Annotated in this window: 55 protein-coding genes (1 of these 55 only partly in view); 37 read left to right on the top strand and 18 right to left on the bottom strand. The window is 57.2% G+C overall.

The annotated features are described in order from the left end of the window. On the bottom strand, positions 1–585 hold the 5' portion of the coding sequence (locus Q672_RS31170) for a hypothetical protein (protein ID WP_022986459.1). 429 nt of this gene lie to the left of the window's left edge; only the first 585 of its 1,014 coding nucleotides appear in the window; the start codon lies at positions 583–585; its stop codon lies beyond the left edge, outside the window. Further along, entirely contained in the window at positions 569–2,062 is a 1,494-nt protein-coding gene (locus Q672_RS31165; protein ID WP_022986458.1) for an adenylate/guanylate cyclase domain-containing protein, read from the bottom strand. The genes Q672_RS31170 and Q672_RS31165 overlap by 17 nt, the downstream gene beginning before the upstream one ends. Positions 2,063–2,236: 174 nt before the next feature. Between Q672_RS31165 and Q672_RS31160 the strand changes: the two genes are divergently transcribed. After that, a complete protein-coding gene (locus tag Q672_RS31160) occupies positions 2,237–3,202 on the top strand; it encodes an alpha/beta fold hydrolase (RefSeq protein ID WP_022986457.1) in 966 nt (321 codons plus the stop codon). Next, positions 3,192–3,665 (top strand): nucleoside triphosphate pyrophosphohydrolase family protein, encoded by a 474-nt coding sequence (locus Q672_RS31155; RefSeq protein ID WP_022986456.1) that lies wholly within the window; start codon positions 3,192–3,194, stop codon positions 3,663–3,665. The genes Q672_RS31160 and Q672_RS31155 overlap by 11 nt, the downstream gene beginning before the upstream one ends. Positions 3,666–3,842: 177 nt before the next feature. On the opposite strand, the gene Q672_RS31150 is transcribed toward Q672_RS31155, so the two are convergent. Then, on the bottom strand, positions 3,843–5,849 hold the full coding sequence (locus tag Q672_RS31150) for an SDR family oxidoreductase (RefSeq protein WP_022986455.1): 2,007 nt from the start codon (positions 5,847–5,849) through the stop codon (positions 3,843–3,845). A 249-nt stretch (positions 5,850–6,098) separates the two neighbouring features. Here Q672_RS31150 and Q672_RS31145 point away from each other — a divergent pair, with 249 nt between their 5' ends. The 6 genes from Q672_RS31145 to Q672_RS31120 all read left to right on the top strand — a co-directional run bounded on the left by Q672_RS31145 (position 6,099) and on the right by Q672_RS31120 (position 10,786). Beyond that, on the top strand, positions 6,099–6,731 hold the full coding sequence (locus tag Q672_RS31145) for a TetR family transcriptional regulator (protein WP_031226955.1): 633 nt from the start codon (positions 6,099–6,101) through the stop codon (positions 6,729–6,731). 122 nt (positions 6,732–6,853) lie between these two features. Then, positions 6,854–7,171 carry a hypothetical protein gene (locus tag Q672_RS31140; protein WP_022986453.1) on the top strand — a complete coding sequence of 106 codons (318 nt, stop codon included), beginning with the start codon at positions 6,854–6,856 and terminating at the stop codon, positions 7,169–7,171. A 99-nt stretch (positions 7,172–7,270) separates the two neighbouring features. Then, positions 7,271–7,948 (top strand): nitroreductase, encoded by a 678-nt coding sequence (locus Q672_RS31135; RefSeq protein WP_022986452.1) that lies wholly within the window; start codon positions 7,271–7,273, stop codon positions 7,946–7,948. A 58-nt stretch (positions 7,949–8,006) separates the two neighbouring features. Next, complete coding sequence (locus Q672_RS31130; RefSeq protein ID WP_022986451.1) at positions 8,007–8,369, top strand: putative quinol monooxygenase; 363 nt, start codon at positions 8,007–8,009, stop codon at positions 8,367–8,369. A gap of 126 nt (positions 8,370–8,495) precedes the next feature. After that, complete coding sequence (locus Q672_RS31125) at positions 8,496–9,425, top strand: AAA family ATPase (RefSeq protein WP_022986450.1); 930 nt, start codon at positions 8,496–8,498, stop codon at positions 9,423–9,425. After that, the gene (locus Q672_RS31120) at positions 9,425–10,786 is read left to right on the top strand and encodes a VWA domain-containing protein (RefSeq protein WP_022986449.1); all 1,362 of its coding nucleotides are present in this window, start codon (positions 9,425–9,427) and stop codon (positions 10,784–10,786) included. Before Q672_RS31125 ends, Q672_RS31120 begins: the two co-directional genes overlap by 1 nt. Here Q672_RS31120 and Q672_RS31115 read toward each other — a convergent pair. Then, on the bottom strand, positions 10,783–13,200 hold the full coding sequence (locus Q672_RS31115; RefSeq protein WP_022986448.1) for a hybrid sensor histidine kinase/response regulator: 2,418 nt from the start codon (positions 13,198–13,200) through the stop codon (positions 10,783–10,785). The genes Q672_RS31120 and Q672_RS31115 overlap by 4 nt on opposite strands. A 128-nt stretch (positions 13,201–13,328) precedes the next feature. Here Q672_RS31115 and Q672_RS31110 point away from each other — a divergent pair, with 128 nt between their 5' ends. Beyond that, entirely contained in the window at positions 13,329–13,880 is a 552-nt protein-coding gene (locus Q672_RS31110; protein WP_022986447.1) for a porin family protein, read from the top strand. Positions 13,881–13,945: 65 nt separating this feature from the next. On the opposite strand, the gene Q672_RS31105 is transcribed toward Q672_RS31110, so the two are convergent. Continuing rightward, a complete protein-coding gene (locus tag Q672_RS31105; protein ID WP_022986446.1) occupies positions 13,946–15,286 on the bottom strand; it encodes an ABC1 kinase family protein in 1,341 nt (446 codons plus the stop codon). 191 nt (positions 15,287–15,477) lie between these two features. Further along, positions 15,478–15,906 carry a phasin family protein gene (locus tag Q672_RS31100; RefSeq protein WP_022986445.1) on the bottom strand — a complete coding sequence of 143 codons (429 nt, stop codon included), beginning with the start codon at positions 15,904–15,906 and terminating at the stop codon, positions 15,478–15,480. 255 nt (positions 15,907–16,161) lie between these two features. Between Q672_RS31100 and Q672_RS31095 the strand changes: the two genes are divergently transcribed. Continuing rightward, positions 16,162–16,542, top strand: a complete 381-nt coding sequence (locus Q672_RS31095) for a hypothetical protein (protein ID WP_022986444.1) — start codon at positions 16,162–16,164, stop codon at positions 16,540–16,542. Between the two features lie 12 nt (positions 16,543–16,554). On the opposite strand, the gene Q672_RS31090 is transcribed toward Q672_RS31095, so the two are convergent. Continuing rightward, the gene (locus Q672_RS31090; protein ID WP_022986443.1) at positions 16,555–16,773 is read right to left on the bottom strand and encodes a hypothetical protein; all 219 of its coding nucleotides are present in this window, start codon (positions 16,771–16,773) and stop codon (positions 16,555–16,557) included. Positions 16,774–16,954: 181 nt separating this feature from the next. Further along, positions 16,955–17,788, bottom strand: a complete 834-nt coding sequence (locus Q672_RS31085) for an SDR family oxidoreductase (RefSeq protein WP_022986442.1) — start codon at positions 17,786–17,788, stop codon at positions 16,955–16,957. A 181-nt stretch (positions 17,789–17,969) separates the two neighbouring features. On the opposite strand from Q672_RS31085, the gene Q672_RS31080 reads away from it, so the two are divergent. Genes Q672_RS31080 through Q672_RS31070 form a run of 4 tightly spaced genes read left to right on the top strand, consistent with a single transcriptional unit; the run spans position 17,970 to position 20,835 of the window. Beyond that, entirely contained in the window at positions 17,970–18,986 is a 1,017-nt protein-coding gene (locus Q672_RS31080) for an AraC family transcriptional regulator (protein WP_022986441.1), read from the top strand. 59 nt (positions 18,987–19,045) lie between these two features. Further along, complete coding sequence (locus Q672_RS31075) at positions 19,046–19,444, top strand: HIT domain-containing protein (protein ID WP_022986440.1); 399 nt, start codon at positions 19,046–19,048, stop codon at positions 19,442–19,444. Then, complete coding sequence (locus tag Q672_RS34050) at positions 19,444–19,638, top strand: CPXCG motif-containing cysteine-rich protein (RefSeq protein ID WP_081703694.1); 195 nt, start codon at positions 19,444–19,446, stop codon at positions 19,636–19,638. Before Q672_RS31075 ends, Q672_RS34050 begins: the two co-directional genes overlap by 1 nt. A gap of 18 nt (positions 19,639–19,656) precedes the next feature. Then, complete coding sequence (locus tag Q672_RS31070; RefSeq protein ID WP_022986439.1) at positions 19,657–20,835, top strand: cation:proton antiporter; 1,179 nt, start codon at positions 19,657–19,659, stop codon at positions 20,833–20,835. A 6-nt stretch (positions 20,836–20,841) separates the two neighbouring features. On the opposite strand, the gene Q672_RS31065 is transcribed toward Q672_RS31070, so the two are convergent. Genes Q672_RS31065 through Q672_RS31055 form a run of 3 tightly spaced genes read right to left on the bottom strand, consistent with a single transcriptional unit; the run spans position 20,842 to position 22,693 of the window. Beyond that, complete coding sequence (locus Q672_RS31065; protein WP_022986438.1) at positions 20,842–21,114, bottom strand: SelT/SelW/SelH family protein; 273 nt, start codon at positions 21,112–21,114, stop codon at positions 20,842–20,844. Beyond that, on the bottom strand, positions 21,114–21,695 hold the full coding sequence (locus Q672_RS31060) for a YajG family lipoprotein (protein ID WP_022986437.1): 582 nt from the start codon (positions 21,693–21,695) through the stop codon (positions 21,114–21,116). Before Q672_RS31060 ends, Q672_RS31065 begins: the two co-directional genes overlap by 1 nt. A 26-nt stretch (positions 21,696–21,721) precedes the next feature. Next, positions 21,722–22,693, bottom strand: coding sequence for a polyprenyl synthetase family protein (locus Q672_RS31055; RefSeq protein ID WP_022986436.1), 972 nt, complete (start codon positions 22,691–22,693; stop codon positions 21,722–21,724). 289 nt (positions 22,694–22,982) lie between these two features. Between Q672_RS31055 and rplU the strand changes: the two genes are divergently transcribed. The 4 genes from rplU (at position 22,983) to proB (ending at position 26,134) form a co-directional block, all read left to right on the top strand. After that, positions 22,983–23,294, top strand: a complete 312-nt coding sequence (gene rplU / locus Q672_RS31050) for a 50S ribosomal protein L21 (protein WP_022986435.1) — start codon at positions 22,983–22,985, stop codon at positions 23,292–23,294. Between the two features lie 32 nt (positions 23,295–23,326). Then, positions 23,327–23,587: a 50S ribosomal protein L27 gene (gene rpmA, locus Q672_RS31045; RefSeq protein ID WP_022986434.1), complete on the top strand. Its 261-nt coding sequence runs from the start codon at positions 23,327–23,329 to the stop codon at positions 23,585–23,587. Positions 23,588–23,731: 144 nt separating this feature from the next. Beyond that, a complete protein-coding gene (cgtA, locus tag Q672_RS31040; protein WP_022986433.1) occupies positions 23,732–24,919 on the top strand; it encodes an Obg family GTPase CgtA in 1,188 nt (395 codons plus the stop codon). 102 nt (positions 24,920–25,021) lie between these two features. After that, entirely contained in the window at positions 25,022–26,134 is a 1,113-nt protein-coding gene (gene proB / locus Q672_RS31035) for a glutamate 5-kinase (protein ID WP_022986432.1), read from the top strand. 62 nt (positions 26,135–26,196) lie between these two features. Here proB and rpsT read toward each other — a convergent pair whose 3' ends face one another. Further along, the gene (rpsT, locus tag Q672_RS31030; protein ID WP_022986431.1) at positions 26,197–26,463 is read right to left on the bottom strand and encodes a 30S ribosomal protein S20; all 267 of its coding nucleotides are present in this window, start codon (positions 26,461–26,463) and stop codon (positions 26,197–26,199) included. Between the two features lie 283 nt (positions 26,464–26,746). On the opposite strand from rpsT, the gene murJ reads away from it, so the two are divergent. The 12 genes from murJ to Q672_RS30970 all read left to right on the top strand — a co-directional run bounded on the left by murJ (position 26,747) and on the right by Q672_RS30970 (position 40,594). Further along, positions 26,747–28,312, top strand: coding sequence for a murein biosynthesis integral membrane protein MurJ (gene murJ, locus Q672_RS31025; RefSeq protein ID WP_022986430.1), 1,566 nt, complete (start codon positions 26,747–26,749; stop codon positions 28,310–28,312). 72 nt (positions 28,313–28,384) lie between these two features. Then, the gene (gene ribF, locus Q672_RS31020) at positions 28,385–29,350 is read left to right on the top strand and encodes a bifunctional riboflavin kinase/FAD synthetase (protein ID WP_022986429.1); all 966 of its coding nucleotides are present in this window, start codon (positions 28,385–28,387) and stop codon (positions 29,348–29,350) included. After that, positions 29,347–32,154 carry an isoleucine--tRNA ligase gene (gene ileS / locus Q672_RS31015; protein ID WP_022986428.1) on the top strand — a complete coding sequence of 936 codons (2,808 nt, stop codon included), beginning with the start codon at positions 29,347–29,349 and terminating at the stop codon, positions 32,152–32,154. The genes ribF and ileS overlap by 4 nt, the downstream gene beginning before the upstream one ends. 78 nt (positions 32,155–32,232) lie before the next feature. Beyond that, the gene (gene lspA, locus Q672_RS31010) at positions 32,233–32,727 is read left to right on the top strand and encodes a signal peptidase II (protein WP_022986427.1); all 495 of its coding nucleotides are present in this window, start codon (positions 32,233–32,235) and stop codon (positions 32,725–32,727) included. Beyond that, on the top strand, positions 32,720–33,190 hold the full coding sequence (locus Q672_RS31005) for an FKBP-type peptidyl-prolyl cis-trans isomerase (protein WP_022986426.1): 471 nt from the start codon (positions 32,720–32,722) through the stop codon (positions 33,188–33,190). The genes lspA and Q672_RS31005 overlap by 8 nt, the downstream gene beginning before the upstream one ends. Before the next feature lie 97 nt (positions 33,191–33,287). Beyond that, complete coding sequence (gene ispH / locus Q672_RS31000; RefSeq protein ID WP_022986425.1) at positions 33,288–34,223, top strand: 4-hydroxy-3-methylbut-2-enyl diphosphate reductase; 936 nt, start codon at positions 33,288–33,290, stop codon at positions 34,221–34,223. A 251-nt stretch (positions 34,224–34,474) separates the two neighbouring features. Further along, positions 34,475–34,948 carry a GspH/FimT family pseudopilin gene (locus Q672_RS30995; RefSeq protein ID WP_022986424.1) on the top strand — a complete coding sequence of 158 codons (474 nt, stop codon included), beginning with the start codon at positions 34,475–34,477 and terminating at the stop codon, positions 34,946–34,948. Beyond that, positions 34,945–35,469 carry a type IV pilus modification protein PilV gene (gene pilV, locus Q672_RS30990; protein WP_022986423.1) on the top strand — a complete coding sequence of 175 codons (525 nt, stop codon included), beginning with the start codon at positions 34,945–34,947 and terminating at the stop codon, positions 35,467–35,469. The genes Q672_RS30995 and pilV overlap by 4 nt, the downstream gene beginning before the upstream one ends. Beyond that, positions 35,466–36,194 carry a PilW family protein gene (locus Q672_RS30985; protein ID WP_022986422.1) on the top strand — a complete coding sequence of 243 codons (729 nt, stop codon included), beginning with the start codon at positions 35,466–35,468 and terminating at the stop codon, positions 36,192–36,194. The genes pilV and Q672_RS30985 overlap by 4 nt, the downstream gene beginning before the upstream one ends. Positions 36,195–36,210: 16 nt before the next feature. Beyond that, positions 36,211–36,726: a PilX N-terminal domain-containing pilus assembly protein gene (locus tag Q672_RS30980; RefSeq protein WP_022986421.1), complete on the top strand. Its 516-nt coding sequence runs from the start codon at positions 36,211–36,213 to the stop codon at positions 36,724–36,726. Positions 36,727–36,743: 17 nt separating this feature from the next. After that, a complete protein-coding gene (locus Q672_RS30975; protein ID WP_081703693.1) occupies positions 36,744–40,148 on the top strand; it encodes a PilC/PilY family type IV pilus protein in 3,405 nt (1,134 codons plus the stop codon). 11 nt (positions 40,149–40,159) lie between these two features. Then, entirely contained in the window at positions 40,160–40,594 is a 435-nt protein-coding gene (locus Q672_RS30970; RefSeq protein ID WP_022986419.1) for a type IV pilin protein, read from the top strand. A 55-nt stretch (positions 40,595–40,649) separates the two neighbouring features. On the opposite strand, the gene Q672_RS30965 is transcribed toward Q672_RS30970, so the two are convergent. Continuing rightward, positions 40,650–41,168: a GspH/FimT family pseudopilin gene (locus Q672_RS30965; RefSeq protein ID WP_022986418.1), complete on the bottom strand. Its 519-nt coding sequence runs from the start codon at positions 41,166–41,168 to the stop codon at positions 40,650–40,652. 105 nt (positions 41,169–41,273) lie between these two features. On the opposite strand from Q672_RS30965, the gene Q672_RS34045 reads away from it, so the two are divergent. Then, positions 41,274–42,380 carry an NAD(P)/FAD-dependent oxidoreductase gene (locus Q672_RS34045; protein WP_081703691.1) on the top strand — a complete coding sequence of 369 codons (1,107 nt, stop codon included), beginning with the start codon at positions 41,274–41,276 and terminating at the stop codon, positions 42,378–42,380. Here Q672_RS34045 and Q672_RS30960 read toward each other — a convergent pair. From Q672_RS30960 to Q672_RS30950, 3 genes are read right to left on the bottom strand one after another with little or no spacing between them, the layout of a single operon-like run. Further along, on the bottom strand, positions 42,329–43,717 hold the full coding sequence (locus Q672_RS30960; protein WP_022986417.1) for a sigma-54-dependent transcriptional regulator: 1,389 nt from the start codon (positions 43,715–43,717) through the stop codon (positions 42,329–42,331). The genes Q672_RS34045 and Q672_RS30960 overlap by 52 nt on opposite strands. Positions 43,718–43,728: 11 nt before the next feature. Next, positions 43,729–45,282: a sensor histidine kinase gene (locus tag Q672_RS30955; protein ID WP_022986416.1), complete on the bottom strand. Its 1,554-nt coding sequence runs from the start codon at positions 45,280–45,282 to the stop codon at positions 43,729–43,731. After that, the gene (locus tag Q672_RS30950; protein ID WP_022986415.1) at positions 45,272–45,511 is read right to left on the bottom strand and encodes a PP0621 family protein; all 240 of its coding nucleotides are present in this window, start codon (positions 45,509–45,511) and stop codon (positions 45,272–45,274) included. Before Q672_RS30950 ends, Q672_RS30955 begins: the two co-directional genes overlap by 11 nt. Before the next feature lie 149 nt (positions 45,512–45,660). On the opposite strand from Q672_RS30950, the gene Q672_RS30945 reads away from it, so the two are divergent. Further along, positions 45,661–47,286 carry an NAD+ synthase gene (locus Q672_RS30945; RefSeq protein WP_031226943.1) on the top strand — a complete coding sequence of 542 codons (1,626 nt, stop codon included), beginning with the start codon at positions 45,661–45,663 and terminating at the stop codon, positions 47,284–47,286. Between the two features lie 98 nt (positions 47,287–47,384). Here the strand turns inward: Q672_RS30945 and Q672_RS30940 are convergent, their stop codons facing one another. After that, positions 47,385–48,197 carry an outer membrane protein assembly factor BamD gene (locus Q672_RS30940; RefSeq protein ID WP_022986413.1) on the bottom strand — a complete coding sequence of 271 codons (813 nt, stop codon included), beginning with the start codon at positions 48,195–48,197 and terminating at the stop codon, positions 47,385–47,387. A 56-nt stretch (positions 48,198–48,253) separates the two neighbouring features. On the opposite strand from Q672_RS30940, the gene rluD reads away from it, so the two are divergent. The 3 genes from rluD (at position 48,254) to clpB (ending at position 52,916) form a co-directional block, all read left to right on the top strand. Continuing rightward, positions 48,254–49,228 carry a 23S rRNA pseudouridine(1911/1915/1917) synthase RluD gene (rluD, locus tag Q672_RS30935; RefSeq protein ID WP_022986412.1) on the top strand — a complete coding sequence of 325 codons (975 nt, stop codon included), beginning with the start codon at positions 48,254–48,256 and terminating at the stop codon, positions 49,226–49,228. Positions 49,229–49,302: 74 nt separating this feature from the next. Next, entirely contained in the window at positions 49,303–50,055 is a 753-nt protein-coding gene (gene pgeF / locus Q672_RS30930) for a peptidoglycan editing factor PgeF (protein WP_022986411.1), read from the top strand. Between the two features lie 275 nt (positions 50,056–50,330). Then, complete coding sequence (clpB, locus tag Q672_RS30925; protein WP_022986410.1) at positions 50,331–52,916, top strand: ATP-dependent chaperone ClpB; 2,586 nt, start codon at positions 50,331–50,333, stop codon at positions 52,914–52,916. A 77-nt stretch (positions 52,917–52,993) separates the two neighbouring features. Here the strand turns inward: clpB and Q672_RS30920 are convergent, their stop codons facing one another. Then, positions 52,994–53,455, bottom strand: coding sequence for a DUF4124 domain-containing protein (locus Q672_RS30920; RefSeq protein ID WP_022986409.1), 462 nt, complete (start codon positions 53,453–53,455; stop codon positions 52,994–52,996). A gap of 457 nt (positions 53,456–53,912) precedes the next feature. Between Q672_RS30920 and Q672_RS30915 the strand changes: the two genes are divergently transcribed. Both Q672_RS30915 and ilvN read left to right on the top strand, forming a co-directional pair. Continuing rightward, positions 53,913–55,634 carry an acetolactate synthase 3 large subunit gene (locus Q672_RS30915; RefSeq protein WP_035482587.1) on the top strand — a complete coding sequence of 574 codons (1,722 nt, stop codon included), beginning with the start codon at positions 53,913–53,915 and terminating at the stop codon, positions 55,632–55,634. Then, positions 55,634–56,125 (top strand): acetolactate synthase small subunit, encoded by a 492-nt coding sequence (ilvN, locus tag Q672_RS30910; RefSeq protein WP_022986407.1) that lies wholly within the window; start codon positions 55,634–55,636, stop codon positions 56,123–56,125. The genes Q672_RS30915 and ilvN overlap by 1 nt, the downstream gene beginning before the upstream one ends. Positions 56,126–56,151: the final 26 nt, after the last annotated feature.

Below are 56,151 nucleotides of genomic sequence, written 5' to 3'. Positions count from 1 at the left end.
CGCGTAACGAAGGAGGTCGCGTGCCTGGATCCACTGCTGACGGTCGGCGAAGTATTCGCCGAGGCGGGTCAGGTCGGCCACGAGCAGGGTGTGCTCCTCATCAAGGCGGTGTTTTTCTGCTTTGGCTCGAGGGTCATGAAAGCTGGCCAGTCGTTCGCCAAGACGCTGTGTTTCCAGCATGGAGCGGGCCTGTGCTTCGCGTCGTTCTGCCAGTAACTGATTGAGCTGGGCGCCCTCCCATAGAGACAGGGTGGCAGTGAGCTCGTCGATGGCAGAAGGGTCGATCACCTTGTCACGGTGGCCCTGCAACAAGGCGAAAGCATCATCCCATTGCTGTTTGCGACCCAGGGCTTCGGCTTCGATGACCAGTCGTTGGCGGTACTCCTTGCTGGCCAGAAGGATGCCCTCGTATTGGGTCTGCAGCATTTCGTATTGCGCGTGCTTGGGACTGGTGTTGTCGACGATGCTGGCGGCCCGGGCATAGTCATGCTCTGCCAGTGCGTCGCTGACGTCCTGTTCCGGGTTGCCGAGGGTGGCGCAGCCGCTTAAGGCCAGCGCGCAGAGCAGACTACTCGCCTTGTGCACGTTGATGCTCCGCACTCAGTCTTGCCAGAAACTGCGCAATACGCTGTTCCATGAGGGTTTCGGACAGCGCATGGACGCCATCAATACGGAAGGTGCTGACGGGGTCGGTCTTGCCGCGAATGCGCATGGCGCCGAACTCTGTTGCCCGCACGCGGGAAGCAATATTGGGGTTGGCCAGTAGCGGTGAGGCCGCGATGATTTCGTTGCCGCCGGCCATGTTGGAAAGGCGAGAGGCCAGATTGACCGCATCGCCAACGACGGTGTACTGCATGCGGTCCCGTGAGCCCAGATTGCCAGCCAGCATATCGCCAGAGTTGATGCCGATACGGAATTCTACCGTGGTGTGGCCGTTGGCCTGCCGGTATTCGTTCAGGCGTTCTACCAGTCGCTGGATCATGACCGCACAGCAGAGTCCGTGGAACAGGTGTTCGTCGTCCTTTTCCGGTACGCCGAACACGATCATGGCGCAGTCGCCCATGTATTTGTCGATGGTGCCCCGATAAAAGCTGGTGGCGGTGGTGATAGCATCAAAATAGACGTTGAGCATATCGGCGATGGCGTCTGGCGCCAGGCTTTCTGACAGGCGGGTAAAGCCGACGATATCGGCAAATACCACGGTGGCTTGAACATCGCGTCCACCCAGTTGTACCTGGTCCAGGTCTGCCATCATGTTGCGTGCGACGGAAGGGCTGACAAAACGCTGAAGGACCCGCTCCACCTGCTCTTTCTCGAGCATCCCGTGAGCCATGGTGTTATAGGCTTCTATGAGTCCGCCGATTTCGTCATTGCGGCGGTCCTGAATACGGTAATTCAGGTCGCCCTTGCGCATGGCGCTGGTGGCGGCAAGCAGATCCTGAATCGGTTGGGCGAGCCGGCGGCTAATTACGAATGCGACGATGATGGCGATGATGCTCATGATCAGGGTGGCCGTAATCATGGTATCGCGTACCGCTTCCCTGGCCGCCATGATGGGACGATCAGACAGGGAAATGGCGGTGTACCCTGCCACCAGTTCTCCCACCGGGATCGGGGAGTAGTAGGTGGTTACAGGTTCGTTTTCCAGGTTCCAGCGGCGCACAGGTTCCTGCAGGGGGGTTGCCGCCAGCGGCAGGATGCCTGCCTTGTCGATCAGGCCGCCTTCGCGGTTGAACAGGGCGGCGCCACGCACGCTTTCGCTGCGGGTGAGGTTATTGAGCTGGACCTTCAGGAAAAAGGTGTCGTCGGCGAGCAGGGGTTCGCGGGCCGTATTGGCCAGTTGCTGGGCAATAGCAGCCCCGAAGCTGTCAGCCTGATCGCGCATACGGCTGAGCTGATTGTTCAGTAGCAGGGTGCCGAGGATGGTCATCCCACAAAGAATCAGCAAGGAAATGGACAGGCCCAGTTTCCACGCAACGGGAAAATAATCGGGCACATAGGGAGCCACCCACTCGCCAAGGCGAGTGCGCAGTGTGTGTTGCTGTCCTGTCTCGTCAGTCACGGCGCATCCTTGTTTCATGCCTAAACGAGTAGGCGACAGGCTTGCCTGGCGGCAGGCATGCTGTCACATTCAATGGGGTCACCCTTGTTTCTTATGCTAACAATAGCATTTTCGTCGGGGCGGGTAAGTAGCCGTCTGACGGTTTTTGAACTGGGCTCAGATTAGGAAGAGAGTATGGCATTTACGCAGGAGCGAAAGGTGGCCGCCAACGGCCTTGAATTCTTTGTGGCAGAAGCGGGTGAGCCCGGTAAGCCACTGGTGTTGTGCCTGCACGGGTTTCCGGAGTGCTGGGCTTCCTGGCGCTATCAACTGCCGGTGCTCGCTCAGTCGGGTTACTACGCCGTGGCCCCGGATCTGCGTGGTTATGGCTATACCGGTGGCCCCAAAGACGTGGCTGCCTACCGTAACAGCCAGCTGGTCGAAGACGTCATCGGCCTGATCGATGCCCTGGGTTATGACAGTGCCATCCTGGTAGCCCATGACTGGGGATGTGGGCTGGCCTGGCAGGTGGCAAGACGATACCCAAAGCGTATCAATGCGCTCGTCGGCATGTCTGTTCCCTATGGAGGTCCCGCCCCGGTGGCGCCAACCGTGGCCATGCACAAGCTGTTCAGGGACGGGTTCTTCTACATGCTCTATTTTCAGCAACCGGCGGTGCCTGAAGCGGAGCTGGAACAGGATGTGACGCGCAGCCTGAAGCTGGTGTTCCACAGTCTCTCTTCAGAGGGTATCCAGGACTATCGTCCGGCGCCGGATAACACGGCCTTCTTGCAGGGTATGCCAGAACCGGAGGAGCAGCCGCGATGGATGCGCGACGAAGATCTCGCCTATTACGTTGAGCGTTTCGAGCACAGCGGTTTTACCGGGCCGATCAATTGGTACCGGGCGATGGACCTCTCATGGGAAGAAGAGCGGGATGATGACAACTGGGAAATCCCGGTGCCCACTTTATTCCTTGGGGGAATGCAGGACCCGGTCATCCAGTTCGGACAGAAGGCGCTGCAGCGCATGCCGGATTATGTCCCGGATCTGCGTACCGTGCTGATCGATCAGTGTGGTCACTGGATTCAAATGGAGCAGGCGGCGGAAGTAAACCGGGAAATTCTGGCGTTTCTTGAGGAGGTTGAGGGTGGCCGATAGCAGTAATTTTGACCGAGTGGGTGAGTTCCATCAGGCCTTTTCCCTGCCTGTAGAGTCTCGGCCTGTCGTGCCGGATGATCGAACTATCCGGTTGCGTCTGGCGTTGCTGCTGGAAGAGTTTCATGAGCTGGCGGATGCCACTTGCCAGCAGCCCTCTGCTGCCCAGCGTGCCTTCCTGGATACCCTGTCGCGTGCCCGGGAGCAGCTTGAGTTGCTGACCGACTTCAATGTCGATCTTGTGGAAGTGGCCGATGCGCTGACGGATATCAACTACGTGACCTATGGTGCGGGTCATACCTTCGGGATTGACCTTAACGCCACCTGTGAAGAAGTGCATCGCAGTAACATGAGCAAGTTGGGGGCCGATGGGAAACCGGTGAAAGATGACCGTGGCAAGGTCCTCAAGGGGCCAGACTATTCCCCACCAGATTTGCAGCAGGTGCTGGAGAGAGCCGCGGGGTAAGAATAGACCGTCTCTGAAAGTAGCGGGAAACTGATCTGAATCAATGCAGGAGTGGTGGCGGTTAGCGACTATAGCTGCGGGACATGGTCCCGCTGCGTATGCTTCCGGTTGTCTCCGGAACATTTCAGGCCCCGCGTGTCGGGGCCTTTTCTTTTGGTGCCTGCGCAGTAAGTGTTGTTACCAGTGAATCCCCTTGAACAAGCGGGAGAAGGCGGCCTGTTCCCGGCTGATCTTTTTCGGTGTGCCTTCCTTGCCGCCGAGCGCCGCGGCGGAATCCGAAAAGAGTTTGTAGCCGGTGTTCATGATCGTTTCCGTGACCTTGGGGGTAAGGAAATGCATGACCTGGCCCATGATTCCCAGGTTGGTCGCAATGCGTTTCGGTTGGCGCACAATGGCGTCACAGATCATGTCGGCCGCCTGGGTCGGGCTGATGGTGGGTACGTGGTTGTAGATCTTGGTCGGTGCAATCATCGGCGTGCGTACCAGGGGCATATTGATCGTCGTAAAGCGAATCCCCTCGTGCGCCAGCTCGCTGGATGCACAGCGGGTGAAGGCATCCAGTGCCGCCTTGGATGCCACGTAGGCAGAAAAGCGGGGGGCATTGGTCAGTACGCCGATGCTGGAGATATTGATCACATGGCCGCCGCCGCGCTCAATCATGGCGGGCATCAGTTGCATGATTAACCGCAGTGCGCCGAAATAATTGAGCTGCATGGTACGTTCGTAATCGTGGAAGCGATCAAAGGAGTGCACCACGGAACGACGGATAGAGCGGCCCGCATTGTTGACCAGTACATCCACGTGGCCGTGGTCGGCAATCACCTGTTGGACCAGCTGATCCACGCTGTTGAGATCGGAGACATCGCAGCTGTAGGCCTGCGCCGTTCCGCCAAGCTGGTCAATCTCATGCAGGGTTTCATCCAGTTTTTCTGCGGTACGAGCGACCACCAGTACAGTGGCGCCGGCCCGTGCCAGCTTCAGGGCGGTGGCCTTGCCGATACCTGATGTGGCACCGGTGACCATGACCACCTTGCCTTCCACTCGTTCCGGCAGGGTGGGCAGGGGCTGGAGTTCATCCTTGCGCTCGCCGCGGTCCGGATCCAGATGGTTTTCCCAGAAGTCCCAGAGTTGCTGGATGTAGGTTTCCAGCTCCGGCGCCTCGATACCGGTATTTGCCAGGGCGTTGCGGCTACGGCGGTTGTCATAGTCGGTCGGGAAAGTCAGAAACTTCATTGCCGACGGGGGGATATCCAGGTTTTCCAGTGCGGCGTTGACCACCATTTTCGGCGTCATGGCACTGACACCCTTCTTGACGATGCCGGGTACGACATCGAACAGGCTGTTATCGAGTTTGACTGCCCAGCGTGGCGCCTGCGCCGCGCCGGCAATCACATCCATGATTTCGCCAAGCGAATAGGAGCGGTCCGCGGTGAGATGAAAACACTCGCCGTCGCCCTGCTCCTGGTGGGCGATGTGGTCGAGTGCATCCGCGACAAAATCTACAGGCACAATGTTGAACTTGCCGCCTTCGACACCCACCAGCGGAATCCAGTTGGGCAGCACATCCTTGAGCTTCTGTATCAGTTTGAACAGGTAATAGGGGCCGTCGACCTTGTCCATTTCGCCGGTTTCAGAATGCCCCACCACCATGGAGGGACGGTAGATTCGCCAGGGGAGCTTGCTTTCCTGCCGTACCAGTGCCTCGGACTCATGTTTGGTCAGCAGGTACGGGTCATCCAGACCGGTGGCTTCATCGAACATGTCTTCGGTGAAGGTGCCATCGTATAGTCCGGCGGCGGCAATGGAAGAGACGTGATGGAAACACGAGGCTTCCAGTTTCTCGGCCAGCTTGAGGGTCTGCCGGGTGCCTTCGATGTTGGTGTAACGCTGTGTGTTCTCATCGGCGGTCAAATCGTAAATGGCGGCCAGATGAAAGAAGTGGTCGATCTGGCCTTTCAGGTCGTCCTGATCGCGTTTGCTGATGCCGAGTAACTTGTCGTTGATGTCGCCATGAATGGCTACCAGTTGGTCGGGACTGGCCCCCAGTCGGCGGCGCAGGGCGTCAAGCTTGTATTCCGAGCCTGAGCGGACAAGCGCGAACACCCGGGTGTCGTCGCGTTTAAGCAGGCGGGCCACCAGAAAACGACCAATAAACCCTGTGGCACCGGTAATGAAATAGTTCATGTATAACCCCTTGTTGCTTCCCTGCTGCCCGTTTGCAATGGGCAGTCTGTGTTGTAGCGCGTTCGATTCTCACAGTTCGATAGTGCGCCGACCATCCGGCAAGTGCCAAACTTCTTGCCTTACATTTGTAAGCTGGATTTTGTTTCACCTAACAAGTGTTTGTCAAAGTTTATTTTGTAATCGCCTTGTTATTGCCAATTGACCCGTATTCATGGGAATATGAAACTAACAGTTGTTAGTGGTACGGTTATGGCTGAGACGGCGCGACAGCGACAAAAACGGCAAACTCGCGAGCGAATTCTGACGGCGGCACGCTCGCTCATGGCAGGCGGGCGAGGTCTGGATAGTCTCGGCTTGCGTGAAGTTGCCCGAGAAAGCGAGTTGGCGGCAACGTCACTCTATAACCATTTTCCCGATATGGAGGCGCTTGGGCTGGCGCTGATCGATTCCTGTTGTTTTCGGTTGCGCTCGGCGATGGAGTACGAGCGCCGCAGTATGATCGAGATTGGCCCGGCCCAGGCGGTGAGAGAGCTGGTTCAGCGCTTCGTTCGTTATCTGGACGAGAACGGCAATGACTTTCGCTTGTTGGTGCAGCAGCGGCTGGGAAGCCACGATCGTTATCGATCGCGAATTCAGCGCGAGCTGCAGCTATTGGTCGATGAGCTGGCGGATGATGTGGGCCAGGCGGTCGCCGCCCGGGGCGGCGATCCTGTCCCCGCCGAGCAGGAAGCAGAAGCGGCCATCGCGATAATGTTTGGCGCTGGCATCTCCATGCTGGATGCCGGTGCTGCAGCCCGCAAGGTGTTGGCGGAGCATGCTTGTTTGCAGCTGGAGATGATGGCGCTGGGAGGGCGGGCCATGGCCGCTGGATACCGCTTGTAGGTGTCAGCTTTGTGTCAGCAGAGCAATATCCTTGTAGTTTGTGACGTGATTCGTAGGTTTTTGACAATTTTTGCACTACAAAAGGGCATCTTCGAGCAGCTGGCCACAACAGGGAGGTGGTGATGGCGTTTGATCCCAGGGACCCATACGATGCCGCGGCCCTCTACGACATGTGGCTGAACTGCAGTCGCTGCCCCACGTCTTTCGATTATGAGCCTGGTGGGGATATCGATCTGGACTACTATCATCGTATCGGCCAGCAGGCGCGTGTCGAGAATTGGGCCGTCCTCCCCGCCCGTAGCCAGGGCGATGAGCTGATGTTCAATGTCCTTTGTCCGGTGTGTGCTGACCGCCTTGGTGTCAGTGGTTGTGATGGCCGCATGGAGCTGGCGGCGCCAGTCATCGACCAGATTTGCCGCGCCATGCGCCTGGCCTCCTGAATTCCGGTTTTTCCTGCCCTGATCCTGAGCGTTCCTGTCATCGCCCTGTGTGCATTGGGTCGTTAGACTCCGCTAAAACCCTGACCGGAGTATCCCATTATGAATGCCGATTCCATGTCCCTGGCTGATGCCCTCAAACAGCGTCGTTCCGTACGCGGTTTTCTCGACAAGCCAGTGCCTCAGGATGTACTGGAATCGGTGTTTTCTCTGGCTCAGCATGCACCCTCCAACTGCAATATTCAGCCTTGGCAGGTGTGGGTAGCGAGTGGCCAGGTGCGGGATGCCTTGCGTGAGCGCATGGTGGACAAGGTCAGTCGCGGTGTGCCGTTTGCGCCGGATTATGAAAGCTTGCCCCGTTTCGACGGCGTCTATCGTCAGCGCCAGGTCGATTGCGCGATGGAATTGTACGGCAGCATGGGGATCGCCCGTGAAGACCGGGAAGGGCGCCAGCGGGCCGAGTTGCGCAATTTTCAGTTATTTGATGCCCCTCATGTCGTGTTTATCGGCATGGAGAAGCAGTTCGGCGTGACGGTGGCGCTGGATGTGGGGATGTATATTCAGTCCTTGCTGCTGACGATGACCGCTCATGGACTGGGGGCGTGTGCCCAGGGGAGTATGCGTTACTACCCGGATGATGTCCGTGAGCTGCTGGAGATTCCGGAGTCCACGGCGATCGTGCTGGGTATCAGTTTTGGGTATGAAGATCCGGAGATCGCCGCTAATCGTACCCGCGTTGGCCGGGTGCCGCTGGGCGAGTCGGTGCGTTTCTGCGGCTGACAGACGAGCAGGGCGGTATTGTGCTAGAATGGTCGTTTTCCCGGCAAAGCAGACCTGCATGATCATCGTTAAAGGCTCGTTTCCTATCAAGTCCGACCAGCAACCTGAAGCGCTGGAGCTGGTGCAGCAATTGGCCAGCGCCTCACGCAAGGAACAGGGCTGTCTTGCCTACGAGGTCTATGTGCAGGCGGATGAGCCCCGAGTGATCATGGTTTGGCAGCAATGGCGTTGCCTGGACTCCCTGGAGGTTCATTTCGGATCCGAGCATGTGGATGCGTTTCTGGATGCGATCCCCGACCTTATTGATGGTGAGGTGAGTTCTGCCCGTTTTGATGTCAGCGGTGTGGACGGGGAGCCGGTCGTGGATGAGCCTCAAGACATTGCACCTGTGGTGCTGGCGGACAACATTACCCTGCATTGATTTACCCCCCCCTTTTTTTTGTCCAATTCGATCATTTCGTTTTGTGCAGCGGGCCTGTCGCCCGCTGCCATGCCCTTTCCGGCTAATCTGCGCTAGTCTGCTTGGTTCGTACAGGCAGGAGCGTGCATGAAAACCCGTATCGAATCCGTAGAAGACATTGTCAGCAGTTTTGCCGGGCAGGGGTATATCTGTAGCGAACAGGTGGCGCTGGCGATTTATCTGGCGGCGCAGCTGAACAAGCCGGTACTGGTGGAGGGGCCGCCCGGAGTCGGCAAGACTGAGCTGGCCAAGGCGGCGTCGGCTTTTCTGGAGGCACCGCTGATTCGTTTGCAGTGCTATGAAGGGCTGGATGAAAGTCGCGCACTGTATGAGTGGAAGTATGGCAAGCAGTTGCTGTACACCCAGTTATTGCGCGACAAGCTGGGCAGCATGCTGGCGGATACCGACAGTCTGGATGCCAGCATGGCAAGACTGGGCGATCTCGGTGAAGCCTTCTACAGCGATACCTTTCTTGAACCTCGTCCCTTGTTGCAAGCGCTTCGCAGCGACGAACCGGCGGTATTGTTGATTGACGAGATCGACAAGGCGGATCAGGAATTCGAGGCATTCCTGCTGGAGCTGTTATCGGATTTCCAGATTTCTATTCCTGAGCTGGGTACCGTCAGAGCGAAGCATCAGCCACTGGTGCTCCTCACCAGTAATGATCAGCGTGAACTGTCTGACGCCCTCAAGCGCCGCTGCCTCCACCTCTATATCCCCTATCCGGCCCCGGAGCTGGAGTCGCAGATCGTTTCAGCCCGGGTGCCGGAGCTGGATGGCCAGCTGCGTGATCAGCTGGTGGCGTTTATCCAGTACCTGCGCGAACAGGACATGAAGAAATTGCCGGCCATCTCGGAAACCCTCGATTGGGCCCGTGCGCTGGTGCTGTTGCATGCTGACAGCCTGTCGCAGGAGCTGGTGGCCGATACCCTGAATCTGGTACTGAAGACCGAGCAGGATGTGACGTTGGCACGGGAGTTGTTGCCGGGCTGGTTACGCAAGTTCGGGAAGCGTTGATGCCGGTTCGTCGACTATCGGAGTTTATTCGTGCCCTGCGCGGTGCGGGGCTGCGTATTTCACCGGATGAAGCCTCTCAGGCCATGGAGGCGGTGGCTCTGGTGGGGTATGAAGGGCGTGCGCGGTTCCATGATGCGCTGTCTGTGACTCTGGTTAAGGCGGAGCAGGACCGGCTGGCGTTTGAAACCACTTTCAGTCGCTTCTTTGATGGCGAAACCGCTGAGCAGGGAGCAGATGGCCGGGAAAGTGACTCTGTCGGCGATGCCGCGTCGATACTGCCAGCGGATCTTCTGGCTCAGATGCCTGACGAGATACAGTCCCTGCTCAATGCGGATGCCAACGCGTTGAGTCAGACCATGGCAGAAGCCGCGGCGGCCATGAATTTCACCGACATGCAGGTGATCACCCAGCAAGGACTCTACACCCGGCGCCTGCTCATGAGCATGGGAATGGGAGCCGTGGATGATCAGGTTATCCAGCTAAGTCAGGGCTCGGCGACCCAGCAAGCCCAGGCGGACCAGTTGCGGGAGTGGCGTGGCCGGGTGCGTGAGCAGGCCAGCGGCTTGGTGCGCCGCCAGTTTTTGCTGCATGGCACCGGCTATGGTCGCGAGTTGCGTGAGCAGACCATGCGCGCGGTAGCGTTCAGGGATCTTCGTGAATTTCGGGAAGTGCAGGCGCTGGTGCGAAAGATGGCTCGGCGGCTCGCCAGCCTGCACCAGCGTCGTCTCAAACGCAGTCGCCGCGGTCGCCTGGATGGCCGTCGTACGCTGTCGGGCAGTTTGCGTCATGACGGTGTGCCAGCGCAGCTTCACTGGCAGCAAATGCCGCCGCGCAAGAGCCGTATCATGGTGATCTGTGATGTCTCCAGTTCGGTCAGCGAACCCGCCCGTTTTTTGCTCCAGTTTCTTTACGCGCTTAACGATGTGTTGCCACAGGTACGTAGCTTTGCTTTTGCGTCACGGTTTGATGAGGTGACGGAAGATTTCAGTCGTTACTCCCCGGATGTGGCGGTTGGCCGGGTGCTGGACAGATTATCCGGCAGCGGTACCGATTACGGCCAGATGTTCGAGGCATTCTGGCGCCGTTGCGAGCGTCAGCTGGATCGGCATACCACAGTGATTATTCTTGGCGATGCCCGGAATAATGCCCTGCCAGAAGGGGCGCAGACCCTGGCGCAAATTCGCCGCAGGGTGCGCCAGGTATGGTGGCTGAATCCCGAAGCCCGCTCACAGTGGAACAGTGGCGACGCGGTGATGGACCGCTACTTGCCCTATTGTCGCGAGGCGCACCGTTGCGCCAACCTGAATGATCTTGAGCGAGCGGTGGATCGTCTGTTGTTGTCGCTTAAACGGTCGGATTAATGCTTGCTGGTGAGCCGGATATCCGGATCACGCAGTATTTGTCTTAAGGTATTTCGCAGGCGCTCCATGTTGATGGGTTTGGCAAGGTGGCCAACCATTCCTGCGTCATGACAGGCTTGAATCTTGTCGGGTACGGCGTGCGCGGTAAGGGCGACAATCGGGGTGGAGGGTAGCCTCTTTTCTTTCTGAAGCCGGAGTATGGATCTTGATGTTTCAAAGCCGTCCATTTCCGGCATTTCGCAATCCATTAGCACAATGTCGAATGGTTCGGTCGCCGACAACAGGACTGCGATGGCCTCCATACCACTCTCGGCGACCTCTGTGGTGAACCCAAGCTTTCGACATAGGCCCTCGGCTACCATCAGATTGATGTGATTGTCATCGACAATCAGCAGGCGTCCACCTGAATGCGAAGTGTAAGGCTCGGCGTTGTCGGAGGAGGATAGCTGAGTACCTTCCCGCGTTTGTGGCAGCGGGAGTCGGAACCAGAAGCGTGATCCTTCCCCGCGCTGGCTTTGCACCCCAATCTCCCCGCCCATAATCTCGACCAGTTGTCGGCAAATGGCCAGCCCCAAACCGGTGCCGCCGTAGCGGCGACTGGTGGAACTGTCGCCTTGCTGAAAATGGTCAAACAGATTGTTGAGTTGCTCCGGGCTAATGCCGATGCCGGTGTCGCGCACTTCAAAGTAGACATAATCCCGGTTCTGGTTATCTCTTTGGGCCGAGAGGCTGATTTCGCCATTGTCCGTGAACTTGACGGCATTACTAATCAGGTTCACCAGAATCTGGCGAAGTCGTACGGGGTCGCCCATGCAGTAGCTTCCAAGGTCGTCTGCCAGGGTGATAGTAAGTAGGTTGGAGTGCACGCGCGCCTTGTGCTGGAACAGTGCCATGCTGTCCTCTATTAGCGTGTCGAGGGCAAAACTGGTTTGCTCGATAGGCATCTTGCCCGCTTCGATGCGTGAATAATCGAGGATGTCGTTGATCAGGTTCAGCAGGCTGTTGCCTGATTGTTCGATGACATGGATATTGTGCTTTTGCTCCTCGTTCATGGGGGTGCCTTTAAGCATGTCCACCGTGCCGATGATGCCGTTCAGAGGGGTGCGAATTTCGTGACTCATAACGGCAAGAAATTCACTGCGAGCGCTCAGGGCGGTGTTCAGCTCCCGGGTGCGCTCTTCAACGCGCTTTTCGAGAGCCTCATTGGCTTCACGTTGAATCCTGGCATTTTCGCTCTTCAGCACAGTCATTCTGTGTGCGAGGGCAAATGACAGCAAGACAGCCTCAAGGAAGGTGCCAAGTTGCATGGCGTTTTCCAGTAGCCAGCCGCCTTCAAGTAACTGAAACGACTTAAGTACATACAATAGTGTGGCAGTCGCCACGGCCAGAAAAGCCAGCAGGAAATAGCGGGCCGGGCTGTAGCCCTGGAGGATCAGCCAAACCGCAAGAGCTGCTGCGATCAGTGGCCAGGGAAAAACGATGGCGGTAGAGATCTGAATCGCAATGTGAAAATTCAGTAGCGTAAAGGGGGACAGGAGGATCAGTGCCCAGGCGATGATGGTGATGCCGCGATGGATTCGTGGGGCGCGACTTTTCAGGTCAAGAAACAGTGTGGTAAACAGCAGGGAAAAGGCCAGGGTAAGCAGGTTCAGTATTGGGAGGGAGTAGTGATTCCAGAGGGTGGCGTCTGGCCACAGCCATTGATAACCCAGGCCCTCGCGAGTGAACAAGTTAAGCCCGAAAGTCCCAAGGTAAAGCACGTATAAGAGGTAGCTGCTGTCCCGTATGGAGAAAAACAGCAACAAGTTAAACAGGCACATGGCGATAATGGCGCCGTAATAGAGCCCGTAAAAAATGGAAAGTTGGTTGTCTTGCTGATTGAAGGCTGCTGGTGCGCTAAGTGTTAATGGCATTTCAATTACATTGTCGCCTTGAGCGCGAAGCAGCAGGAAACGTTGACTGTTTTCTGGAAGCGTTAGCAAGGTCACCAAATGATAATGCGGGAATTCCCGTAGACTGAAAGGCACGCGATCACCCAGGCGCTGATGGTCCAGGGCTGTGCCATGCTCATCAAAGAGGTAGAGATCAAGGTAATCCAAATGCGGCCGTCCCATACGCAGAAACCAAAACGGCAGTGGTGTCTGGTTTTCCAGCGATACGAGAAACCACTGGAATCCCTGCTGAAAGCCCAGAGCGGGGTAGTCCCCGTGGAGCTGCGTGCCGTTGCCATTCTTGAGCGCGGTGAGTGCGGATTCGGGGGTATGGCTATGGCGGGGGTCGGATAGCCAGTGCATCCCGTCGGCAGCTTCATAGCGATCTTGTCCCCCGTTAAGGGTGACAGTGTGGCCAAGCGAAGTCAGCAGCAGTAGCGGCACCAGCAGTGCCAGGCCCAGCAAGACGCGTCCCTTTGTCATTCCCGATCCTGTTATCGCTGTTATGTGGATCCTGAAAAGTCTGTTTTTACAGAATTTACCGGATCTTCAGGAACTGTACGACCTATTACGTCTCGAAAACCATGACTTAACGGAAAAGGAGTCTCGTAATGAAAGTCATGATTCGTGGTGTTTTAGTGCTGTCCTGTTCCATGTTGGCGGCTCAGGGGGCCTATGCCGCAGGGCCTTACATTGGCGGTAACTACAGTCAGATTCAGTACGACAACGAAGAGTTTGATTCCGATACGCTCAAGATTGATGCTGCTACCGTGAATGCCGGTTTTGAGTTTACCGATTTTCTGGCACTGGAAGCCCGTGGTGGTGTCGGCGTTGATGAAGACAGCCAGGGTATTGTCGACTTTGAAATGGATCACCTCTACGGGGGTTACCTGAAGCTGGGTGCACCCATTGGTGAAAACCTGCGCCCTTACATCATTGGTGGTTATACCAAGGTCAAAGGCAAGGTATCTGCAAATGGCGATATTGCTGGCGTGAACTATTCCTACAGCGACACCGAGACCTTTGAGGATGAATCCTACGGTGCTGGCCTGGATTTCAACTTTACTGACACCTTTGGTGCGAATCTGGAATACATGCGCTACGTCGATACCGATGAAGAAGAGATTTCCGGTATCAGTGTGGGTCTGCGCTCCGCCTTCTAATCCGGCGTTGAGCCAACCCTCTTGCAAGAAAAGCCCCGCACTGCGGGGCTTTCTTTTTGCTTGTCTCAGTGTTCGGGGCGAGGGTCACTCTGCAGTGCTCGCTCCAGGTTGGGCCGGAAGGCGGCAACGACGCCCAGATGCATCAATGTCCAGTAGTGCCCGCTGACCACGCGTTCTATCAGCAGACTACGCGGGGAGGGCTGGAATTTCATCATCTGTTCCAGTGAAGTACGTTTTACCTGTTTAAGAATGTCTGTGTGCAATTGGGAGCGGGCAAAGTCGAAGGGTTCCCGCGAAAAGGCACGCAGCAGGAGCTCGATCCAGGTGGCGTAGAAGTCGCCGCTTACGTCGCTGTCGTGTTTGCGGGCGCCAAGTCTCTGCAGTTGCTGATCCAGGGTTTCCCATTCTTCCTTTATGGCGCTGGTCACGATGTCGCGGAGCAGTTGCGCATCCTGTGAGGGCAGGCGCTTCACTGCGCCAAAGTCATACATCACGATGGTGCCGTCCGGGCGAAAGGCAAAATTGCCGGGGTGGGGATCGCAGTGCACGGCGCGGAATTCAAAGATCTGCTGGCCAATGGCATCAAACAGTCGCTCGCCCAGCAGGTTGCGGGTGTCCTGGTCAAAGCCGTTGCGGTTGTTGACGTCGTCCAGCGCGATGCCGTCTTCGCGGCTCAGAGTGAGCACTCGCTCGCTGGATAGCTCCCTGTATACGCGTGGGATCACCAGCCACGGCTGGTCTGCATGGCGTTGCCGAAACTCATCCAGATTGGCGGCTTCCTGACAGTAGTCCAGTTCTTCATGGAGCTGGTTACGAATTTCCTGAAAAACACCGTCCAGGGCGGCTTCATCGACCTTCAGCAAGCTGCCAAGGCGCAGAATGCGTCGCAGGTGCTTCATGTCCGAGTCGATGGATTCCTTGACGGCGGGGTACTGCACCTTGACCACCACTTCGTCACCCTCATGGGTGGTGGCGTGGTGGACCTGGCCAATGGAGGCAGCCGCAAAGGGCGTTTCTTCGAAGCGGGAGAAGAGGCTGTCGATCGTGTCTCCGAGCTCCTTTTCCAGCTGACGACGGATGACATGGAATGGCATGGGGGCGGAAGCGTTTTGCAACACCTTGAGTTGTTCGCTGATCTCCCGGGGCAGGATGTCCTGCATCTGGGACGCGATCTGGCCCACTTTCATGACCGCCCCTTTCATCTCTCCCAGGGTGGCGGCCACTTCCTTGCCGATGTGCTGCATCAGCTTTTCCCGGTCTGCGGCCTTGGCGGCATCGGACTGAAACAGGCCTTTGACCTGATGTCCTGCTACACGTGTGGCTACCGAGGTGGTCATGCCGGCAAGGCGGAACAGGCGGCCGGTCGTGGAGGTGGGGCGTTTTTTACGGCGGGGCTGGTCAGCCATGGTCCCTCGCGTAAGCAGTAGCGTGTGTTGTCGGCATTATGCTTCAACGGTAGACCGGCCATCACGGGCTGTACAGGGGGAAAAGAGGCCAGAAGGCGGTTATTTCGGAAGGCTGGCAAGTTGTCAGGCAAAAGAAAGGGGCCAAATCAGGCCCCTAAAAGGAGAGTAACAACAGATATAAGGAAACAGAATCAGCTACGTTTCTGTCCGGCAGAAACCAGATCGTTGAACAGTTTCTCGCCTTCTTCACGTGCGGTGGCAACAGCGCCCAGGCCGGCCAGCACGAATTCGTTGGTTGCGTCGGCTTTTTCGCCACGCTCTTTCTTGCCTGCTTCGATCAGTTTCTCATACAGGGCCTGGCGCTTTTCCGGTGCGCTGTCGAGCAGTTCACGGGCCGCTTGCAGAGCGCCACGACCGGCCAGCAGGGCTTTCGGTTTGCCTTCCGCATCTTCACCGTAGGCAGCAGAGCCTGCTTCTACATACTTGTTCAGCAGGTCTTCGGAGTTCTCTTCAGCTTTGTCGTAAGCGCCGAGGCCAGCCAGGTACAGCTTGTTGCCCAGGTCCTTGGCACGATTTACCAGAGATTCGCTTTGTTCGCGCAGATCTTTCAGCTCGCCCATGGGGTTAATTCCTTGCATTGTCCGGTGTAAAAGAAAATTTGGTTGCAGTCAGTGTGTGGACTGCACGAGGATGAGATTAAGACCCGTGAGCTATCCTGGTGGCATTTTCTGTCTGACAATTGTACATGGGGGTAATGGCAGGGAACTTCCAAGGTGTGATATCCATCAATGTCAGTACGCCAAGTCATACGTGGTCGCCATTTATTCGCATGCGTACACTGGCAAGAAAGACTGTACCGGTTTAGAGAGAGCGGAATGATAGAGAAATTCATTGCCAAGGTGCCTGGCCGAATTTGGGCGGATGGGCGTCCTGCCAAGGCGCGCCAATGGGAAGCGGAATTCAATGTGGCGTCCTGGGTCAGGGTGGCTGGTGCTGCGGGCCAGGTACAGCTGGTGGTTCGCTACATCGATAGCAAATCTGAAAAAGCGGTGGTAGTCGATACTGCTGACGTTGGCGGGGAAGGTAGTGCGTTGCTATCCGGATCCATTCGCTTGAAGCTTTCCGCGGACGTGGAGCAGGTGCAGATTTCCTTGCGCTTGAGTGACCCAGGCATGACCCACGTGGTTGAAGAGCTGTTTATGCAGCGCCGCGGCGCTGCACTCAAGAGTTCGGACAAGCTGATTTCCAACTACTAGATTTTCTGCTTGCTATCCCTGCCGGCGGGTCTGTTCCGGCAGGCAGGCAATTGTCGGGGCGACCTTTTGGGTTGTCCCATTGTTAGCCGATGCACTGTCCTGTGCGTTCTGTGTCTCTGCGTGGTTAACCAGCGATTCCGGCCAGCTATCAAAATCCAGCCCGGTTACCCGATTCAGATTATCCAGTGCCTGCTCTGGTCGCAGTGTGTTCAATTTCAGAATCTTGCTCATGGCACAGAGTCCCTGTGTTTGCCTGCAGGGATAAAAGCGAGAACTGTGCCAGTCTTGTGAAATAAATTTTATTGTTATATTTCATGGGGTTAAAAGTGTTGCCGTGCGAATGATCACATTTTGGCGGCGAGTCTCGGCAGCAAGTGACAATTTTGGTAACCCCGCGGGGCGGGGCTGCCACTTAATCCAGGAAGAAATCGGGGAGTAGTTGGTCGTCTTCCAGGCTCGGGTCCACTCGATAAAGGCTGAAATCACTCACGCCGCTGTCACGCAGGATCTCTTCATCAATAAAGAAGCGGCCGGAGGCTTCGGCGACAGGCCGTGTCAGGATGGCGTAAGCGGCATCGGCCATGATGGAAGGCTGGCGGGCGGCTTGAACGGCTGGGACGCCGCCAAGCTGGTTTTGCACGGCAGCGGTGTTGATGACGGTCTTCGGCCATAGTGCGTTGACTGCCACCTTGCCTTTGAATTCGTCTGCCATACCGAGTACGCACAAACTCATCCCGTATTTAGCCATGGTGTAAGCCACATGCCGGCCGAACCAGTGCGGTGCCATGTTGAGTGGTGGCGCCAGATTCAGGATATGCGGGTTATCGGACTGCTGGAGGTGAGGCAGGCACAGCTTGCTGGCCATGAATGTGCCACGGCTGTTGATCTGGTGCATCAGATCGTAGGACTTCATGCTGGTGGCCTCCGTACCGGTGAGGGCAATGGCGCTGGCATTGTTGACCAGAATGTCGATGCCGCCAAAGGCCTTCACCGTTTGGTCAATCGCGGCCTTGAGCTGCTCTTCATGACGAATATCACCCACGCACACCAGTGGGGTGCCGCCGGCATCGCGAACTTCTTCGGCTGCGGTGTAAATGGTGCCGGGCAGTTTGGGGTGGGGCTCGGTGGTTTTGGCAAACAGGGCAACGTTGGCGCCGTCTGCAGCAGCCTTCAATGCGATCGCCTTGCCGATGCCGCGGCTCGCACCGGTGATAAACAGGGTTTTGCCTTTCAGGGAAAGGGTCATGTGGCTCTCCAGTTGTACAAATATGGCGACAACCTAGCAAGCGCTTGGTTAAATCGCAATGACGTTGGCTGCAGAGCAGGCTGACAAGTATCCCTCGGTCACTTGTCAGCGCCGATTGGTCAGGATATGGTTTGTTTTTCGGTCATTTGGGGCCATGGACGGCCGTAGCAGAGTAATAATCATGACAATTCTGAAAATGGACCCGGCGGAGTATTCCGTTTCCGCTGAGTATCTGTCGCTGATGCTGGACGTACTGGCGCGCCGTGGGGTGGATACCGAGCAGGTATTGGCCGGGACGGCTATCGAGGCGGGGTGTTGGCGTGATCCCAAGGCGCGCATTACTGCCCAGGATTTTGAGCGGGTGGCGTTGCGGGCCATCAATTTCACACAAGAGCCCTGGCTGGGTTGGGAGCTGGGAGCCTCAATGACCCTGTCTTCCCATGGATTTCTGGGTTACGCGGCCATGAGCAGTGCGACCCTGGGCGAAGCTCTCGAGTTGGCCGTGAAGTACTTTCGTACCCGCAGCACCATGGTCCAGCTGGAAACCTTCCAGGATGGTGATATGGCGGTTCTGCAAGTTAATGAGCTGTTGGCGCTGGGAGGCCTCGCCCCCATGACGATGGAGAGCCTGTTCTCCAGTTTTCATTTCATGGGGCAGAAGCTATTGCCGGGTATGGAGGTTATTGGCGAGCTGCGCTTTTCCTATCCCGAGCCGGACTATTTCGAGCGGATGCGGCCGTTGATGCCGGTGCCGGTTTATTTTGATTGTGCCTATAACCAGATGCGGTTTCCGGTGGAAAGATTGGACTACACCCTGCAGTTTGCAGATCCCCGTTTGGCACGCATGGCGGCGGATCAGTGCGAGCAGGAAATGGCCTCGATCAAGGCGCCGCCGGCACTGCTGGGGCAGGTGCGTCGTATTATTCTGGCGGGTGGGGGGCGGTTTCCCGGCGTGGAAGAAGTGGCCAGTGAGTTGCACATGTCATCGCGAACCCTCAAGCGCAAGTTGCAGCAGCTTGGGACCAGTTATCAGGAAATTCTCGACGGTCTGCGCAAAGGGTTGGCGGTAGAGTTTCTCACCCAATCTGATCGCACTGTGGACGAGATAGCCATGTCTCTTGGCTATTCGGATGCCTCCAACTTTGCCCGTGCCTTTCGCCGCTGGACCCAGCGTAGTCCATCCGATTATCGTCAGTAACCTCGAGTTGTGCCCTGCGTGACGTGTACAGGGCATCTGGCCACTTTCTGGAGTTTTCAATGGCAACGCTTCACCCCCGCCTGGCGGCGGATACCCGTGCTCTGGGGGAGACCGAGCTGTGCTGGCTGCGCTGGATGAATGATCAGCGTTTTGCCTGGTTGATTGTGGTGCCCAAGCGTGACGGTCTGCGTGAATGGCACCATCTACCAGCAGAGGAACAGGTTTCCCTGCTCCAACAGGTGAATGGGTTGGCGACGGAGTTGGAGCGTGTCACTGGTGCCGACAAGATCAATGTCGGCGCGTTGGGCAACATGGTTCCGCAGCTCCACATTCATATTATCGCCCGTTTTGAGGGGGATCCCTGTTGGCCGGGGCCGGTCTGGGGGCAGGGGGCACCAGTCCCCTGGCCTGACGGCCAGTGTCCTGATTGGCTGGCCGGGTTGGATGTGGGGGTGTGATGCCAGGTTTGGTTTCGGTGCGGGTACAGTGTCCGTGTTGCTGGGAGCATATTGAGACTCTGGTCGATACCTCTATTCCCGAGCAGGAGTATGTTGAGGATTGTCAGGTTTGCTGTCGGCCCATGGTCTTGACGGTGACGCTGGCCGACGGGGACGAATGCCCTGAGGTATGTGTTCGACCGGAAAATGACTAGCAGGGAAGGGGCTGTGGAATGTTGCTGATCGGAATTTTTGTGGCGTTGGTGTTCGTCTACGGCTTGGTGTCGAGACGCCTTGAGGGTGGTTACCTGACCGCCCCAATGTTGTTCACCCTGGCGGGCATGCTTGTCGCGTTTCTTCTAACCCCGGGGTTGGTAATGGAATCGGGGGGGCAGGCGTTTCTAACTGTGGCTGAGCTGACGTTGGTGCTGTTGTTATTCACGGATGCCAGTCATACCAATTTACGAGAGCTTCGCCGTGATGGAATGCTGTCGGTGCGATTGTTGACGACCGGAATGCTGCTCACCATCGTGCTCGGCGGGGTGTTTGCCTGGTGGTTGTTTCCTTCGCTGGGGCTTTGGTATGCAGCGATTGTTGGCGCCATCCTGGCCCCCACGGATGCGGGCCTCGGGCAGGTGATCGTGAACAGTCCTGCGGTGCCGGAAAGAGTGCGCGAGTCTCTCAATGTAGAGGCGGGCCTAAACGATGGCTTAAGTGTTCCTTTCCTGTTGTTCTTTATTGCCCTGACGGGAATGCAGGGCTTTGAGGCCAGTGGAATGTTGCTCGAGTACATCATCGAGCAATTGGGCTATGGCGCAGTCATTGGTCTTCTGGTCGGGGGTGTTGGAGGGTTGCTGCTGGCGAGTTTTTCGCGCCTTGGCTGGCTGGCGGAAGATGGTGAACAAATGGCGATCCTGTCGCTGCCGATCATGGCGCTGTTGGTGTCGGAAATGGTTGAAGCCAGCATGTTTATTGCGGCGTTTGTCGCCGGTCTGGCGTTGCAGTGGCGTTTTCGTCCGGCCAGCCGGGAGGACCGCTTTTACGGGCTGCTGGGTGAATGGCTCAGCCATTCCGTATTTTTCCTGTTTGGGCTGATCGCGTTAACTGCCCTCCAGAGCCTGGAGTGGCGGTATGTGGCCTATGGCTTGTTGAGCCTGACCCTGATTCGCATAGGGCCGGTGTTGCTGGCATTGGCCGGCACGGCGTTAACTATGCGGCAGCGCTTGTTCATGGGTTGGTTTGGCCCCAGGGGGCTGGCGTCTATTGTGTTGGGGCTGGTTTTTCTGGAGCAGCACGGGCAGGGCGAAGGGGTTGAGCTTGTCAGTCAGCTGGTGGTGGTGACGGTATGGCTGAGTGTGATGCTTCACGGGGCAAGCGCAAGCTCGGGTATTCGCTGGTTGAATCGTGGCTAGCAAGGGCTAACGGTCGTGGTGGCCCAGCGAGCGGTCAGGGCAGACTACATCCCTGACCCGCCGCTTGAGCTCGCTGATATCGGGGAAGCCCGCATCTCTTTTGCGCTCCCAGATGCGCTGCTCATCTGCGTCTATCCAGAATGCGCCTCCGGTGCCGGGCTGAAGTGTGACTTCGCCCAGTTCCTCCGCGAAGGTACCTAGCAGTTCCTGAGCATACCAGGCACTACGCAGCAGCCAGTTACACTGGCTGCAGTAGTGGATTACCACGCGGTGGGTCATCAGGGGGTGTCGTTCCCGACGAGGAAGGCCTGCATTTCAGGATCGTTCAGCATGCGGGTAATTGCGCCGCTGAGAATGGCGTTTACCATTTCGCCGTTGCGTTTTGCTGAGGGTGTAAGAGGCAGGTCATGCTTGACGCTGCTGCGGTAAGTGCCGGTATGGGTGATCTCGCCACGGCTGGCGACGCCCTCAAGCGTCAGGGTCAGGGTGACGCTGTTCACCACGGAGCCTTCTTCCGGTACGTAGTCCAGCTGCTCAAGGCGAACTTCCAGCCGCGTCGCGTCTTCGCCGGGGTTAAAGGCGTTGAAACCCTGGGTTTGCAGTCCTTTTCGAACGGCTTCTTCCACGGCGGTTTTAACGTCATTGGCCGGCTGCACCAGCGAGGTTTCTTTGTAGACGCCACCGCGGGTGCCGAAGGCGAGTTGATCACGGGAATCCACGGCATACACCAGTACCGGCTTGTTCTGGCCGATGTTGGCGGCTTCCACGTCCGCCACAGGTTGCACATCAATGGACTGCGGGCTCAAGGCGCAGCCGGCAAAGGCGGCACTGAGGGTAAGAAGCAAGACGGCTCTAAGCATGGTGTCTCCTTGTCGGGGCCGGTGATTCAGAAAGTGCGGTTCAGGGATTCCTGGGCCAGAGTGGTGAGCGACTCCTTGTAAGGGGAGGCCGGCACCTCGGCAATGGCGTCCAGGGCAAGGCGAGTATGTTCTGCGGCCTTGTCCACTGTATATTGCAGACCGCCACTGGCCCGAACAGTTTCCACAATCTCCTCCAGGTGATCGAGTCCGCCGCTGCGAATGGCATCCTTGATCAGGGCGGCCTGGCTATCGGAGCCGTTGGCAATGGTATAGATCAGCGGCAAGGTAGGCTTACCCTCGGCCAGATCGTCCCCCACATTTTTACCCAGCTCGCTGGCATCCCCCTGATAGTCCAGCACGTCGTCAATCAACTGGAAGGCAATACCGAGATGGCGGCCATAGGTGGCAAATGCTTCGGTAAAGTCAGTGTTGTCGTCGGCGGCCAGCACAGCGCCGGTTTCGGCTGCAGATTCGAACATCTTTGCGGTCTTGTGGTGAATGACGCGCATGTAGTTCTGTTCGGTGGTGTTGGGGTCACGCACGTTGATCAGCTGCAGGACTTCACCTTCAGAGATGGTGTTGGTGCTCAGGGAGAAGATGTCCAGCAGACGAGGATGGCGCAGGGCGACCATCAGTTGCAGGGCGCGTGAGATCAGGAAGTCACCCACCAGCACACTGGCGGCGTTGCCCCAAACGGCGTTGACGGTGGGGCGGCCTCGGCGCAGGTTGGACTCATCGACCACATCGTCGTGGAGCAGGGTGGCGGTATGCAGGAACTCGATGATGGCTGCCACGTCCACATGCCGGTCACCGCGGTAGCCACCAGCACGGGCGCAGAGGATGGCAACCAGCGGACGCAAGCGCTTGCCGCCAGACTGGACAATATAGTCGCCGACTTCGCGGATCAGGGGGACGCCGGAGTCCAGATGGTGAGTGATAAAGGTGTCTACAGCGGCAAAATCCTGTTCGACCGCGGCATAAATAGCCTTGAAATCCATGTACTTGAGTCCGGGCGAGTGATGGTGGCGCAACAGCGGGCAATGCTAACAGCGAGGGGCCGCCAGTCAATGAATTCCGGTTTATTGTCAGTGTTGGGTGTCAAGCTGGCGTGACTGCAGGAAACATCTTGGCAATGTGCGTCGGCAAACACGGTTAAGGCATTGCATGAGGTGGTGGATTGCCGTAAACTTCGCGGCCCGATTTAACCCTCTGCCTGGCCCGCAAGTGGTGATCGCCCGAACAGGGTGTTGTTGCCCGCCTGAGTGGAGTCGTGCTGGAGCACAAACGATGTACGCAGTAATCAAAACCGGTGGCAAGCAGTATCGCGTTGAAGAAGGCGATGTTGTTCGCATCGAGAAAATTGAAGTGGCAACTGGCGAATCCGTGGATTTCGACCAGGTGCTGCTGGTTGCTAACGGCGACGACGTAAAAGTCGGTCAGCCGGTTGTGGATGGTGCCAAGGTTACTGCCGAGGTGCTGGAGCAGGGTCGTCACAAGAAAGTGAAGATCATCAAGTTCCGTCGTCGCAAGCACCACCGCAAGCAGCAGGGTCACCGTCAGTGGTACACTGCGGTGAAAATCACCGGGATCCAGGGCTGATCCTTAGACACACATTCAAGAGGATTTAGATCATGGCGCATAAAAAAGCCGGTGGTAGTACTCGTAACGGTCGCGATTCGCAGAGTAAGCGCCTTGGCGTTAAGCGTTTCGGCGGCCAGCTGGTAAATGCAGGCGAAATTATTGTTCGTCAGCGTGGCACCAAGTTTCACGCTGGTGTGAATGCCGGCATGGGTAAAGACCACACCATCTTTGCCACTGAAACAGGTCGTGTAAAGTTCGAGGTTAAAGGCCCGCTGAGTCGCCAGTATGTGGTGATCGAGCCTGTGGCCTGATCCTTACGGATCAGAAAAAACCCCGCGAGGCTTCGCCCGCGGGGTTTTTTTGTATTTGCGGCCGGGGCTTTGCCTGGCCGTATCTGTCCCCAAAATGAATGCATTGCCGTAGAATGGCACCGTTCTGAAAGAGAGTCTGTTCCCATGCAATTTGTCGACGAAGCCACTATTGAAGTCCATGCCGGAAAGGGCGGTGATGGCTGCCTGAGTTTCCGACGCGAAAAGTATGTGGAGTTTGGCGGCCCGGATGGCGGTGATGGCGGTGCTGGCGGCAGCGTGTATTTTCAGGCCGACAGCAATCTCAATACCCTGGTGGATTACCGTTACGAACGCATTTTCAAGGCGCGAAATGGTGAGCCCGGCAAGGGGCGGCAGATGACCGGAAAATCCGCGGATGACGTGACGCTGTTGGTGCCGGTCGGCACCACCGTGATCGATGTGGATACCGATGAAGTGCTGGCCGACCTGACCGACCCGCAAAAGCCGGTGATGATCGCCAGCGCAGGGCGTGGCGGTCTGGGCAACATCCATTTCAAGAGCAGTACCAATCAGGCTCCCCGCAAGACCACCAAGGGCAAGCCGGGCGAATCCCGTCGTTTACGCCTGGAGCTCAAGGTATTGGCGGATGTCGGCTTGCTGGGGATGCCCAACGCGGGCAAGAGCACTCTGATTCGGTCCATTTCTGCCGCCAAGCCCAAGGTGGCGGACTATCCCTTTACCACGCTGGTGCCGAATCTGGGTGTCGTCAAGGCGGACCGTCATCGCAGCTTTGTGGTGGCAGACATTCCAGGGCTGATCGAAGGGGCGGCAGAAGGGGCCGGGTTGGGGATTCGTTTCCTCAAGCATCTGGCGCGAACCCGTTTGTTGCTGCATGTGGTGGATATTGCGCCCATGGATGGCGGTGATCCGGCAGACCATATTGATGCCATCGCGGATGAGCTGGATCAGTTCTCGCCGGCGCTGGCGGAGCAGGAACGCTGGCTGGTGTTTAACAAGATTGATTTGCTGGCGGATGACGAAGCTCAAGCCAAAATCGATGCCATTGTGGAGGAGCTGGGCTGGCAGGGGCCGGTTTACGGCATTTCTGCGGCGGCAGGCGTTGGTTGCGAAGAGCTGGTTTATGCCCTGATGAATGCCATTGAAGATCGTCGTCGCCTGGAGCAGGAAGATCCTGAGTATGCTGCGGCTCAGCAGGATCTTCGTCATCGCCTGGAAGAAGAGGCTCGTGAAAAGGTGCAGGAGCTCAAGGCGGAAGCGCGGCGCGCCCGGGACAATGACCGGGATGACGACGATGATGACGATCACGACGTGGAAATCATCTACGAGCCGTAATGTAGGGCGGAAATGGGCAGTGCCCATCTCTGCCGTTACCGCTTGGCAGGCGGAGATTGGCTGGCGCCAATTTCCGCCCTACGGAACTTGTAAGGAGCGAAGGTGGCAGATCGCCAACGTTGGGTTATCAAGATCGGCAGTGCCCTGTTGACCAATGATGGCAAAGGGCTCGATGTGGCGCTGATGCAATCCTGGGTGGATCGCATGGTAATGCTGCGTCAGCGCGGTATTGAGGTGGTGATCGTTTCCTCTGGCGCAGTGGCCGAGGGGATGACCCGTCTTGGCTGGGCGAGGCGCCCGGATTCCGTGCACGAGCTGCAGGCGGCCGCTGCTGTCGGGCAGATGGGGCTGGTGCAAGCCTGGGAGTCCTGTTTTCAGCGGCATAATCTGCACACCGCCCAGGTGCTGCTGACCCACGATGATCTTTCTGATCGCAAACGCTACCTGAATGGCCGTTCCACGTTGCTAACCCTGCTGGGGTTTGGTGTGGTGCCGGTGGTGAATGAAAACGACACCGTGGTGACCGACGAAATCCGTTTCGGTGACAACGACACGCTGGCTGCCCTGGTGGCGAACCTGGTGGAGGCGGATCGTCTGATGATCCTGACTGACCAGGAGGGTCTGTTCGATGCTGATCCGCGTAGCAACCCCGATGCGGGTCTGATTCGGGAGGCGCAGGCGTCGGACCCGGCCATTGAGCGAGTGGCGGGTGGCGGTGGTCTGCTGGGGCGTGGTGGCATGGCGACGAAAGTCCGTGCTGCCAAACTGGCGGCCCGTTCCGGGGCGTTTACCACGATTGCCTCGGGTCGCAGCCCGGAGGTGTTGGTTGAGTTGGCAGAGGGGCGGGGCCCCGGCACCACCTTGTTGCCGGACACCTCCCCGATGAATGCCCGCAAGCAGTGGCTGGCCGGGCATCTGCAGATGCGTGGTCGGGTGGTGCTGGATGCGGGTGCGGTCAGGCGTGTTCGTGAGGGGGGCTCAAGTTTGCTGCCGGTGGGAGTGGTGGATGTGTTTGGCCAGTTCTCCCGTGGCGAGATGGTGGCCTGCGAGACCGAGCAGGGTGAGCGGATTGCCTGCGGTCTGGTGAATTACGATGCGGCAGATGCGCGTCGGATCTGTCGCAAGAAGAGTGCGGAGATCGCGGATGTGCTGGGTTACATGAACGAAGAAGAATTGATCCACCGGGACAATATGGTGGTGTTTGATGCGGTCTGACTTGCGACCATAAAAAAACCGGCGCGAGGCCGGTTTTTTTATGTCCAACGGAACACGTTCGATCAGGCAGCCATGGCCTTGATCTTGGTGTTCAGGCGGCTCTTGTGGCGAGCGGCCTTGTTGGGGTGAAACTTGCCCTTGCGGGTGGCTTTGTCCAGCACGGATACCGCTTGGGTGTAAGCTTCCTGGGCGGCACCTTGGTCGCCGGACGCAATAGCCGCGTTCACCTTTTTCAGGTATGTGCGCACCATGGAGCGCATCGCTGCGTTGTGCTGACGGCGCTTTTCCGCCTGACGCGCACGCTTGCGTGCTTGCGGTGAATTAGCCAAGGTCCTGCTCCTATCTTGAATTCTGAGGTCGAAATTGGGTTTATGACACAGGCCGCAGGGCGGCCGGCACACGTTGTTGCGATCAGGTTGTGATCAAAAAACAGGCGTGCCACGGTCTAAAGACGCGCAACTATGCCGATCATGAGGGGCATTGTCAATGGGAAAAGGGCGCTGAAATGATCACTGGTAGCGGTTCGTGTGGCCTTTCGCTAACCTTGCCCGGTTCCGCCCGGATGAGGGGCGTTGTGGGCTGCCCGGGTGGCGCCCGGGTATTGGAGACCCCATGACAGACAGCACGCAGACCCCGCCCAAAAAAGCCGGCTTGCTGGCCTCCACCCTGGTGGTGTCGAGCATGACCATGCTTTCGCGGGTGTTGGGGTTGATCCGTGACGTGGTGATTGCCCGCATGCTGGGGGCGTCCGCCGGGGCGGATGCCTTTTTTGTTGCCCTTAAAATCCCCAATCTCCTGCGTCGGTTGTTTGCTGAAGGGGCGTTTAACCAGGCCTTTGTGCCGGTGCTTAGTGAATACCGGAACAAGGGCAGCATGGCGGCAACCAAACTGCTGGTGGACCGGGTTGCCGGGACACTGGGTGGCACCCTGATGCTGGTGACGTTGCTGGGGGTGCTGGGCGCGCCCCTGATCATCTGGGTGTTCGCGCCCGGGTTTGGTGATGAGCCGCACAAGCGGGCGCTGGCAGTGGAAATGCTGCGTCTGACCTTTCCTTATCTCTTTTTTATCGCCCTGACGGCTTTCGCGGGCGGCATCCTTAACAGTTGGAACCGGTTTGCAGTGCCGGCGTTTACCCCGGTGCTGCTCAATTTGAGCTTGATTGCGTGTGCCTTGTTTCTGGCGCCGCACTTTGCCGAGGACCGGATGGCGGTGGCGCTGGCGTGGGGGGTGTTGATCGCCGGTGCGGCCCAGCTGCTGTTTCAGTTGCCCTTTCTCGCGCGTCTGAATCTCATGCCGGTGCCGCGTATGGGGTGGCAGGACCCGGGAGTGCGCAAGATCATGGGGTTGATGGCGCCGGCGTTGTTCGGTGCGTCGGTCTACCAGCTGAATTCGTTGGTCAATACGGTGCTGGCCTCCCTGTTGGAGACCGGGTCGGTGACCTGGCTGTATTACACCGATCGCTTGATTGAGCTGCCACTGGGTATTTTTGCGGTCGCCATCGGGACGGTGATTCTGCCGAGTCTGTCCCTGCAGCATGCCCAGGCAGATCCGCAGGCGTTTTCCCGCATGCTGGATTGGGCGATTCGCCTGGTGCTATTGATTGGTCTTCCGGCGGCGCTGGCATTGGCGGTGCTGGCAGAGCCCTTGCTGTCCACCTTGTTCCAGTATGGTGAGTTTTCTGTGCTCGATGTGGCGAAAACGGCTGAATCCCTGCGCGCTTACAGCTTCGGATTGCTGGCGGCGATGCTGATCAAGGTGCTGGCGCCGGGGTATTACGCGCGCCAGGACACCAAGACTCCGGTGAAAATCGGGGTGGTGTCCATGCTGGCGAATATGGTGTTTGGTGCTGTGCTGGTGTGGGAATTCCGTCATGTAGGGCTGGCCACGGCCATGGCGCTTTCTGCCTGGCTGAATGCCGGGCTGCTATATATCGGGCTGCGCCGCAGCGGCGTCTACCAGCCCTTGCCAGGTTGGACGGGGCACGGGTTGCGCATGCTGGTGGCCGGGGGCTCCATGGCAGCAGGAACCGGGTGGCTGGCGCAGCAAACCCAGGTATGGACCGAGGCCGGCGCAATGCTGCGCGTTGGTTGGTTGAGCCTGATCGTAGTGGCGGGCTTGGGGACCTATGGTCTTTGTTTGCTGGTGTTGGGGCTGAGGGTGCGACATTTGCGCCGCTAGCCAGGACCTACAACCGTCGTGCAGCCCGGCAGCGTTCCTGTATAATCTGGCGTCTTTCGAGACGAGGGTGTGATGCGACTGATTCGCGGCATTCACAATCTGCGCGAGACGCATCGTGGCTGTGTGGCCACCATCGGCAATTTTGATGGGGTGCATCTGGGCCATCAGCGCATTCTGGATCAGGTGATCACGGAAGCCCGTCGCCGTGGGTTGAAATCCACGGTGATGCTGTTCGAGCCTCAGCCCCAGGAATTTTTTGCGCCGGATCAGGCGCCGCCCCGGTTGATGTCGCTGCGCGACAAGTTGATCGCCTTGCGCGAGGCCGGGGTAGATCAGGTGTTGTGTGTGCGTTTCAATGCGCGTTTCCGGGCGCTTACCGCCGAGGCCTTTGTCAAAGGCCTGTTGGTCGATGGCCTGGGTGTGGACTATCTGGTGGTGGGCGATGACTTCCGTTTCGGTTGCGGCCGTGATGGCGATTTCGCCTATTTACGGCAGGCTGGCGAGCGTTTCGGTTTTTCGGTGACGGACACGGCCACCTGTGAAGTGGACGGTGAGCGGGTGTCCAGCACCCGGATCCGGGCGGCCCTGAGTGCCGGGGCGTTTGATCTGGCCGCGCAGTTACTGGGCCGGCCCTTCGCGATCAGCGGTCGGGTGCGTCACGGTGACAAGATCGGTCGCACCCTGAATTTGCCCACGGTGAACCTCGCCCTGAAACGATTGCAGTCTCCCCTGAATGGTGTGTTCGCTGTCAGCGTAAGTGGTGCGGGCCTGACGGATCAGCCGGGGGCCGCCAATATGGGCACCCGGCCCACCGTGAATGGGACCGAGAACCGCCTGGAAGTGCACCTGCTGGATTTTTGTGAAGAGGGCGACGGTGCCGGTTTTGGCAAGGACGGCCTGTACGGCAAGCACCTGACGGTAGCGTTCCGCCATTATGTGCGGGCGGAAGAAAAATTTGCGGACCTGGACCAGCTCAAGACTGCTATCTGGCAGGATGTGGAAGCGGTCCGAGACTACTTTGAAAAGACGGGAATATGACGGACTACAAGGCAACGCTTAACCTTCCCCATACCGACTTCCCCATGAAGGCCGGTTTGTCCCAGCGTGAGCCCGCGCGGCTGAAAGAGTGGCAGGAGAAAGCGCTCTATCAGAAGATTCGCGAGGCTTTTGCCGGTCGTCCCAAGTTTATTCTTCATGATGGTCCTCCCTACGCCAATGGCAATATTCATATTGGCCATGCGGTAAACAAGATCCTCAAGGACATGATCGTCAAGTCGCGCACCCTAGCGGGTTTTGATGCCCCCTATGTGCCCGGCTGGGATTGCCATGGCCTGCCCATCGAATTGATGGTGGAAAAGAAAGTCGGCAAGGCTGGCCACAAGGTCGACGCCCGCACCTTCCGGCAAAAGTGCCGTGAATACGCCAGCAAGCAGGTGGAAGGTCAGAAGGCCGACTTCAAGCGCCTGGGTGTGTTCGGTGATTGGGACAATCCCTACCTGACCATGGATTACGGCTTCGAGGCCAATATCATCCGTGGCCTCGGCAAGATCGTGGACAACGGTCATCTGCAGCAGGGCTTCAAACCGGTGCACTGGTGCCTGGATTGCGGCTCTGCCCTGGCCGAAGCGGAAGTGGAATATTACGACAAGGTGTCTTTTGCCATTGATGTGGCATTCCCGGTGGTGGACGGTGCGGATTTCACCGCGCGCAGCGCCATCGAGGCGAAGGCGCCACGCCTGGTGATCTGGACCACCACGCCCTGGACCTTGCCGGCCAACCGCGCGGTGGCGGTACACCCGGAGCTGGAGTATGTGCTGCTGACCGCCACGCAGGATGGTGAGGCCGGTGAATGGCTGGTGGCCGAGGCGCTGGCGGATGATCTGGTGGAAAAATGGGGGCTGGAGAATGTGTCCCGCTCCGCGTCTGTCGTGGGCGCCAAGCTGGAAGGCTTGTCCCTGCAGCATCCGTTCCTGGCGTATCAGGTGCCGGTGATTCTCGGCGAGCATGTTACCACCGATGCCGGTACCGGCCTGGTGCACACGGCCCCGGGCCACGGTGCCGATGACTTTGTGGTCGGACAGAAATACGACCTGGATCCAGTCAGCCCGGTACTGGATAACGGCAAGTTCCGTGACGACCTTGAGGTGGTCGGTGGCCTGCACGTGAGCAAGGCTAACGAGCCGGTGATTGAGGCCCTGAAAGAAAGCGGTGCGCTGGTGAAGTTCGCCAAGCTGGAACACAGCTACCCGCACTGCTGGCGCCACAAGACCCCGCTGATTTTCCGCGCCACCGCGCAGTGGTTCGTGTCCATGGACAAGAATGGCCTGCTCCAGCGTGCCCAGCAGGAAGTGGAAAAAGTTCAGTGGCTGCCCGAGTGGGGCAAGGCTCGCATCGACGGCATGCTCAGCGACCGCCCGGATTGGTGTATCTCCCGGCAGCGTACCTGGGGCGTGCCCATTGCGCTGTTCGTGAACAAGGAAACCTCCGAGCTGCACCCCGATACCCCGGCGTTGATCGAGCAGGTGGCGCAGCGTGTCGAAAAAGAGGGCATTGATGCCTGGTTCGATCTGGATCCGGCCGAGCTGCTCGGCGACGAGGCGGACCAGTACAGCAAGGTCACCGATACCCTGGACGTGTGGTTCGATTCCGGCGTGACCCACTACTGTGTGCTGGATCAGCGTGAACAGCTGCGAGCCCCGGCGGATCTGTACCTGGAGGGCTCTGACCAGCACCGTGGCTGGTTCCAGTCCTCCTTGCTGACCAGCTTGGCTATCCGCGATGCGGCGCCCTACGAGACGGTGCTGACCCATGGCTTCACCGTGGATGAGCAGGGCCGCAAGATGTCCAAGTCCATCGGCAATGTGATCGCTCCACAGGAAGTGTGGAACGATCTGGGCGCCGACATCCTGCGTCTTTGGGTGGCGGCCACCGACTACCGTGGCGAGATGTCGGTGTCCAAGGACATTCTCAAGCAGATGGGTGACAGCTATCGCCGTATCCGCAATACCAGCCGCTTCCTGCTCTCCAATTTGAGTGGTTTTGATCCCGCGGTGGATGCATTGCAACCGGAGCAGATGCTGGCACTGGATCGCTACATTGTGGATCGTGCCCTGCAGTTGCAGGACGAGATCAAGGGGCTGTACGACGGTTATCACTTCCACCAGATCTACCAGCGCCTGCATCACTTCTGTGCATTGGATCTGGGTGGCTTTTATCTGGATATCATCAAGGATCGCCAGTACACCACCCAGGCGGATTCTGTGGCGCGGCGCTCTTGCCAGACGGCCCTGTACCATATTGCCCAGGCTCTGGTGCGATGGATGGCGCCGATCCTCAGCTTCACCGCTGAGGAAATTTACGAAAACCTGCCCGGAGAGCGGCTCGATTCCGTGTTCCTGGCCGAATGGTATGACGGCCTGTTTGCCCTTGAGGGCAACGCCATGGGGCGTGAGTTCTGGCAGCAGGTGCAAGACGTGAAGCAGGGCGTTAACAAGGCCATTGAAGGGGCACGCCGCGACAAGGTGATCAAGGGCGGGCTCAGTGCGGAAGTGACCCTGTTCGTGGATGCCGACAAGCAGGCGTTGCTGGAAAAGCTGGGTGACGAGTTGCGTTTCGTGACAATCACCTCTGCGGCGACTCTCAAGCCGTTGTCTCAGGCTCCGGCCGGGTTGGATGACAGTGTGCCCGGGCTGAAAGTGGAAGTGGTTGCGTCGGCCCACACCAAGTGCGTGCGGTGCTGGCATCACCAGCCTGATGTGGGCAGTCATGCGGGCCATGAAGCGCTGTGTGGTCGCTGTGTCACCAATGTGGACGGTGACGGCGAAGTGCGGCATTACGCCTAAATGCTCTGTAAGGCGGAAAGGGGTGTCAGCCCCTCTCCGCCGTTACAGCGCCCTGCGAATGAACCCGGTAGAAAACAAATGACCTCATCGAAGATCCCCGGCCAGTTGGTGTGGCTATGGCTCAGCGCGGTGGTGATCGTGCTGGATCAGATCACCAAACATATGATTGTGGACCGTTTTTCCCTCTATGAGCGACTGGACGTGTTCCCGCACTTCAATCTGACGCTGGCCTACAACAGTGGCGCGGCGTTCAGCTTTCTGGCAGATGCCGGTGGCTGGCAGCGATGGTTCTTCACGGCTATTGCAGTGGGGGCCTCGGTCATGATCCTGATCTGGTTAGCGAGGCTGACCAAGGCGGAAACCCTGCAGGGTGTGGCGCTTTCACTGATTCTTGGCGGTGCGCTGGGTAATTTCTACGACCGCCTGGTACTGGGGCATGTGGTGGATTTTCTGGACTTCTACTGGGGCGATTACCACTTCCCTGCCTTTAATATTGCTGACACGGCTATCACCATTGGTGCCGGCCTGATTTTGCTGGACATGCTGCTGGGAGCGAAAAAGCGCCATGACTGAGATTCTTCGCGCTGGCCCGGAAACCCGGGTCACCCTGCACTTTGCGGTGCGCCTGATGGATGGCACGGAAATGGACTCCACCTTCGGCGGTGAGCCGGCGGCCTTTGTGTGGGGCGATGAGTCCTTGCTGCCCGGCTTTGAGAGCTCCATTCGCGGTCTCAAGGCTGGCGACAAGCGCAGCGTATTTCTGGAGGCGAAAAAAGCCTTCGGTGAGTACAACGAGGAAAACGTACAGCATTTCACGCGTGACACCTTTATTCAGTACGACACCCTGGAGTCGGGCATGGTGCTGAGCTTTGCCGATGCGGCTGGCGGTGAGTTGCCGGGCGTGATCAGCCGGGTGGAGGATGACTGGGTCTATGTGGATTTCAACCACCCCTTGGCAGGCCGCGACCTGACCTTTGAGGTGGAAATCATCGCGGTGGAACGCTATGCCCCGGAGCAGCCGGTGACATTGAATTGATGCCTCTCACGGACCGTGAATGTGTCAGGATTAACCGTTAGACTCGTAGTAGCAGCCTTTTGCTGTTAACTCTTCACTGTTAACTGTTCACTGCCTTATGGAAATTCGTCTCGCCAACCCCCGTGGCTTCTGTGCCGGGGTGGATCGCGCCATCGACATCGTCAACCGGGCTCTGGAAGTGTTCGGCCCGCCCATCTATGTGCGCCACGAGGTCGTGCATAACCGCTATGTGGTGGAAGATCTGCGTCAGCGTGGAGCGGTCTTTGTGGAGGAGCTCCATGAGGTGCCGGATGATGCCATTGTGATCTTTAGCGCTCATGGTGTTTCCAAAGCGGTGCAGCAGGAGGCGCAGCGGCGTGATCTCAAGGTGTTCGATGCCACCTGTCCATTGGTCACCAAAGTGCATATGGAAGTGATCCGTTACGCGCGCGAAGGCCGTGAAAGCATTCTGATCGGCCATGAAGGGCATCCTGAGGTGGAAGGCACCATGGGGCAGTACGATCGCTCCCATGGCGGAGATATCTATCTGGTGGAAGACGAAGCCGATGTGGCTGCGCTGCAGGTGCGTGACCCGGACAAGCTGGCCTTCGTGACCCAGACCACCCTGAGTGTGGATGATACCGCCAAGGTGATTGATGCCCTGCGGGCGCGCTTTCCCACTATTCACGGCCCCAAGCGCGAAGATATCTGCTACGCCACTACCAACCGTCAGGACGCCGTTCGCCAGTTGGCACTGGAGTGTGGCCTTGTGTTGGTGGTCGGTTCCGTCAACAGCTCCAACTCCAATCGTCTGCGCGAACTGGCCGAGCGTTGCGGTGCTGAGGCTTATCTGCTGGATGAGCCCGGCCAGATCGACAAGGCCTGGCTGGAAGGCAAAAAGGTTGTCGGTGTCACCGCCGGTGCCAGCGCCCCGGAAGATCTGGTGCAGCAAGTCATCGCGACCCTCAAGTCCTATGGCGGCGAAGAGGCACAGGAAATCCCCGGCCGCGAAGAAAATATCCGTTTCTCCATGCCCAAGGCGTTGCGTCCGTAACGCCTGTCTGCGGTTTTTGACCGTTCATTCCCTGTGTGTACGACCGATCCCTGTGGCTAAGCAGTAAATAGCACTGGTCTACGATTAAAGTGTGAGTGTTGTCACACCCGAAAGTACCAAAAATCATTATTTTTCAGCAGCTTATACCGTTCGGAGCCGTCAATCCCCCATTGGTCCCCATTCGATTGATGAGTGGCGGAGCATTGCTAAAGTGATATCCGTGTCGAATTAGAACAATTGTTGGGGCAGGGATGAGCAAGCAGGAATCGGGATTCACGATTGTCGAGTTGGTGGTGTCGTTGTTGGTGCTGGGCGTGCTGCTGGCGTTTGCTATCCCTTCTTATCAAGGGGTGATTGCCTCCAATGCCTTGCGCACGTCCACTGCCGATCTGATCACTGCCTTGAATTTGGCGAAGATGCAATCGGTCAGCCTGCGCCAGCAGGTGACGGTAGCCCCTGTGACGGCTGGTGATTGGGAAAGTGGTTGGGTTGTTACCTACCCGGCAGGCAGTGAGGAAAAGAATCAGACGTTCCTGCCTGCCCAGGATGTGGCGATTACACAGACTCAGGGGGCAAACAACCCCGTATTTCGATCAGATGGCTATACCACTAACACCCCCGCAGCCTTCCAGCTATGTAACCCCAAAGCGGGAGATACCGGAAGACTGATCTCTGTGTCTGTCGTAGGCCGAATCAGTAATGAGGATGTTGATTGCAACCCATGAAAACGATGATGAAAAGACAGCGGTTCTCCGTTCAAAAAGGAATTGGTCTTGTCGAGATTCTGGTGGCATTGCTGATTCTTGCGATAGGCGTGCTGGGCTATGCCGGGTTGCAACTTGCGGCCCTCAAGGGGGCGGAAGAAGCGAACAACCGTTCGCAGGCTACCTTGATAGGTCAGGATGCACTCGAACGAATCGAGTCCAATCGCGCAGAGGTCGCAACTTATCTGGATCCGGACAGTTGGCCGAATGCCACGGTAAACCCGGGAGGCGATCCAGAGACAGGGTGCCAGGCAAATGACTGCACGTCGGAACAGATGGCGACTCTGGATATTGATCAATTGGCTTGGCTGGCGGGCAATCAGTTGCCAAATGGCCGCGTACGTGTGAGCCAGTGTAATGGCAATACCATGAGCTGTGTTGTGGTTAGTTGGGGCAAGATGGCGCCAGCGGACTGTTTGACGGCGGATGGCATTAATGTCGATGAGTCGGCGACGTGTGTGGTGTTGGAGGTGTCGCGGTGAGCAGGCAGAACGGTTTCAGTCTGGTTGAGTTGATGGTCGCGCTGGTGCTGGGCTTGATTGTGTCCGCTGCAGCAATCCAGCTTTTCACAACCAACCAGAAAACATTCGTACTTCAACAGACGGCCTCGCAGCTTCAACAGGATAGCCAGCAAATTATGCGTTTCCTGGTAAGGGATCTACGCAAGACTGGTTTGGTTTGGGACTCCGTTACTCCCACCCAGGATATGGGGGTGCTGTTTGACGACTGGAGTGCGGAAATTACTGCTTCTGATGAGGGGGCAGACAACGATGTGCTGACGGTGGCCTATAACGGAACGACAGATTGTGCGGGTAATGATGCCGGTGGCTGGGTTGAAGTGGCCTCTACCTACTACGTCGACGATGGCAGCCTTTATTGCAAAGGCAGCATTGATACGGATGTGGTCGTTGAGTTGGTGCCCGGAGTCGAAAGCTTTCAGGTGCTATACGGAATCGATACCGTTGCGGATGGTGAGCTTGCGGCTAGTCGCTATGTCGATGCGGATTCTGTCCCTGCTGACACACCGGTTGTGTCGGTAAAGGTGGGACTGTTGCTCAAACGGGAAAACAACGTTCTGCCGGTCAGTGATGGTAATCGGAAGTTTCATGTCCTTGGCGAAGCCTATGATGAACCCGAAGATCGGGCGATGCGTAAGGCAATCAGTATGACCGTCAGGCTTCGCAACTTTGATTGGAACGCCATCTAGGTTTAAGGAGTAGGTAATGAAAAAGCAGGAAGGTGCTGCATTGCTGGTGGCACTGCTGATTCTGGTGGCAATTTCCTTGCTGGGAATTTCTGCAATGAAGACCAGTATGTTCTCGTCAAAGGTCTCAACGGGTGTGCAGGCAGATGCAATGGTATTTGAGGCAGCTGAAAGCGCGATTGTGGAGGCGTATTCCGAGCTGGACGATATGGCATCCACAGACTTGTCCGCTTTTTTGGGTGGCGACGTGATGACTCGATGCCTGGCCGCCAGTAATCCCCGCAAGGTCGGTGTATGTGGCGCGCCGGATTACCTGGGTAATCGGGGGCTTATCAAGGCTTCGTCAACGTCTCAGGTTAACGGGTTTCAGCTGATTTCAGGTGCACAGCTGAGCTCTACCGGGAATGCCGGCACTTTTGTGGATTACCAGGTACAAATCGTGGGAAGTAGCCGTATGGCGGCTTTCAATATTGATGATGCTCACATTCAGGAATTGCTGAAACGTGGGATTCGACCGAGTTCGGAAATTGAGTAAGCCAGGGGGATTGAGCAATGATTAAAATGAAAAGATATGCCTCATTAATGGTTGCTGCCTTATGGCTGCCCATGCTGGGTGCTCATGCTGATGATACCGAGATTTTCTTTGCCGATGCGGATACGGAAAACGCACAAAATGCTCCGGCGGCGAATGTTTTGGTCATGTTGGATAGCTCCGGAAGTATGGCGTGGTGTGAGACGTCAGATTGTCAATCTGGAGAAGAAACGCGTATCGATATGACCAAGCGTGCTTTCAGCGACATGGTTGATGCCCTTCCCGACAGGGTCAATCTTGGTCTTGGTCGTTTCAGAAACGGAGAAGATGGGCATGTGATTTTTCCGGTCTCCGAGATGAGCGCTGGCGGTCGTGATGCCATCAAGATAGCAGTGAATGCCATTTCTCCCACGGGCGGGACGCCCACCTTTCATGCCTATAATGAAATGGCGCGCTACATGCTTGGTGAAGAAGCAAATACCGGTAACGGCTTTAGCTCCGAAGCCTGTGTGGAAGTGGATATCAACGAAAACTGCCACGACGAATACGCCAGGGATTACCAGGGGAACCTTATCTATGAGGGGCCCTGGATCAACGCGCCGAGTGTAACCAACTGCAGCAATCTTCCTGAAGAGTATCGCTACTACAATTGTCGCCAGGATTACGGCGACTATTCGCCAACCCCGGGTGGTGGGTCAACAACCTGTAACCCCAATACGGATTATTGCGAAGTGCGGTATGAGGGCGATTATGAGGCTCTGCCAAATGGTGAGACCTGCGATGCCACCGAGGACTACTGTAATGTTACGAGCTGGAGCGCCTGGAGCTCCTGGGGTGAGCCACGTAACGGGGGGGATTACCGCTTCACTTGCCGAAACAATGAAGAAAGACGAGGGCACTGTGAACAAGAAAGTCGCAGGGTGAGCTGTGGTTTCTTCTGCTCTTACTATGAATATCGCAAGCGCACAGCTCAGTCTTTCGAGCGTCGCCCTGCGGTGTATTACGAGAGAAGTATTTCCTTCCAGGTACGGGCCCCAAAAGTGGAGCGCGTCTGTACTCAAACCACCACCTGCACAAAAACAGCCAAAATTTATCAGGATGGTGATTATGTTTCGCCCATGGATAGTGCTAACCAGTGCGAGCGAAACTACATTGTAATGATGACCGATGGTGAGCCTAGTGGTGACCGTGGCGTTGACGACAACCCTAATGGAGACCAGCGTCTGCCGGATTGTGGTGAATCGGATGAGAACCTGTCAGGCACAGAAAGTTATGCCTGCCAATATCGACTTGCCGGAGCACTGAACAGAGACAGTTATGAAGATCACAAGAAGGTAAAGACTTACACCGTTGGTCTTTACATGAATGAAAACGCATTGAACAACAACAATGTTATTTACCTTGATGACGTGGCCGAGGCGGGTGGTGGCGATACATATAATGCCGATTCAGGTAGTGCGCTTGCCAATGCCTTCATGAAAATTATTGATCTGGTGGACGAGCAGTCGCGCTCAGTGTCATCCCCGGGTGTGGCGGTAAACCAGATGAACCGTTTTGAGCACCTTGATCAGCTTTACTACTCCATTTTCCAGCCAGCCATTAGCAGTTTCTGGGATGGAAACCTGAAAAAATATGAGCTGGTCGGTTCTGAGATTCATGGCCAGAACGGGAATGCAGTCAGCGACAATACTGGCTACTTTAGTGCGACCTCCAAGAGCTTCTGGAGTGATGAAACCGACGGCTATGACGCAACCAAGGGCGGTGCTCGTGGTGAACTGGATGCTGGTGGACACAAGCTTTTCTATAGCGATGTCGACACCCGTACCAATACTACCCTGCCAAGGATCGACTGGACCAAAATCGATACCGACGAGGGTAAACCGAAAACCTTCTTTGGTCTCGATGCCGGTGCAAGTGATGAAACGGTTCAGGATTTTGTGTCCAAGATGAAGAACCTTTGGGCCGATCCCATGCACAGCGTTCCGGTGCTGGTGAACTATGGTGGTACCAGCGAGGATGCGGACGATCAAAACAATGTGGTCTTTGTCTCCACTAATGCGGGCATGCTGCATGCCATTGATGCTAAAGATGGTTCTGAAAAATTCACGTTCATGCCATATGAGTTCATTACTCAGGCGGACAAGTTCACCATTAATCGACCCGGTCTTCGTGATAACAAGCGTCAGCTGTACGGCCTTGATGGTAGCTGGGTCGCCTGGCGCCGGCCGGGCGCCACGGCCGGAAGTGCACCGAGTGCTGTTTACCTGTATGGCGGTATGCGTCGCGGTGGGCGCAGTTACTATGCGCTGGACGTATCCAATGTGAATGCGCCAAAGCTCAAATGGCAGATTACTGGAGGCGCTGGTGATTTTGAGCACTTGGGACAAACCTGGTCGACTCCGACGCTAACCCAGATTCCTGTTGGCGATAGCAAGGTGCCAGTGCTGGTATTTGGTGGTGGCTATAGTTCGGCGGATCATGATCGCACCAGTGATTACGATGCAGAAAATCGCAGCAGCGAAGACGAAGTGGGTAATGCGATCTACATTGTGAATGCCAATACCGGTGACCTGGTCTGGTCTGCCACTGGTGATACGGTTTCTGCCATGAAATGGGCCGTTCCCGGTTCCATTTCTGTCGTTGATAAAAACCTTGATGGTGTTGCCGACCACCTCTATTTCGGCGACCTCGGTGGCCAGGTGTTCCGTGTTGATATCGATCAGGATGGCGATAAGGCAATGGCAGTGCATCGCCTGGCCGATTTTGGCGGTAACGGTGCGGATAACCGTCGTTTCTACGAAGCGCCAGCGATTACCTATGTGAAACAGGGCTTCAACGAAGTGCTGTATGTTGCCATTGGCTCTGGTTATCGTGCGCATCCGAAGGATAAAGATACTGAGGAGGCATTCTTCGTATTCCGTGACGAAAATGCATTCAGTAATCCTTCTGCGCCGGACTCTGTCCTGTCCACTGGGGATTTGAGTGAGATTTCCCGTACAGGCACCGAGGCCGCAGATACGTCCAAACCTGGCTGGTTCTACAAGCTGTCTATCCTTGATGGAGAGAAAGCGCTGTCATCCCCCTCGGTTATCAATGGAATCGTGCGCTTCAGTACCTACTCTCCTGTCGCCAGCACCAACCCGGACAACATTTGCGCGGTCAGTCTTGGTACATCCTTTATTCATACGATCAGTTTGATTGATGGTTCTCCAGTAACCAATAATGACGGCACCGTTGCGGACAGAAGCGAGCAATTGAAACAGCAAACCTTGCCACCCACACCGGTCCTGTTGACCAATGAAGACGGTGAAGTGAAGGTGGTTGTGGGGACCGAGGTCGTTGGTGACGACACCCTTGGAAACATGGGGTTACGCAAGACTCGCTGGTATCAGGCATCGCCCGACACCGCGGCTCCAGGCCCATGAGGAGGCATTCAATGAGATTGTCGCAAATGAGTCGGTTTCAACGAGGTTTCACGCTTATTGAGCTGTTTATTGTCGTTTTGATTATCGCGGTGCTGGCGGCTGTGGCTTTTCCAAGCTACACCGCTCATGTGGAATCGAGTCGGCAGGCTGCAGTTAAGGGGCAATTGATGGATGTTGCTGCGGCCATGGAGGCGTTCCGGGCACGGAACTTCTCATATAATGGCGCAGCGGCAGATTCGGCAATTACCTCCCGAACAGGCAATGAGTTCTACACCGTCTCTGTGAACGTGCCCGCGGGTGACCCGCAGAGTTATACACTAAAGGCGGAGCCTCTTTCCTCCAAGAATATGAACGGTACGGAAACCTTCATGATCAATGAGCAAGGGGAGACCTGCATGAAAGTGGCATCGTCTTGTACTATGTCCACTGATCCCTCCTGGAAGTAAGGCAAGCACCACATGGTTCCATTTTCGAACCATGTGGTGTTTCTGCGGCCTCTCTCTAATTTGGACAATCGCTGACTGGCACCGTCTCGAGGCGAGTGCGTCCAATCCAATTCATCACCAGCCTTCTCGCTGCGGTTTCATTGCAGATATAGAAGCTGCCATTCTGGAAGTGACTGATTCCGAAGCGATTAAATACCAGGGCGTTACCGCGAAAGCGCTTCCAGTGTAATCGTGTGTCACCGGGTAATTTGTATTCACCGAGAATTTCGTGCTTCTCCAGTTCGTTATTGTCGTTAGCGTCCATTCCGACAATCAGGCTGCGGCTAGGCGTGAACTTTTTGCAACCACTGTCCCCTGAGCAAAGCATGCGGTGATTGTGGCTGCTCATGGCTCCTGCACGTGCTGCCAGCATGAAATTGTTGATCGCATGGGCAGCGGTGATGACCTGATATTTGGGGACCAGTTGGGTGACGATGGTATGGGAAAGCATCATCAGAATAACCGATATCATTACTGCAATGAGTGCTTCCATGAGGGTAAAGCCGAGGTTGGCTCGGCAAATGGGGTGAGGCATAAACCATGACTCCTGTATTCAGCAGGAGATCAGGCTAGCCGGGTTTTTTCAGGTTGCCTGTGGTACCGTTGCCTCTCTTTCTATAAGCCATTGTCGTCATCATTCATGTCAGATGTTCTTGTTTTAGGTGGAGGAATTGTCGCTCTTCTCAGTGCGCTTGAGCTTACGGAGCGCGGAGCAAGTGTGACGATTGTCGAGGGCGATCAGCCTCCTGCCTCATGGGCTGGCGGAGGGATCCTCTCGCCGCTGTATGCCTGGCGTCAGTCTTCACTTCTCAATCAGCTGACGTTCGATGGAGTGGACAGATATCGGCGGTTGGTTGGCATGTTGGAGAGTGATGGCTACGCGCCTCCAGGCCGTTTACTGAACTTGAATGGTATGTGGGTTCAGGGGGATGAGAAGGAGAGAGAGCGAGCCTTGCGCTGGGCAAGTGAATGGGGATTGAATTGTGAGGCGCAGTCATCTGACGGGCTCTCTGGCCGCATGATGGCGAAAGGGCTGGAGGGGGTGTTCTTCCCGGGGCTTGGCAATGTTCGTAACCCGGGATTGTTGAAAGCACTGCGCGCTTGCCTGCAGGCTCGTGGTGTAAAAAACCACAAGGCAAGAATTTCAGACATTCGCAGGCAGGGACGAAATGTGATTTTCCTTGCGGAGGATGGGCGACAGTGGCGGGCAGACAAGACAGTTGTGGGCATGGGTGCAGGTACAGGGGCGTTGCTGGAAAAGCTGGGTGTGCAACTGCCACTCTTTCCGGCCAAGGGCGAAATGTTGTTGTACCAGCTGTCCCCCGGTGATGTTTCGTCTGTTCTGCTGACAGAAGCCGGTTATTTGATCCCGAGAAATGATGGGGCTGTCTTGGTTGGCTCAACCTTGAGAAAGGGGGACGCCAGTTTCTATCCCACAGTATCGGGACGCTACAGGCTGGAGAGGTTGGCCCAAACGCTAATGCCAGAACTTGAGAAGGCCCGCCCAGCGTACCATTGGGCCGGGGTCAGGCCGGGCTCTGACAGAGACTACCCGTTTATTGGTGCTGTGCCTGGAGCCGATGGTGTTTATGTTGCGACGGGGCATTACCGGAATGGACTGGTGGCCGCTCCGGCGACGGCAGAGCTTTTGGCTCAGGTTCTGTGCGGTGTGGCGCCGTCTATTGATCCATCTGGTTATTCGTTGCCTTCGTCATCCCGATCAAGTTCCAGCTTCTTAAGACGGTAGCGCAACGATCGAAAGGTCATCCCGAGTTTTTTTGCCGCCGCGGTGCGGTTCCAGTGGGTTGCATCCAGCGCTTTCAGGATCTCGGTTTTCTCAATTTCCTGAAGGAATTCTTCCAGGGGCAGTTGTGGGGGACGCTCTACCTGCTGACTTGTTTCGTTCCAGGGGCCGGAAGGCGGTGCTGCGACCGGAGAGGTTTCCTGTAGTCGTAGATGCTCTTTATCGATAACAACGCCATCACAAAGAGTCAGGGCCCGCTCCAGTGTGTTTTCAAGCTCCCTGACATTGCCCGGAAAGGCATAGTGGCAAAGCGATTTCATGGCGGCTGTACTCACCGTTGGGACGGTAATATCCCATGCTCTGCTTAAGCGCGTTAGGATGTGATCGACCAGAGAGGGAATGTCTTCCTGGCGCTCCCGTAACGGCGGTACATGCGCTTCAATAACGTTTAGTCGGTAAAATAAATCCTGCCTGAACCGGCCCTCAGACATCTCCCTGGACAGGTCTTTATGAGTGGCGCAGAGAATGCGCAGGTTGACCTGGAATTCCTTGGCCTCGCCGACCGGGCGAACGGACTTTTCTTGAATGGCTCGAAGCAGTTTCACCTGCATATGTAAGGGCAGGTCAGCTACCTCATCCAGAAAAAGTGTGCCGCCGTCAGCTTCTCTGAACAAACCTTTTCGATCTTCGACTGCACCAGTAAATGCCCCTTTCCGGTGGCCAAAGAACTCACTTTCCATGAGCTCGGAGGGGATTGCTCCGCAGTTTACCGCAACAAATGGGCGCTCTCTGCGAGGGCCAAGGGAATGGATTAATCGGGCAATTCGCTCTTTGCCGCTACCGGATTCGCCGCTGATATAAATGGGGGCCTGGCTTCGTGCCAGTTTACGCACTTGGGCTTTCAGGGCTTTCATGGCGGGAGCATCTCCGATGAGATTGTCTTCTTCATCGGAGTGCTCTTCTGTGCCACTGATGCCCAGCCCGTCTTCGATCAGCTGGCGAAGGCGGTCAAGGGCAACAGGTTTGGAAATAAAGTCATAGGCGCCGAACTTCATCGCTTCTGTGGCGGTTTCCATATTTCCGTAGGCAGTAATCACGGCTGCAGGCATATCCGGGCAATGACGGGAAATGAATTGGAGGAGCTCCATTCCAGTGCCATCTCCCAGGTTCATGTCGGTCAGACAAAGGTCAAAATTGCCACTGCTGAGTTTTTCTTTGGCGGAAGCAAGATTCTCTGCGGCAGTTGCTTTCAGCTTCATTCGCCCAAGGGTAATGACCAGAAGTTCACGAAGATCGGCTTCGTCATCAACCACCAGTACGTGCGGTGTCTCGGCAGTCATAAATGGCCCCGTTATTGAAATTGTCGTTGCGGGTGAGCGAAGGTTATCACAAAGGATGCACCATCCGGATAGTTCTCTAGATCCAGTGTGGCCTGATTGGCGTGACAAAGTTCGCGGCAAAGATATAGTCCAAGACCATTGCCATCGCTGGCGGTAGTGAAAAATGGCTCAAAAAGGAATCGTGCGGCCTCAGCACTGATTCCCTTGCCATTGTCACGAACCCTTAACCAGGGGAGTCCGGTTCTGTCATGGTGGCCGCAGGATAGCTGCACCGTACAATTTTGTCCGCCGTGTTTGATCGCATTGGCGATCAGATTATCGATCACTTGGGTCAGCTGACTGGGATCAAAACGCACTTCCACTTCATGGCTGCAGGCCAGGGATATGTCAGCTTGAGGTGCATTAAGAATCCAGTTGTCGACGTTTTGGCGCAAAAGTTGATGAAGCGCAAAGCGCTCAGCATTCCCCTTGCCACGGCGAGACAGGTCCAGGACATCGTGAATAATGGTATTTACCCGGGTCACGTGATTTCGAATGATCGAGAGCAACTGGCTGTCTTCTTCGCTGGGGGAGCCATCCAGCAGAAGGTCGGTTGCGTGGTTGATAGCGCTGAGCGGGTTTCTGATTTCATGTGCCAGCGTGGCAGAAAGACGTCCTAAAGAAGCAAGATTCATCTGTTGGGCTTCTTGTGCAATACGAGCAGTATCTTCCAGGAACAGCAAAGTCAGCGATTCATGGCCGGTTTCAAGTTGGGCAAACCTTGGACTAAGCAGAGGGCTTTGCTCGGAAACTTTCAGGGTCGTGTGCGGGAGTAGGGGGTTGTTCTGCCAACGCTGAAAGAGATCAGACAGAGTGCCTGATAATTTGTTGCCCTGCATTGGGATATTGAAAAGATTATCCGCGGCTTCGTTTGACATTAAAATTCGCATCTTTTGATCAAAGACCAAAATACCGGTCCGCATTCTTTGTACGATTTGCTCGTTAAGTGCCTCCAGCCGCTGGATGGCGACACGTTGCCGTTGGGCAATTTGCTCGCTGTGATCCAGCCGTACGGCAATTTGCTGAATGATCACCGAGATCATGAAGAAAGCGATGCCAAGCAATCCGGATTCAGTGAGAGCAAAAGGGGAGCTCAGTTGTGTCTGGATCGAAAAGTAGAACTGCTCAAACATGACTGCGAGCGTTGCGAGAGCGGCAATCAGATACCCTAGACGCCCTCGCAATAGAATGTTGCCTGCAGCGACGGTGACGAGCAGCAGTACCGCCAGTCCGCCTTCCAGCCCTCCACTGGCGTGTACCACCAGGGTCAACATTAGCAGGTCGGTGATGAGCGAGAAGGGTTCCGTCCAGCGAGGAAACGCTCTCAACCGGTGTTTGAAATCCAGGGTGGTAGATGCCAGCGCGAGGCCAAGATAGAGAAATAGGGTTATTTCGAACAGGTTCTGGGAATCTGCGCCAATAACCGGTTTGTCCGGCGCGTAATGCAACAGCATCAAGACACAGGCAATGGCAATCCGGTAAACGTTATAGATGCGGGCCGGGGTCCAACGTTGATTAGGATTCATGGTGTTCCAGATACTGGCGCTGGTGATCCTGGCAGCAAAAGTGCTTGCCGTTGTGGCTGAAGGCTTCGTTGGCGGGCACGTGGACACCGCATTGCTGGCACTTCAGCATGTTCTGGGACTGGGTTGGTGTCGCCGGTGGTTTGCCTTGTGGGCCGGCAAGCAGGCGTTTTGCCACTCGCCAGGCAAGGTATATCAGTGCAGCGATGATCAGCAGGCGAATCAGCCCCATCCTTGTCCCCTTGTTTTTATGCTGGTTGGTGCATTCATGGATTGCTGGCTAAAGAGTACAATCAGCGCTCATTTGAGGAAAGCTCGGCCCGCACAGGGTGGGGCGATCGTGGCCGGATCGGGCCAATAGTCAGAAAAGCAGGTCTTGAAATGCGAATAGTCATGGCCCAGCAGAACGCGCTGGTGGGGGATATCGAAGGGAATGCCCAGCGGGTTATTGCGGCAGCAGATGAAGCCCGGCGTTTGTTGGGGGCGGACCTTGTGCTGTTTCCTGAACTGATGCTGACCGGCTACCCGCCAGAGGATCTGCTGCTGCGACCCAGCCTGAACAGTCGGGTAGATGATGCGCTGGCGGAGATCGGTGCCAGCGTCTCTGTCCCTGTCGTACTGGGTTACCCTGCGGTGCGTAATGGATTACGCCGAAATGCGGCCGGGGTGATATTCCCGGGAGACAAAGGCCCCCGGCACGAATATTTCAAGCAACACCTGCCCAATTACCGGGTGTTTGATGAAAAGCGTTACTTTCAGCGAGGCGACAAGCCTTGCACCTTTGAACTGCAGGGGTGGACGCTGGGGCTGACCATCTGTGAGGACATCTGGCATGCCGAGCCTGCTGCGCAGTTGCAGCAGGCGGGCGTGGATGTGGTGCTCAACCTCAATGCCTCGCCGTTCCGGGCCAACAAGGTGGCGGAGCGTCTGGAGCAGGTCGAAGCCCGCAGTCGTGAAACCGGTCTGCCGGTGCTGTATTGCAACCTGGTCGGGGGGCAGGATGAGCTGGTGTTCGATGGCGCCTCTTTTGTCTGTAACAGCAAGGGCGAGCGCTGTGTGCAGGGGGCCAGTTTTCATGAGGCGCTGGTGCCCGTGGACCTGCAATGTGCGGATGGGCACTGCGAACCGGTCGGCGAGGTGTTGCCCGTTCCGGGGCTTGAGGAAAGCATTTACCAGGCGCTGGTGCTCGCCACTCGCGATTACGTCAACAAGAACGGTTTCAAGGGGGCGTTGCTGGGGTTGTCCGGGGGGATTGATTCGGCCCTGACCCTGGCGGTTGCTGTCGATGCGCTGGGCCCAGAGCGGGTAGAAGCGGTCATGATGCCATTCCGCTATACCTCGGCCTGGAGTCTGGAAGATGCCGAAAAACAGGCGCGCACATTGCGGGTGAAATATCGCGTGATGCCTATTGAGCCTGCTTTTAACGGCTTTATGGGCATTCTTAGCGAGGCATTCGAGGGGTTGGCCAAGGACACCACCGAAGAAAACCTGCAGGCCCGTTGTCGTGGGGTGCTGTTGATGGCGCTGTCCAATAAAAGCGGCTCGGTGGTTCTCACCACCGGTAACAAGAGCGAGATGGCGGTGGGTTACGCTACCTTGTACGGGGACATGGCCGGTGGCTTTGCCGTCCTCAAGGATGTCTTCAAGACCATGGTGTACCGCCTGTGTCGCTGGCGGAACCAGAAGGCAGGGATGGAAATTGTCCCTGACAGGGTCATCACCCGCCCGCCCTCTGCGGAGCTGGCGCCGGATCAGGTCGACAGTGATTCGCTACCCGATTACGACGAGCTGGATGCGATCCTGGAGCGCTATGTGGAGCAGGACATGAGTGCGGAAGCGGTGATTCGGGATGGGTTCGACCGTGATAACGTCTACAAGGTGGTCAAACTGACCGACCGCAATGAGTACAAGCGCCGTCAGGCTGCGGTGGGCCCCCGGGTTAGTCGCCGCGCCTTTGGCAAAGACCGGCGTTATCCGATCACCAACGGCTGGCGACCGGGGGACTAAAAGCTGCTAGCAGCTTTTAGCTGAGAGCTACGAGGAAGACCAGGACCTAAAAAGGGTGGCCCGAATCAGTCTCGGTGCCACCCTTTTTAGCTAGAAGCTCAGAGAAGGTCGAAGGTCAGCAGGCTCAGCAGACCGTTGTCTTCATCCGGCCACCAGGCCAGATCCACCTGCCGGTCTTTATCCAGATAATCGCTATCCGGGAAGTTCAGGGCGAGCACATTGCGGCTTTTCTCCGCCAGCTTGGGATAATCCAGGCGCTCATAACCTTTCACCATGATCGCCAGCGCTTCCTCTACCGCAGGGGTCTGCTGGTAGTGCTTCACGACATACTGGGCCCGGTTAATAGAGGCGACAATGGCGCCGCGCCGGGCGTAGTAGCGGGCCACATGCAATTCCTGGCGAGCCAGCTGGTTGCGAATGTGGACCATCCGCGAGCGCGCATCCGGTGCATATTCGCTGTCCGGGAAGCGGGCCACCAGCCGCTCAAAATCCCGGAAGGCATCCTTGGCGGCATCCATGTCCCGTGCGGACTTGTCAGAGGTGACGAGGTTGTCGAACAGGCCTTTTTCCATGTTGAAATTGGCAAGGCCGCGCATGTACAGCGCATAGTCCACCCGGGCATGGGCCGGGTAATTGCGCATGAAACGTTGGGCGGCGACCACCGTGGCCGGGTAGTCTACGGCCATGTAACTGGCGTAGATCAGGTCCAGACCCGCCTGCTCGGCATAGTCGCCATAGGGGAAACGTGCCTCAAGCTCTTTCAGTTCATCGATGGCAGTCAGGTAGTTCTTTGACTCGATCGATTCGTGGGCTTCACGGTACTGGTCGGCTTCGGTGAGCTCAGGGCGTTCCTTGGTGGCGCAGCCAGCGAGCAACAGCAAACACAGCAGGGGCCAGAAAATGCGTGGCATTCTTTCCTCGTTGAACGGGTTACAATAGCGGGTCACATTTAAACACAGGTTGGATCATGGGACATCTTGGCGGCGAGAAAATTCAACGTACCGAGCAGGTGCGGGCAGAACAGGCGGGTCAGCGGGTGGATCAGGCCGCTGCCGAACTGTTTGATGGCTTCTCCCGCTCGCGCCTGCAGGCATGGATCAAGGACGGCGTACTCACCGTCAACGGCAACAAGGCCAAGCCCAAGGACAAGCTCACCGGCAATGAATCCCTCAGTCTGGAGGTGGTGATCGAGCCTGAGCTGGAGGACCAGCCTCAGTCCATCGAGCTGGATATCGTCTACGAGGACGAGGACCTGTTGGTCATCAACAAGCCCACAGGCCTTGTGGTGCACCCGGCAGCGGGCCACGCTGATGGCACCCTGCTTAACGGCTTGCTGCACCATGATGAGCGGCTTAACAGTCTGCCCAGAGCGGGTATTGTTCACCGGTTGGACCGGGACACCACCGGGCTGATGGTGGTGGCGCGCTCGTTGGAGGCCCATACCAGTCTGGTCTCCCAGCTGCAGGACAAGAGCCTGTTCCGCCAGTACGAAGCCATTGCCGTCGGAGTGATGACCGGTGGTGGCAAGGTAGATGCCCCCATGGGGCGCCATCCGGTGGATCGCAAGAAGCAGGCAGTATTAAAGGAAGGCGGCAAGAATGCGGTCACCCATTACCGGGTAATGGACCGCTACCGTGCCCACACCCGAATCCAGGTGCAGCTGGAGACCGGCCGGACCCATCAGATCCGCGTTCATATGGCCTTCCGCAACTATCCGTTGGTGGGCGATCCGCTCTACGGCGGCCGACTCAAGTTCCCGGCGGGGGCGAGCGAGGAATTGCGCCAGGCGCTGCGGCGTTTTCCGCGTCAGGCGCTGCATGCCCGCAAACTTGGCTTGATTCATCCTGCCAGTGGCGAATATTGTGAGTTCGAATCACCGCTGCCGGATGATATGCAGGCCCTGATTTCGGTTCTGGAGCGCGACGCCAAAGACGAGCCATAGAGTGGCCATCGCCGCAGGCGCTCCCCATCTTCCATCCCGGTACGGGGTTTTCACTGTCTGCCCGAGGCTTCCCGATGGACTCTCCCGAACGCGATCAATGGTTATGGCCTGACTGGCACCCTCACCCTGCGGTTCGTGCGGCGGTGACGACCCGTGCCGGCAACATCTCCCCCAAACCCTGGAATGGTTTTAATCTGGGCCTGAACTGCGGTGACCAACCCGCACGCGTGGAACAGGCCCGTCACTGTGTGGAAAAGCACCTGGATGCTGACCACCCGGTGGCGTGGCTCTGGCAAGTGCATGGCAAGCGGGTCATCCGCGCAGGCGAGCAGGATAGCGAGGCCGACGGTGTCTGGACCGACCAGCAACGGTGGCCTTGTGTAGTGCTTACCGCTGACTGCCTGCCGGTGCTGTTGGCGCGTACGGATGGCACTGCAGTGGCCGCAGTGCACGCCGGCTGGCGGGGGCTACAGGCAGGCATTGTTGGCGAAGGTCTGGCCAGCATCGCGCCTAATGGCGAGCCGGTCAGTGCCTGGCTGGGCCCTGCTATTTGCGGCAAATGCTATCAGGTGGGGGACGAGGTCTACCGCGCGTTCGTCGATAGCAACGCCGCCTTCAAACCCGCCTTCCAGAAAGACGCGACGCCTCACCACTGGCGGTTCTCCGTGGCCCATGCCGCCATGATCGAACTGGCCGCCCTCGGCGTCACCGATGTCCAGGGCGGAGACCTCTGCACCGCCTGCGACCTGAACCGTTTCTATTCCTACCGCAAGGAAGGTGAGACGGGGCGGTTTGCGTCGTTGATCTGGCTGGATGAAGGCAGTTAACAGTTAACAGTTAACAGTGAACAGCTCGCGGCATGGGGTGTTCTGTTTTGAGAGCGCAGGGGCCGCGTCCATGGGTTGGGCGCGGCCTCTGACGTTTTAAAGCCTGATATGTTTCCTCGTGCCGCTGTTAACTGTTCACTATTCACTGTTAACTGCCCTTGTGTTTGGCCCAATCGGACCCATCTCTCTATCAGTTGATTGATAACCGGTGATCGCGCTGGGCTTGCCGTCAGGGAGTCCTTTTGCGGGTCACGACCGGATAGGAGCGTTTACGAATGCGAATGGACAAACTCACTGCGCGGCTGCAGGAAGCCCTGTCGGATGCGCAATCTCTGGCCGTGGGGCAGGGCAATAGCACTATTGAACCGGTTCACCTGATGCTGGCACTGATGCAGCAGCAGGGGGGCGTGGCAAAACCCCTGTTGGAAAAAGCCGGAGCCAATACGGCGGATGTGGTGACCGCGCTCAACATGGCCGTGGACAAACTGCCCACGGTGAGCAATTTCAATGGTGATGTGCAGATGGGGCAAGGCACCGGCCGGCTGTTGAACCTGGCCGACCGTGAAGCCCAACAAAATGGTGACCAGTATCTCTCTTCCGAGGTGGTGCTGCTGGCGGCCTGTGATGACAACGGTGAGCTGGGCAAGCTGCTCAAGCACGCCGGTGTGACCAAGAAGGTGCTGGCGGCCAAGATCGCGGAAGTGCGTGGCGGGGAAACGGTCAATGATCCCAACGCAGAAGACAAGCGCGAAGCACTGGATAAATACACCGTGAATCTCACCGAGCGCGCCGAGTCCGGCAAGCTCGATCCGGTGATTGGCCGCGACGATGAGATTCGCCGCACGATCCAGGTGTTGCAGCGTCGTACCAAGAATAACCCGGTGCTGATCGGTGAGCCCGGTGTGGGCAAGACCGCGATCGTCGAGGGCTTGGCCCAGCGCATCATCAATGGCGAGGTGCCGGAGGGGCTCAAGGACAAGCAGGTGTTGTCGCTGGATATGGCGGCGCTGATCGCCGGTGCCAAATACCGGGGTGAATTCGAAGAGCGCCTCAAGGCGGTGCTCAACGAGTTGGCGAAGCAGGAGGGGCGCATCATCCTGTTCATTGATGAGCTGCATACCATGGTCGGCGCTGGCAAGGGCGAAGGTTCCATGGATGCCGGCAACATGCTCAAGCCCGCGTTGGCCCGCGGCGAGCTGCATTGTGTCGGGGCGACCACGCTGGATGAGTATCGCCAGTACATTGAAAAAGATGCCGCCCTGGAGCGTCGCTTCCAGAAGGTGCAGGTGGATGAGCCCACCGTGGAAGACACCATTGCCATTCTGCGTGGCCTGAAAGAGCGCTACGAAGTGCACCATGGTGTGGACATTACCGACAGCGCCATCATTGCCGCGGCGCGTCTGAGTCACCGCTATATCACCGACCGTCAGCTGCCGGACAAGGCCATCGATCTGATTGACGAGGCGGGCAGTCGTATCCGCATGGAAATTGATTCCATGCCGGAAGAAATGGACCGTCTTGATCGTCGTCTGATTCAGCTCAAGATGGAACGTGAAGCCCTGCGCAAAGAGGAAGACGAGGCCAGCAAGAAGCGTCTTGAAAAGCTCGAAGGCGACATCGACGAACTGGAAAAACAGTATGCCGACCTGGAAGAAATCTGGCAGGCGGAAAAAGCGGCCTTGCAGGGTGCCCAGGAGTACAAGGCGGAGCTGGAGCAGGCCCGTGTGGAGCTGGAGCAGGCGCGCCGGGCGGGTGACTTGAATCGTATGTCCGAGCTGCAGTACGGCGTGATCCCGGATCTGGAGAAGAAGGTGCAGGCGGCTCAGGACCAGGAAGAGCAGCAGGCCCAGACCGAGAACCAGTTGCTGCGTAACAAGGTTACCGACGAGGAAATTGCCGAGGTCGTTTCCAAGTGGACCGGGATTCCGGTGTCCAAGATGCTGGAGGGCGAGCGCGACAAGCTGCTACGCATGGAAGAGGCCTTGCATGGCCGGGTGGTGGGGCAGAACGAAGCTGTGGAAGCCGTTTCCAATGCGGTGCGTCGTTCCCGTGCCGGGTTGTCTGACCCCAATCGTCCCAACGGCAGTTTCCTGTTCCTGGGTCCCACGGGGGTTGGCAAGACCGAGCTGTGTAAAGCACTGGCCAACTTCCTGTTCGATACCGAAGAAGCCATGGTGCGTATCGACATGTCCGAGTTCATGGAGAAGCATTCCGTGGCCCGGCTGGTGGGGGCTCCCCCAGGCTATGTCGGCTATGAAGAAGGCGGTTACCTGACCGAAGCGGTGCGTCGCAAGCCTTACTCGGTGGTGTTGCTGGACGAGGTGGAGAAGGCTCACCCGGATGTCTTCAACATCCTGTTGCAGGTGCTGGATGATGGCCGCCTGACCGATGGTCAGGGCCGTACGGTGGATTTCCGCAATACGGTGGTGGTGATGACCTCCAACCTGGGGTCGGATCTGATTCAGACCCTGGCCAGTGGCGGAGATTACGAGGCCATGAAGTCCGCGGTGATGGAGGTAGTGGGCAATCATTTCCGCCCTGAATTCATCAATCGGGTGGACGAAACGGTGGTGTTCCACCCCCTGGAGAAAGACCAGCTCAAGGGAATCGCCTCCATCCAGCTGGAGTACCTGCGCAAGCGTTTGGCGGAGAGAGAGATTCGTCTGGAGCTCAGCGATGCCGCCTTGGGCAAGTTGGTGGATGCAGGGTTCGACCCGGTCTACGGCGCCCGACCACTCAAGCGGGCCATTCAGCAGCAGCTGGAAAACCCCCTGGCCCAGGCGTTATTGCGGGGCGAATACGCGGCAGGCGATGTGGTTCGGGTCGAGGTAGAGGACGAACAGTTTCTGTTTAGCCATTGAGTCCCTGTTAAGCCCCTAAATCAGAAAAGGCCGCAATCATGCGGCCTTTTCTGTGTGTTTTCCTTGCGGAATAGGTGTCACTTCCCCTGGCACTGATTCAGCGCTTCCTGGGTTTCCACGATCATTTTATTGCGCGCTTCCTGATCGAGGACTTCCATTTCTCCGGTTTCCGGGTTTTCCTGGCGAACAATGGGTTTGTTCTTGAGGGTATCCAGATTTTTCTGGTGCTGTTCGCAACGCTCTCGGGCCACCGCATCGGGTTCCGTTTCCATGCGCTTTTTCTCTTCGGCGCGCTGCTCATCCGCGGCTTTGGCCCGGGCGGAGGCTTCGCGTTTGGCGTTCAGGCTATCAATGGCGCGTTCCTGGTCTGAACTTGCGCTGGTACGCGTGTTGACCTCAATGGCTTGTACACCCAGCGGAGGGGATGCGCCGTAGTGAGTGACTCCGTTGTCATCTACCCACTTATAGAATTTGGCGGCGGAGCTTAGGCTGGCAAGGGTGAGCAAGGCGCCCCCTAAGAACAGGCAGAATCTGGTCATAGTGTCGGTCTTCTTATGGTTTTGCAGGGTCCGTAAGACTTTAGCATGAACCGGGAAAGGGCATTTCTGCAAGTCCGGCCCGACCAAGGGCTTTGAATCGTCGCACATTTCTGACAAAATTGAGTCTTTCCGGAGATCGGGACCCGCATTTGCTTACCGGTAAATGTGTGGCCGGGACCCGGGGCATCGTTACCGCGATGTCCGGTCAGCAGTATCACTGCACTCTCGTCCCGCTGTGGGAGCCTCCGGAGGATTCTGTTTTCTTGCGGGGCTGCTCCGTCTTCTCCTCTGAATCCAGCGCCTCCAGTTTGCCTCTCTGCCTGCGTCTGCGTCGGCCACCTCCGACGGGACTTCAGAATGCCCAACTATGGCGTTCTCTCTGCAGGTCTCCAGCACGTCGTCCTGCCCCCGGTGTCGGGAAGCAGGGGTTATGCATTCTGATTTAGAGGTAGCAACCGTGGAAATGTTATCCGGCGCGGAAATGGTGGTCCGTGCGTTGCAAGACGAGGGGGTGGAGTACATCTTCGGGTATCCCGGAGGGTCCGTACTGCACATTTACGATGCCCTGTTCCAGCAGGAAAAGGTAAACCATATTCTGGTGCGTCACGAGCAGGCTGCGACTCATGCGGCGGATGGTTACGCCCGTGCCACCGGCAAACCGGGTGTGGTCATGGTGACCTCTGGCCCGGGCGCCACCAATGCCATCACCGGTCTGGCCACTGCGTTCATGGATTCCATTCCCATGGTGGTGTTGTCCGGGCAGGTCCGTTCCGACTGGATCGGCGATGACGCCTTCCAGGAAACCGACATGATCGGCGTATCCCGTCCGGTGGTGAAGCACAGCTTTATGGTCCGTGATGCCAAAGACATCCCGGAGATCATGAAAAAGGCGTTCTATATTGCCACCACTGGCCGCCCCGGCCCGGTTCTGGTTGATATCCCCAAGGATCAGACCGCGCCTAACGTGAAGAACCCCTACGAATACCCAAAGAAAGTGAAGATGCGTTCCTACGCACCGGTCAGCCGTGGCCATTCCGGCCAGATCCGCAAGGCGGTGGAAGAGCTGATGAAAGCCAAGCGCCCGGTCATCTATGCAGGCGGTGGTGTGGTGCAGGGGGAGGGCAGCGAACTGCTGACCAGGCTGGCGCATCGTCTTAACTTCCCGGTGACCAATACCCTGATGGGGCTTGGTGGTTTCCCGGGAACGGACAAGCAGAACGTGGGCATGCTGGGCATGCATGGCACCTATGAAGCCAACATGACCATGCACAATTCCGACGTGATTCTTGCCGTGGGTGCACGCCTGGACGACCGGGTGACCAACAATGTGAAGAAGTTCTGCCCGGGTGCCAAGATCATCCACATCGATATTGACCCGGCCACTATCTCCAAGAACGTGATGGCGCATATCCCCATCGTGGGCCCGGTAGATCAGGTGCTGGAAGAAATGCTGGCCGCGCTGGATGAGCACGGTGGCGAGCCGGACCAGAAGGCGCTGGAGCGCTGGTGGGAAGAAATTGCCGGCTGGCGCAAGGTGCACGGCATGCGTTATGAGACCAACGAAGACGGTCCCATGAAGCCTCAGCAGGTGGTGGAAGCGCTGTATAAGGCCACTCAGGGTGATGCCTACGTGACCTCCGATGTGGGTCAGCACCAGATGTTCGCGGCCCAGTACTACCAGTACGACAAGCCGCGTCGCTGGATCAACTCCGGTGGTTTGGGCACCATGGGGTTCGGCCTGCCGGCGGCCATGGGCGTGCAGTTTGCGTTCCCGGAGGCCACGGTGGCGTGTGTTACCGGTGAAGGCTCTATCCAGATGAACATCCAGGAGCTCTCCACCTGCCTGCAGTACGGCCTGCCGGTGAAGATCATCAACATCAACAACCAGGCGTTGGGCATGGTGCGTCAGTGGCAGGACATGCAGTACGGTGGCCGCCACAGCCAGTCCTACATGGAGTCCTTGCCTGACTTTGTGGCCCTGGCAGAAGCCTACGGCCATGTGGGTATGAAGGTGACCAAGTTCGAGGACCTGGAAGGGGCCATGAACGAAGCCTTCGCCCTGAAGGATCGTCTGGTATTCATGGATATCTATGTTGACCCCACCGAGCACGTTTACCCGATGCAGATTGCTGACGGTTCCATGCGCGACATGTGGCTGAGCAAGACGGAGCGGACCTGATGCGTCGAATTATTTCTATCCTCATGGAAAACGAACCTGGCGCCCTGAGCCGGGTCATCGGTCTGTTCTCCCAGCGTGGCTATAACATCGATACCCTGTCGGTGGCCCCGACGGAAGACAAGACCCTGTCTCGCCTGACCCTGACCACCTTCGGTGATGACCTGAAGATTGAGCAGATCACCAAGCACCTGAACAAGCTGATCGAGGTGGTCAAGCTGGTTGACCTGACCGAAGGGGCCCACATCGAGCGTGAACTGATGCTCATCAAGGTGAAGGCCACCGGCGCTCAGCGTGCCGAGGTGAAGCGCAGTGTGGATATCTTCCGTGGTCAGATCGTGGATGTGACCAGTACCGTCTACACCATCCAGCTGACGGGTGCCTCTGACAAACTGGATGCCTTTATCGGTGCCATTGGGGAAACCCAGGTACTGGAAGTGGTGCGTTCCGGTGTGTCCGGGATCTCCCGGGGTGAGAAGGTGTTGAGCCTGTAAAGACTCACACCGCCCACAAAAAAGCC

The organism is Alcanivorax sp. P2S70, from assembly GCF_000475295.1.
GTDB classification, from domain to species: Bacteria; Pseudomonadota; Gammaproteobacteria; order Pseudomonadales; family Alcanivoracaceae; genus Alcanivorax; species Alcanivorax profundi.
This window is presented reverse-complemented; position numbering and strand designations above follow the sequence as displayed.

Bases quoted from the DNA above. Each gene is read 5' to 3' on its own strand.
- Q672_RS31160 (WP_022986457.1), top strand. From the start codon at position 2,237: ATGGCATTTACGCAGGAGCGAAAGGTGGCCGCCAACGGCCTTGAATTC.
- Q672_RS31150 (WP_022986455.1), bottom strand. From the start codon at position 5,849: ATGAACTATTTCATTACCGGTGCCACAGGGTTTATTGGTCGTTTTCTG.
- Q672_RS31145 (WP_031226955.1), top strand. From the start codon at position 6,099: ATGGCTGAGACGGCGCGACAGCGACAAAAACGGCAAACTCGCGAGCGA.
- Q672_RS31140 (WP_022986453.1), top strand. From the start codon at position 6,854: ATGGCGTTTGATCCCAGGGACCCATACGATGCCGCGGCCCTCTACGAC.
- Q672_RS31135 (WP_022986452.1), top strand. From the start codon at position 7,271: ATGAATGCCGATTCCATGTCCCTGGCTGATGCCCTCAAACAGCGTCGT.
- Q672_RS31130 (WP_022986451.1), top strand. From the start codon at position 8,007: ATGATCATCGTTAAAGGCTCGTTTCCTATCAAGTCCGACCAGCAACCT.
- Q672_RS31125 (WP_022986450.1), top strand. From the start codon at position 8,496: ATGAAAACCCGTATCGAATCCGTAGAAGACATTGTCAGCAGTTTTGCC.
- Q672_RS31120 (WP_022986449.1), top strand. From the start codon at position 9,425: ATGCCGGTTCGTCGACTATCGGAGTTTATTCGTGCCCTGCGCGGTGCG.
- Q672_RS31115 (WP_022986448.1), bottom strand. From the start codon at position 13,200: ATGACAAAGGGACGCGTCTTGCTGGGCCTGGCACTGCTGGTGCCGCTA.
- Q672_RS31110 (WP_022986447.1), top strand. From the start codon at position 13,329: ATGAAAGTCATGATTCGTGGTGTTTTAGTGCTGTCCTGTTCCATGTTG.
- Q672_RS31105 (WP_022986446.1), bottom strand. From the start codon at position 15,286: ATGGCTGACCAGCCCCGCCGTAAAAAACGCCCCACCTCCACGACCGGC.
- Q672_RS31100 (WP_022986445.1), bottom strand. From the start codon at position 15,906: ATGGGCGAGCTGAAAGATCTGCGCGAACAAAGCGAATCTCTGGTAAAT.
- Q672_RS31095 (WP_022986444.1), top strand. From the start codon at position 16,162: ATGATAGAGAAATTCATTGCCAAGGTGCCTGGCCGAATTTGGGCGGAT.
- Q672_RS31090 (WP_022986443.1), bottom strand. From the start codon at position 16,773: ATGAGCAAGATTCTGAAATTGAACACACTGCGACCAGAGCAGGCACTG.
- Q672_RS31085 (WP_022986442.1), bottom strand. From the start codon at position 17,788: ATGACCCTTTCCCTGAAAGGCAAAACCCTGTTTATCACCGGTGCGAGC.
- Q672_RS31080 (WP_022986441.1), top strand. From the start codon at position 17,970: ATGACAATTCTGAAAATGGACCCGGCGGAGTATTCCGTTTCCGCTGAG.
- Q672_RS31075 (WP_022986440.1), top strand. From the start codon at position 19,046: ATGGCAACGCTTCACCCCCGCCTGGCGGCGGATACCCGTGCTCTGGGG.
- Q672_RS34050 (WP_081703694.1), top strand. From the start codon at position 19,444: ATGCCAGGTTTGGTTTCGGTGCGGGTACAGTGTCCGTGTTGCTGGGAG.
- Q672_RS31070 (WP_022986439.1), top strand. From the start codon at position 19,657: ATGTTGCTGATCGGAATTTTTGTGGCGTTGGTGTTCGTCTACGGCTTG.
- Q672_RS31065 (WP_022986438.1), bottom strand. From the start codon at position 21,114: ATGACCCACCGCGTGGTAATCCACTACTGCAGCCAGTGTAACTGGCTG.
- Q672_RS31060 (WP_022986437.1), bottom strand. From the start codon at position 21,695: ATGCTTAGAGCCGTCTTGCTTCTTACCCTCAGTGCCGCCTTTGCCGGC.
- Q672_RS31055 (WP_022986436.1), bottom strand. From the start codon at position 22,693: ATGGATTTCAAGGCTATTTATGCCGCGGTCGAACAGGATTTTGCCGCT.
- rplU (WP_022986435.1), top strand. From the start codon at position 22,983: ATGTACGCAGTAATCAAAACCGGTGGCAAGCAGTATCGCGTTGAAGAA.
- rpmA (WP_022986434.1), top strand. From the start codon at position 23,327: ATGGCGCATAAAAAAGCCGGTGGTAGTACTCGTAACGGTCGCGATTCG.
- cgtA (WP_022986433.1), top strand. From the start codon at position 23,732: ATGCAATTTGTCGACGAAGCCACTATTGAAGTCCATGCCGGAAAGGGC.
- murJ (WP_022986430.1), top strand. From the start codon at position 26,747: ATGACAGACAGCACGCAGACCCCGCCCAAAAAAGCCGGCTTGCTGGCC.
- ribF (WP_022986429.1), top strand. From the start codon at position 28,385: ATGCGACTGATTCGCGGCATTCACAATCTGCGCGAGACGCATCGTGGC.
- ileS (WP_022986428.1), top strand. From the start codon at position 29,347: ATGACGGACTACAAGGCAACGCTTAACCTTCCCCATACCGACTTCCCC.
- lspA (WP_022986427.1), top strand. From the start codon at position 32,233: ATGACCTCATCGAAGATCCCCGGCCAGTTGGTGTGGCTATGGCTCAGC.
- Q672_RS31005 (WP_022986426.1), top strand. From the start codon at position 32,720: ATGACTGAGATTCTTCGCGCTGGCCCGGAAACCCGGGTCACCCTGCAC.
- ispH (WP_022986425.1), top strand. From the start codon at position 33,288: ATGGAAATTCGTCTCGCCAACCCCCGTGGCTTCTGTGCCGGGGTGGAT.
- Q672_RS30995 (WP_022986424.1), top strand. From the start codon at position 34,475: ATGAGCAAGCAGGAATCGGGATTCACGATTGTCGAGTTGGTGGTGTCG.
- pilV (WP_022986423.1), top strand. From the start codon at position 34,945: ATGAAAACGATGATGAAAAGACAGCGGTTCTCCGTTCAAAAAGGAATT.
- Q672_RS30980 (WP_022986421.1), top strand. From the start codon at position 36,211: ATGAAAAAGCAGGAAGGTGCTGCATTGCTGGTGGCACTGCTGATTCTG.
- Q672_RS30975 (WP_081703693.1), top strand. From the start codon at position 36,744: ATGATTAAAATGAAAAGATATGCCTCATTAATGGTTGCTGCCTTATGG.
- Q672_RS30970 (WP_022986419.1), top strand. From the start codon at position 40,160: ATGAGATTGTCGCAAATGAGTCGGTTTCAACGAGGTTTCACGCTTATT.
- Q672_RS30965 (WP_022986418.1), bottom strand. From the start codon at position 41,168: ATGCCTCACCCCATTTGCCGAGCCAACCTCGGCTTTACCCTCATGGAA.
- Q672_RS34045 (WP_081703691.1), top strand. From the start codon at position 41,274: ATGTCAGATGTTCTTGTTTTAGGTGGAGGAATTGTCGCTCTTCTCAGT.
- Q672_RS30960 (WP_022986417.1), bottom strand. From the start codon at position 43,717: ATGACTGCCGAGACACCGCACGTACTGGTGGTTGATGACGAAGCCGAT.
- Q672_RS30955 (WP_022986416.1), bottom strand. From the start codon at position 45,282: ATGAATCCTAATCAACGTTGGACCCCGGCCCGCATCTATAACGTTTAC.
- Q672_RS30950 (WP_022986415.1), bottom strand. From the start codon at position 45,511: ATGGGGCTGATTCGCCTGCTGATCATCGCTGCACTGATATACCTTGCC.
- Q672_RS30945 (WP_031226943.1), top strand. From the start codon at position 45,661: ATGCGAATAGTCATGGCCCAGCAGAACGCGCTGGTGGGGGATATCGAA.
- Q672_RS30940 (WP_022986413.1), bottom strand. From the start codon at position 48,197: ATGCCACGCATTTTCTGGCCCCTGCTGTGTTTGCTGTTGCTCGCTGGC.
- rluD (WP_022986412.1), top strand. From the start codon at position 48,254: ATGGGACATCTTGGCGGCGAGAAAATTCAACGTACCGAGCAGGTGCGG.
- pgeF (WP_022986411.1), top strand. From the start codon at position 49,303: ATGGACTCTCCCGAACGCGATCAATGGTTATGGCCTGACTGGCACCCT.
- clpB (WP_022986410.1), top strand. From the start codon at position 50,331: ATGCGAATGGACAAACTCACTGCGCGGCTGCAGGAAGCCCTGTCGGAT.
- Q672_RS30920 (WP_022986409.1), bottom strand. From the start codon at position 53,455: ATGACCAGATTCTGCCTGTTCTTAGGGGGCGCCTTGCTCACCCTTGCC.
- ilvN (WP_022986407.1), top strand. From the start codon at position 55,634: ATGCGTCGAATTATTTCTATCCTCATGGAAAACGAACCTGGCGCCCTG.